51 protein-coding genes, 1 tRNA gene and 1 pseudogene are annotated in these 57,084 nt (G+C 61.6%); 19 read left to right on the top strand and 34 right to left on the bottom strand.

The annotated features are described in order from the left end of the window. Positions 1–200: 200 nt before the first annotated feature. The gene (locus MPC4_RS04475) at positions 201–497 is read left to right on the top strand and encodes a hypothetical protein (RefSeq protein ID WP_174511463.1); all 297 of its coding nucleotides are present in this window, start codon (positions 201–203) and stop codon (positions 495–497) included. 624 nt (positions 498–1,121) lie between these two features. On the opposite strand, the gene MPC4_RS04470 is transcribed toward MPC4_RS04475, so the two are convergent. Next, positions 1,122–2,738 (bottom strand): fumarate hydratase, encoded by a 1,617-nt coding sequence (locus MPC4_RS04470; protein WP_174511462.1) that lies wholly within the window; start codon positions 2,736–2,738, stop codon positions 1,122–1,124. Between the two features lie 244 nt (positions 2,739–2,982). Here MPC4_RS04470 and MPC4_RS04465 point away from each other — a divergent pair, with 244 nt between their 5' ends. Beyond that, positions 2,983–3,981, top strand: coding sequence for a glucokinase (locus tag MPC4_RS04465; protein ID WP_174511461.1), 999 nt, complete (start codon positions 2,983–2,985; stop codon positions 3,979–3,981). A gap of 14 nt (positions 3,982–3,995) precedes the next feature. On the opposite strand, the gene ptsN is transcribed toward MPC4_RS04465, so the two are convergent. From ptsN to MPC4_RS04435, 6 genes are all read right to left on the bottom strand, one after another. Then, the gene (ptsN, locus tag MPC4_RS04460; RefSeq protein ID WP_134486109.1) at positions 3,996–4,496 is read right to left on the bottom strand and encodes a PTS IIA-like nitrogen regulatory protein PtsN; all 501 of its coding nucleotides are present in this window, start codon (positions 4,494–4,496) and stop codon (positions 3,996–3,998) included. Positions 4,497–5,082: 586 nt separating this feature from the next. Further along, positions 5,083–6,642, bottom strand: coding sequence for an RNA polymerase factor sigma-54 (gene rpoN / locus MPC4_RS04455; protein ID WP_174511460.1), 1,560 nt, complete (start codon positions 6,640–6,642; stop codon positions 5,083–5,085). A gap of 218 nt (positions 6,643–6,860) precedes the next feature. Beyond that, entirely contained in the window at positions 6,861–7,811 is a 951-nt protein-coding gene (gene lptB, locus MPC4_RS04450; protein ID WP_244628839.1) for an LPS export ABC transporter ATP-binding protein, read from the bottom strand. A 167-nt stretch (positions 7,812–7,978) separates the two neighbouring features. Further along, complete coding sequence (locus tag MPC4_RS04445; protein WP_342343609.1) at positions 7,979–8,647, bottom strand: LptA/OstA family protein; 669 nt, start codon at positions 8,645–8,647, stop codon at positions 7,979–7,981. Between the two features lie 4 nt (positions 8,648–8,651). Next, on the bottom strand, positions 8,652–9,416 hold the full coding sequence (locus tag MPC4_RS04440) for a lipopolysaccharide-assembly, LptC-related protein (protein WP_174511459.1): 765 nt from the start codon (positions 9,414–9,416) through the stop codon (positions 8,652–8,654). 183 nt (positions 9,417–9,599) lie between these two features. Beyond that, the gene (locus MPC4_RS04435; protein ID WP_174511458.1) at positions 9,600–10,214 is read right to left on the bottom strand and encodes a ribonuclease D; all 615 of its coding nucleotides are present in this window, start codon (positions 10,212–10,214) and stop codon (positions 9,600–9,602) included. A gap of 191 nt (positions 10,215–10,405) precedes the next feature. On the opposite strand from MPC4_RS04435, the gene MPC4_RS04430 reads away from it, so the two are divergent. Beyond that, positions 10,406–10,846 (top strand): DUF1236 domain-containing protein, encoded by a 441-nt coding sequence (locus MPC4_RS04430; RefSeq protein ID WP_174511457.1) that lies wholly within the window; start codon positions 10,406–10,408, stop codon positions 10,844–10,846. Positions 10,847–11,139: 293 nt separating this feature from the next. Here MPC4_RS04430 and MPC4_RS04425 read toward each other — a convergent pair. Continuing rightward, a tRNA-Leu gene (locus MPC4_RS04425) sits at positions 11,140–11,224 on the bottom strand. Between the two features lie 451 nt (positions 11,225–11,675). On the opposite strand from MPC4_RS04425, the gene MPC4_RS04420 reads away from it, so the two are divergent. Continuing rightward, positions 11,676–12,683, top strand: coding sequence for a complex I NDUFA9 subunit family protein (locus MPC4_RS04420; RefSeq protein ID WP_174511456.1), 1,008 nt, complete (start codon positions 11,676–11,678; stop codon positions 12,681–12,683). Between the two features lie 113 nt (positions 12,684–12,796). On the opposite strand, the gene MPC4_RS04415 is transcribed toward MPC4_RS04420, so the two are convergent. Then, positions 12,797–13,471, bottom strand: a complete 675-nt coding sequence (locus tag MPC4_RS04415; RefSeq protein ID WP_174511455.1) for a sulfate transporter family protein — start codon at positions 13,469–13,471, stop codon at positions 12,797–12,799. A 38-nt stretch (positions 13,472–13,509) separates the two neighbouring features. Further along, on the bottom strand, positions 13,510–13,704 hold the full coding sequence (locus MPC4_RS04410; protein ID WP_134486098.1) for a YqaE/Pmp3 family membrane protein: 195 nt from the start codon (positions 13,702–13,704) through the stop codon (positions 13,510–13,512). 231 nt (positions 13,705–13,935) lie between these two features. On the opposite strand from MPC4_RS04410, the gene bioB reads away from it, so the two are divergent. Continuing rightward, positions 13,936–14,922 (top strand): biotin synthase BioB, encoded by a 987-nt coding sequence (bioB, locus tag MPC4_RS04405; RefSeq protein WP_174511454.1) that lies wholly within the window; start codon positions 13,936–13,938, stop codon positions 14,920–14,922. A 79-nt stretch (positions 14,923–15,001) separates the two neighbouring features. After that, positions 15,002–16,168 (top strand): PQQ-dependent sugar dehydrogenase, encoded by a 1,167-nt coding sequence (locus MPC4_RS04400; protein ID WP_425312418.1) that lies wholly within the window; start codon positions 15,002–15,004, stop codon positions 16,166–16,168. A 135-nt stretch (positions 16,169–16,303) separates the two neighbouring features. On the opposite strand, the gene trpB is transcribed toward MPC4_RS04400, so the two are convergent. The 7 genes from trpB to MPC4_RS04365 all read right to left on the bottom strand — a co-directional run bounded on the left by trpB (position 16,304) and on the right by MPC4_RS04365 (position 23,187). Further along, positions 16,304–17,557 carry a tryptophan synthase subunit beta gene (trpB, locus tag MPC4_RS04395; protein ID WP_174511452.1) on the bottom strand — a complete coding sequence of 418 codons (1,254 nt, stop codon included), beginning with the start codon at positions 17,555–17,557 and terminating at the stop codon, positions 16,304–16,306. Between the two features lie 101 nt (positions 17,558–17,658). Further along, complete coding sequence (locus tag MPC4_RS04390; protein ID WP_174511451.1) at positions 17,659–18,348, bottom strand: phosphoribosylanthranilate isomerase; 690 nt, start codon at positions 18,346–18,348, stop codon at positions 17,659–17,661. Positions 18,349–18,440: 92 nt separating this feature from the next. After that, entirely contained in the window at positions 18,441–18,767 is a 327-nt protein-coding gene (locus tag MPC4_RS04385; protein WP_174511450.1) for a lipopolysaccharide assembly protein LapA domain-containing protein, read from the bottom strand. Positions 18,768–18,925: 158 nt separating this feature from the next. Next, positions 18,926–19,216 carry an integration host factor subunit beta gene (locus MPC4_RS04380; RefSeq protein ID WP_134486086.1) on the bottom strand — a complete coding sequence of 97 codons (291 nt, stop codon included), beginning with the start codon at positions 19,214–19,216 and terminating at the stop codon, positions 18,926–18,928. A gap of 156 nt (positions 19,217–19,372) precedes the next feature. Next, on the bottom strand, positions 19,373–20,347 hold the full coding sequence (gene sppA / locus MPC4_RS04375; protein WP_174511449.1) for a signal peptide peptidase SppA: 975 nt from the start codon (positions 20,345–20,347) through the stop codon (positions 19,373–19,375). Between the two features lie 186 nt (positions 20,348–20,533). After that, a complete protein-coding gene (locus MPC4_RS04370; RefSeq protein ID WP_342343608.1) occupies positions 20,534–21,250 on the bottom strand; it encodes a phosphatidylserine decarboxylase in 717 nt (238 codons plus the stop codon). Between the two features lie 41 nt (positions 21,251–21,291). Beyond that, entirely contained in the window at positions 21,292–23,187 is a 1,896-nt protein-coding gene (locus MPC4_RS04365) for an ABCB family ABC transporter ATP-binding protein/permease (protein ID WP_174511447.1), read from the bottom strand. Positions 23,188–24,080: 893 nt separating this feature from the next. Here MPC4_RS04365 and MPC4_RS04360 point away from each other — a divergent pair. The 4 genes from MPC4_RS04360 to MPC4_RS04345 all read left to right on the top strand — a co-directional run bounded on the left by MPC4_RS04360 (position 24,081) and on the right by MPC4_RS04345 (position 28,807). After that, on the top strand, positions 24,081–25,739 hold the full coding sequence (locus MPC4_RS04360; RefSeq protein ID WP_174511446.1) for a hypothetical protein: 1,659 nt from the start codon (positions 24,081–24,083) through the stop codon (positions 25,737–25,739). Between the two features lie 394 nt (positions 25,740–26,133). Next, on the top strand, positions 26,134–26,769 hold the full coding sequence (locus tag MPC4_RS04355) for an LOG family protein (RefSeq protein WP_244605643.1): 636 nt from the start codon (positions 26,134–26,136) through the stop codon (positions 26,767–26,769). Between the two features lie 6 nt (positions 26,770–26,775). Next, the gene (locus MPC4_RS04350; RefSeq protein ID WP_174511445.1) at positions 26,776–27,834 is read left to right on the top strand and encodes a cell envelope integrity TolA family protein; all 1,059 of its coding nucleotides are present in this window, start codon (positions 26,776–26,778) and stop codon (positions 27,832–27,834) included. Positions 27,835–28,063: 229 nt separating this feature from the next. Beyond that, positions 28,064–28,807: a manganese catalase family protein gene (locus MPC4_RS04345; RefSeq protein WP_174511444.1), complete on the top strand. Its 744-nt coding sequence runs from the start codon at positions 28,064–28,066 to the stop codon at positions 28,805–28,807. 225 nt (positions 28,808–29,032) lie between these two features. On the opposite strand, the gene cimA is transcribed toward MPC4_RS04345, so the two are convergent. Genes cimA through cysS form a run of 3 tightly spaced genes read right to left on the bottom strand, consistent with a single transcriptional unit; the run spans position 29,033 to position 32,549 of the window. Continuing rightward, positions 29,033–30,625, bottom strand: a complete 1,593-nt coding sequence (gene cimA, locus MPC4_RS04340) for a citramalate synthase (RefSeq protein WP_174511443.1) — start codon at positions 30,623–30,625, stop codon at positions 29,033–29,035. Continuing rightward, positions 30,622–31,116 (bottom strand): GNAT family N-acetyltransferase, encoded by a 495-nt coding sequence (locus MPC4_RS04335; protein WP_174511442.1) that lies wholly within the window; start codon positions 31,114–31,116, stop codon positions 30,622–30,624. Before MPC4_RS04335 ends, cimA begins: the two co-directional genes overlap by 4 nt. Beyond that, positions 31,113–32,549 carry a cysteine--tRNA ligase gene (gene cysS, locus MPC4_RS04330; RefSeq protein ID WP_174511441.1) on the bottom strand — a complete coding sequence of 479 codons (1,437 nt, stop codon included), beginning with the start codon at positions 32,547–32,549 and terminating at the stop codon, positions 31,113–31,115. The genes MPC4_RS04335 and cysS overlap by 4 nt, the downstream gene beginning before the upstream one ends. 297 nt (positions 32,550–32,846) lie before the next feature. Here cysS and MPC4_RS04325 point away from each other — a divergent pair, with 297 nt between their 5' ends. After that, a complete protein-coding gene (locus MPC4_RS04325) occupies positions 32,847–33,200 on the top strand; it encodes a hypothetical protein (protein WP_134486066.1) in 354 nt (117 codons plus the stop codon). Positions 33,201–33,357: 157 nt separating this feature from the next. Here MPC4_RS04325 and MPC4_RS04320 read toward each other — a convergent pair whose 3' ends face one another. Beyond that, positions 33,358–33,927 carry a CreA family protein gene (locus tag MPC4_RS04320; protein WP_425312417.1) on the bottom strand — a complete coding sequence of 190 codons (570 nt, stop codon included), beginning with the start codon at positions 33,925–33,927 and terminating at the stop codon, positions 33,358–33,360. A 319-nt stretch (positions 33,928–34,246) separates the two neighbouring features. Between MPC4_RS04320 and MPC4_RS04315 the strand changes: the two genes are divergently transcribed. Further along, positions 34,247–35,356: a DUF2865 domain-containing protein gene (locus MPC4_RS04315; protein ID WP_174511440.1), complete on the top strand. Its 1,110-nt coding sequence runs from the start codon at positions 34,247–34,249 to the stop codon at positions 35,354–35,356. Here MPC4_RS04315 and MPC4_RS04310 read toward each other — a convergent pair. Beyond that, the gene (locus MPC4_RS04310) at positions 35,319–36,680 is read right to left on the bottom strand and encodes a glutamate--tRNA ligase (protein ID WP_174511439.1); all 1,362 of its coding nucleotides are present in this window, start codon (positions 36,678–36,680) and stop codon (positions 35,319–35,321) included. The genes MPC4_RS04315 and MPC4_RS04310 overlap by 38 nt on opposite strands. 107 nt (positions 36,681–36,787) lie before the next feature. On the opposite strand from MPC4_RS04310, the gene MPC4_RS04305 reads away from it, so the two are divergent. Then, positions 36,788–37,927: a ceramide glucosyltransferase gene (locus tag MPC4_RS04305; protein WP_174511438.1), complete on the top strand. Its 1,140-nt coding sequence runs from the start codon at positions 36,788–36,790 to the stop codon at positions 37,925–37,927. Between the two features lie 134 nt (positions 37,928–38,061). Further along, positions 38,062–38,625 carry a peroxiredoxin gene (locus MPC4_RS04300; protein ID WP_244628836.1) on the top strand — a complete coding sequence of 188 codons (564 nt, stop codon included), beginning with the start codon at positions 38,062–38,064 and terminating at the stop codon, positions 38,623–38,625. A 41-nt stretch (positions 38,626–38,666) separates the two neighbouring features. Here MPC4_RS04300 and MPC4_RS04295 read toward each other — a convergent pair whose 3' ends face one another. The 7 genes from MPC4_RS04295 to MPC4_RS04265 form a co-directional block, all read right to left on the bottom strand. After that, the gene (locus MPC4_RS04295) at positions 38,667–40,397 is read right to left on the bottom strand and encodes an NAD+ synthase (RefSeq protein WP_174511437.1); all 1,731 of its coding nucleotides are present in this window, start codon (positions 40,395–40,397) and stop codon (positions 38,667–38,669) included. Between the two features lie 161 nt (positions 40,398–40,558). Beyond that, positions 40,559–41,947 carry a class II 3-deoxy-7-phosphoheptulonate synthase gene (locus MPC4_RS04290; RefSeq protein ID WP_174511436.1) on the bottom strand — a complete coding sequence of 463 codons (1,389 nt, stop codon included), beginning with the start codon at positions 41,945–41,947 and terminating at the stop codon, positions 40,559–40,561. A 215-nt stretch (positions 41,948–42,162) separates the two neighbouring features. Further along, entirely contained in the window at positions 42,163–42,759 is a 597-nt protein-coding gene (locus tag MPC4_RS04285; RefSeq protein ID WP_210253594.1) for a GNAT family N-acetyltransferase, read from the bottom strand. 156 nt (positions 42,760–42,915) lie between these two features. Next, a complete protein-coding gene (gene gor, locus MPC4_RS04280) occupies positions 42,916–44,337 on the bottom strand; it encodes a glutathione-disulfide reductase (protein WP_174511435.1) in 1,422 nt (473 codons plus the stop codon). A 130-nt stretch (positions 44,338–44,467) separates the two neighbouring features. Beyond that, positions 44,468–45,022: a DUF2059 domain-containing protein gene (locus MPC4_RS04275; RefSeq protein ID WP_174511512.1), complete on the bottom strand. Its 555-nt coding sequence runs from the start codon at positions 45,020–45,022 to the stop codon at positions 44,468–44,470. Positions 45,023–45,129: 107 nt separating this feature from the next. Further along, entirely contained in the window at positions 45,130–45,849 is a 720-nt protein-coding gene (gene rpiA, locus MPC4_RS04270) for a ribose-5-phosphate isomerase RpiA (RefSeq protein ID WP_174511434.1), read from the bottom strand. A 116-nt stretch (positions 45,850–45,965) separates the two neighbouring features. Continuing rightward, positions 45,966–46,367: a hypothetical protein gene (locus MPC4_RS04265; RefSeq protein ID WP_174511433.1), complete on the bottom strand. Its 402-nt coding sequence runs from the start codon at positions 46,365–46,367 to the stop codon at positions 45,966–45,968. 181 nt (positions 46,368–46,548) lie between these two features. On the opposite strand from MPC4_RS04265, the gene MPC4_RS04260 reads away from it, so the two are divergent. Both MPC4_RS04260 and MPC4_RS04255 read left to right on the top strand, forming a co-directional pair. Beyond that, complete coding sequence (locus MPC4_RS04260; RefSeq protein WP_174511432.1) at positions 46,549–47,247, top strand: HAD-IA family hydrolase; 699 nt, start codon at positions 46,549–46,551, stop codon at positions 47,245–47,247. A gap of 160 nt (positions 47,248–47,407) precedes the next feature. Next, positions 47,408–47,566, top strand: a complete 159-nt coding sequence (locus MPC4_RS04255; protein ID WP_174511431.1) for a DUF3309 family protein — start codon at positions 47,408–47,410, stop codon at positions 47,564–47,566. 181 nt (positions 47,567–47,747) lie between these two features. Here MPC4_RS04255 and ettA read toward each other — a convergent pair whose 3' ends face one another. Beyond that, positions 47,748–49,400, bottom strand: coding sequence for an energy-dependent translational throttle protein EttA (gene ettA, locus MPC4_RS04250; protein WP_174511430.1), 1,653 nt, complete (start codon positions 49,398–49,400; stop codon positions 47,748–47,750). Between the two features lie 368 nt (positions 49,401–49,768). On the opposite strand from ettA, the gene MPC4_RS04245 reads away from it, so the two are divergent. Then, positions 49,769–51,901, top strand: a complete 2,133-nt coding sequence (locus MPC4_RS04245) for a P-loop NTPase family protein (protein ID WP_174511429.1) — start codon at positions 49,769–49,771, stop codon at positions 51,899–51,901. Beyond that, positions 51,898–52,380 (top strand): cyanase, encoded by a 483-nt coding sequence (gene cynS, locus MPC4_RS04240; RefSeq protein ID WP_134486050.1) that lies wholly within the window; start codon positions 51,898–51,900, stop codon positions 52,378–52,380. Before MPC4_RS04245 ends, cynS begins: the two co-directional genes overlap by 4 nt. A 64-nt stretch (positions 52,381–52,444) precedes the next feature. Here the strand turns inward: cynS and MPC4_RS04235 are convergent, their stop codons facing one another. The 3 genes from MPC4_RS04235 to MPC4_RS04225 all read right to left on the bottom strand — a co-directional run bounded on the left by MPC4_RS04235 (position 52,445) and on the right by MPC4_RS04225 (position 55,823). After that, positions 52,445–54,097 carry an OFA family MFS transporter gene (locus MPC4_RS04235; protein ID WP_244628835.1) on the bottom strand — a complete coding sequence of 551 codons (1,653 nt, stop codon included), beginning with the start codon at positions 54,095–54,097 and terminating at the stop codon, positions 52,445–52,447. A gap of 136 nt (positions 54,098–54,233) precedes the next feature. Continuing rightward, the gene (locus MPC4_RS04230) at positions 54,234–55,442 is read right to left on the bottom strand and encodes a cupin domain-containing protein (protein ID WP_174511427.1); all 1,209 of its coding nucleotides are present in this window, start codon (positions 55,440–55,442) and stop codon (positions 54,234–54,236) included. 150 nt (positions 55,443–55,592) lie between these two features. Next, positions 55,593–55,823, bottom strand: a complete 231-nt coding sequence (locus tag MPC4_RS04225) for a hypothetical protein (protein ID WP_174511426.1) — start codon at positions 55,821–55,823, stop codon at positions 55,593–55,595. Positions 55,824–56,034: 211 nt separating this feature from the next. Between MPC4_RS04225 and MPC4_RS04220 the strand changes: the two genes are divergently transcribed. Continuing rightward, positions 56,035–56,883 carry a LysR family transcriptional regulator gene (locus MPC4_RS04220; RefSeq protein ID WP_134486047.1) on the top strand — a complete coding sequence of 283 codons (849 nt, stop codon included), beginning with the start codon at positions 56,035–56,037 and terminating at the stop codon, positions 56,881–56,883. Positions 56,884–56,957: 74 nt separating this feature from the next. Here MPC4_RS04220 and MPC4_RS04215 read toward each other — a convergent pair. Next, a pseudogene (locus MPC4_RS04215) lies at positions 56,958–57,084 on the bottom strand (IS5/IS1182 family transposase); the annotation flags it as partial.

Below are 57,084 nucleotides of genomic sequence, written 5' to 3'. Positions count from 1 at the left end.
GCCCGAGCTTTGCAGCGAGCGGCGCGCCAGCGCTTGAGCATCACTTTGACGTGAAGGCGATGATCTTCAATAACATAAACCTTTGTAAACAAATGGATATGGCCGATATAACAACATCGCGCCCCTGCTTTGAGCGACATTGGGACGGCAGCTCGATCTGAGCTAGGTTTTCTCTGACGCCGCCAATTCAGGAATCGCATATGCTCAACAAAATGCGCGCTCTATTTTTATTATATATGCTGAGCACGACCCCAGGCTTCGCTCAAACCTCAACGTCGAATGCGATCCCATCGCCCGATCCAGCGCCGCCGACAGACTCTCCGGCGGCGTCCAGCGACGCGCTCTCGGATGGTCCCCGCAAAGGCGATCGCTGGACGTTTGAGTTGAAAGACGACGTTACCGGGGACATTACAAGCATCAATACCTATACGGTCGTTGACGTGACCGACAAGGAAATCGTCACAATGGCCAGGCAATCCCGACTCCAATTGAAGTAGGGAAGGAATGGCGGAAAGAGTTCACAGGGAGCAATTTGCAAAAAGGGACGATCGTGCGCGGCGCTACAAGCGGAAAAGTTATCGCTAAGGAAACCGTGACCACGAAAGCGGGAACGTTCGATACCTACAAAATTGTTTTCACAGAGCGCGAAACAATACACGCGACGCAAGTAAAATATCAAACATAACAACCGAAGTATATTATGCGCCGTCGATAAACTATTGGGTAAAGCGGCATATTATGCTTCGTGTCGATCAGCGTCTGAGGAGCGAAGATACATTGGAGCTCGTTGATTTCTCGCGAAAGCCTTAGCGCCGGATGACGGAGAGTTCACCCCGCCGGGGATCGCGGTCCCCCCCGCCACCCCAGTCGGAAATGCTCTCGAAGGACCAATGTCGACGACATCCGGCGATTCGTCTATAAAATTAGACGATTTTTCTTCCGCCGGCGCCCGTTAGGCGCCGGCTTCCAAAGTTTGTTTGGAAATGCGCCCTCATCCAGAGGACAGAGAGAACCCAAGGACCGTCTCGAAGGACGCAAGAGGCCCGGATGGTCTCGAGGCGCTCCCAGGCATGAGACCTGAAGTTCAAGTGGTTTCCAACGTGCCTCTATGTCCCGCTCGCTCACCCCAAATTCAGTTCCCTGAAAAAGTCGTTGCCCTTATCGTCGATGACGATGAAGGCGGGGAAATCCTCGACTTCGATGCGCCACACCGCCTCCATGCCGAGTTCGGGGTATTCCAGAACGTCGACCTTCTTGATGCAGTCCTGCGCGAGGCGCGCCGCGGCGCCGCCGACCGAACCGAGATAAAAGCCATGATGCCTGGCGCAGGCCTCGCGCACCTGTGGCGAGCGATTGCCTTTGGCGAGCATCACCATCGAGCCGCCGGCCGCCTGGAACTGCTCGACATAGGAATCCATGCGGCCCGCCGTCGTCGGACCGAAGGAGCCGGAGGCGAAGCCTTGCGGCGTTTTCGCAGGGCCCGCGTAATAGACCGGATGGTTCTTGAAATAGTCGGGCAGCGGCTGGCCGCTCTCCAGCCTTTCACGGATCTTGGCATGGGCGAGATCGCGCGCGACGATCATCGGCCCCGTGAGCGACAGCCGGGTCTTGATTGGATGCTTCGTCAGCTCGGCGAGAATCTCGGGCATCGGCCGGGTCAGGTCGATCCTGACGACAGAACCGCCGAGCGCCGCCTCGTCAATGGCGGGGAGAAAACGCGCCGGATCATGTTCAAGTTCTTCGAGAAAAACGCCATGCCGGTTGATCTCGCCGAGCGCCTGCCTGTCGGCTGAACAGGAGACCCCGAGCCCGATCGGCAGCGAGGCGCCGTGGCGTGGCAGCCGGATGACGCGCACGTCATGGCAGAAATACTTGCCGCCGAACTGCGCGCCAACGCCGGAAGCCTGCGTCAGACGCAGAATTTCCGCCTCCATTTCGAGATCGCGGAAGGCGTGGCCGTCTTCGCCGCCCTGGGTCGGCAGTTGATCAAGGTAATGCGTCGAGGCGAGCTTGACGGTTTTGAGGTTCAATTCCGCCGACGTGCCGCCGATGACGATGGCGAGATGGTAGGGCGGGCAGGCCGCAGTGCCAAGCGTCAGGATTTTCTCGCGCAAAAATTCGACGAGGCGGTCATGCGTGAGGAGGGACGGCGTGCCCTGGAAAAGATAGGTCTTATTGGCCGAACCGCCGCCCTTGGCGATAAACAGGAACTTATAGGCGTCCTCGCCCTCGGCATAGATTTCGATCTGCGCCGGCAGATTGGTTTTGGTGTTGACTTCCTCGAACATGCTGAGGGGCGCGAGTTGCGAATAGCGCAGGTTTTTCTTCGCATAAGCATCGCGAATGCCTTCGGCTATGGCGCTCGGGTCGTCACCCTCCGTAAAGACCAGCCTGCCCTTCTTGCCCATGACGATAGCGGTGCCGGTGTCCTGGCACATCGGCAAGACGCCGCCGGCTGCGATATTGGCGTTCTTCAACAGATCATAGGCGACAAATTTGTCGTTTGAGCTCGCCTCCGGATCGTCGAGGATTTTGGCGAGCTGGGCCAGATGGGACGGACGCAGGAGGTGGTTGATGTCCGACATCGCCGCTTCCGCCAGCAAGCGGATCGCCTCGCGGTCGACGACGAGAAATTCGCGCGATCCGAAGGTCTCGAGCCGCACGCCCTCACAGTCGAGCTTGCGAAACGGCGTCTCGTCCTTGCGGAGGGGAAATGGCGAATGATATTGGAAAGTCATCTCAAGGCCTTCGTTCCTGAGCATCATTTCCGGAGACGGACGCCGGTTCTCGGATAAAGATGATGCGCAATCAAAAATCCTAAGCTCGCTTAGGGCGTCAGCCATTTTAGGCTCCAAAACCGGCCCGGCCAAGGCCCCGCGCAAAACAACTGCGCCGCTTAAGGAAACCTTTTCCGGCTGCCGCGTTTTCAGCTCGTTATGGCGTCCAGACAGGCGCGCCGCAAACCGATGAAAGTCAGATCGCTTGCTGTTTCCTTTTCCGGTTCTGCTCTGCGACATAGGCGGCACCAACGCGCGTTTTGCGCTGAAGAGCAGTCCTGACGCGCCTCTCCTGCCGGGCCTGCCGGTCAAGACGGCGGCCTATGAAAGCTTTGAAGTCGCGACGGCCGCCGCGATCGCCGGCTTCGACGTCAGGCCGCGCTCGATGATCGCCTGCGCCGCCGGCCCCATTTTCGGCCGCAGCGTCCAGCTTACCAATGCGGCCTGGTCGATCGACGGAGCGCTTGTCGCGCAGGAGCTTGGACTGGATCAAGGTCTGCTTCTCAACGACTTTGAAGCGCAGGCGCTCTCTCTTCCCGCGCTTGAGCATGACTGGACGACGCCGATCGGAGCGCCGGTCCCGCCGCAACCTGGGGTTCAGCTCGTCATCGGCGTCGGCACAGGCCTCGGCGCCGCCGCGCTCATCGAGGTCGAGGGGCGATTTCTTGCACTGGCGAGCGAGGCCGGCCATGTGGATTTCGGGCCCGTCGGCGCCATCGAGGCCGAGATTTGGCCTCATATCGACATTTCCGCTCACGGAAGAGTCAGCGTTGAGACTATTTTGTCGGGTCCGGGGCTGGCCCGCCTGCACCACGCGCGCTGCGAGGCGGCTGGAATTGTCTCGCCCGCGCTGGATGAAATCGCGCTGGTCGAGCAGGCGCACGCCCGGCCGGACGGCGAGGAAGCGCGAACGCTCGGTCTCGTCTGGGCCCTTACCGCCCGCTGTGCGGGCGATCTCACCCTCAATCTGCTGGCCAAGGGCGGCGTCACCTTTTCCGGCGGGATATTGCCGCGCCTCACGACCTTTCTCGAACCCTCGAAATTCCGCGCTCGTTTCGAGGACAAGGCGCCCTTCGTGGAAATGATGAAGGGAATCGGAACACGGCTTGTCGTCGCCAGCGACGTCGTCCTGCCAGGCATGGCGGCGATCGCCGCCTCCCCGCAAAAATATATGATCGATTATCAGGCGCGAGCATGGCGGTGAACGCGGGCGGACAATTACGCCGCGTGCGAAGCCGCCTCCTCGCTGAGCACCGCGTAAAGAGCGTTGACGTCGCGCGCGGCGCGCAGCTTCGCTGTCGTCGCCGGATCGCGCAGCATGCGGGCGAGGCGGGCGAGCGCCTTCAGATGATCGGCCCCCGCCGACTCCGGCGCCACCAGGAGAAAGATCAGATCGACGGGCGCGCCGTCGATCGATTCGAAATCGATCGGGCGCGGCGTGCGCGCAAAAATACCGAACATTGAATGCGCCTTGGCGAGCTTGGCGTGCGGGATCGCAATGCCGTCGCCAGCGCCCGTCGAGCCGAGACGCTCCCGCTGAATCAATGCGTCGAGGATTTCCCGCGCGGGCAGACCGGAAAGATCAGCGGCGCGTTCGCTCAATTCCTGAAGCGCCTGCTTCTTCGAATTTGCCTTCAGCGAGGGGATGATCGCCTCGGGAGTGATCAGGTTTGTCAATAAAGTCAGTCCAAGCAATCTGCTCTGCGCCCGCGCAGACATTCAGCCGATAAGGATCAAGGCGAATCGATAATAGGAAGCGAGCGGCAAACAATCCTTCTATCGCAAGCCGCGCTCATATCGCAAGGTCCGGCGCCGCCGGGTCGATTCAGCACGCCCGTTGAAACGTGCGATGGACGACATTCGTTCGGCCATCGAAGCGTGACATAGAAAGGAAAGAGGGCGTTCCTGCGGCGTCAAATCGAAGCTCCTGCGCAGGCCCCGCCACGAATGCGGCAGGCCTCCAGCTGGAGCGACCAAGCCCGAGTTGGCGTTACGCTGAACCTGCGGCGTCAGATCCGCTTCGCGCGCAATCGCGGCCTTCCTTTTGAATCGCGCAAGCCCACCGTCTTCCTTCCTCCACCGACGCCGACCTTCACAGCCGCCTTTTGGGGCAGCGTTAGGCGTGGCGGACCTCGAAGTCAAGATTTGCCTGTGGACGGCTGAGTAGGCCTCGTAGCCGCTCAAAATAAATTTAGCCAGGCCGAGACAACAAGACATGGGCCATGCGGGTGAGTTGATCCCGCGTGGCGCCTGTTTGTTACGCAAAGTCAGGCGGCTCCATGCCATTTTGCCAGCCGCGCAAAGCTCAATAGGCTTGCGCCTTTTCTCTGCGGCGCTCGACCGATGAACGAATTTTGAGGCTTTCCCGATATTTCGCCACTGTCCGCCGCGCAATGTCGATATTGGCCTCCTTCAGCTTGGCGACAATCGCGTCATCGGACAAAATGTCGCCCGGTGTTTCCTGATCGATCATATTGCGAATGCGGAAGCGCACCGATTCCGCCGAATGGGCGTCCCCGCCATTGTGAGAGGCGATCGAGGCGGTGAAAAAATATTTTAGTTCAAACAGCCCACGCGGCGTCGCCATATATTTGTTCGAGGTGACGCGCGAAACCGTCGACTCGTGCATGCCGATCGCCTCGGCGATGGTCTTGAGATTGAGCGGTCGCAAATGTTCGACGCCGAGACGGAAGAACGCATCCTGCTGACGCACGATTTCGCTTGAAACCTTCAAGATTGTGCGCGCCCTCTGTTCAAGGCTTTTCGTCAACCAGTTGGCGGTCTGCATGCAGGTCGACATGAATGTCCTGTCGACGTCGCTGGCGTTTGATTTCGTCACCCGCGTCGCATAGCTGTTGTTGACGAGAATGCGCGGCAATACTTCCGTGTTGAGTTCGACGTGCCACGCGCCACCCGCCAAGGCGCGGACGATGACATCCGGCACGAGCGGCTGAATCGAGCCGCCGCCGAAGGCCCGCCCAGGCTTTGGGTCGAGCTGACGGATCTCGGCCAGCATGTCGAGGATGTCTTCCTCATCGACGTTGCAGATCTTTCGCAAGGCGGAGAAATCGCGCTTCGCCAGCAGGCCGAGATTGGCGACGAGAGCCTGCATCGCCGGATCGAAACGGTCGCGTTCACGCAGCTGGATGGCGAGGCATTCGGCGAGGTCGCGGGCGCCCACGCCAGAAGGGTCAAAACCCTGAATGATCTTGAGGACGCGCTCGACTCGCTCAAGCGGCGCCTGGAGACGGGCGGCCGTCTCGGCGAGGGAATCGGCGTAATAACCGGCGTCGTCGATGGAATCGATCAGCACCTGGCCGATAAGGCGCTCGATCCGATCGGTCGTGGCAAGGGTCAATTGCGCTTCAAGGTGATCCTTGAGATTGGTCGGCGCCGCCGCATAGGCCTCGAGATTGGCCGTTTCTCCATCCCCCGCCCCGCCTCCGGACGATCCGGACCAGGAGGTCGCCGAAAGGCCGGCGCCTTCGAGATGTTCGACATATTCCAGCGGCGCCGCCGTCCGCTCGTCATCGAAGGTGTTGGAAAGTTCAGTTCCAAGGCTCTGCTCGAGAGCGCCGCGATCGGTCGCAAACGACTCCGAATTCCAGTCCGCCTCGCTCGGTTCATTGAAATCGGGACTGGTCGGCGCGTCGCCCGCGTCCGCGCCGACTTCGACGCCGCGCGGCTCCAGCGGATCGGGCGCATCCTCGGCGCGCTCAAGGAGAGGGTTGCGTTCCAGCTCCTCCTGGACGAAAGCGGTCAATTCCATATTGGAAAATTGCAGAAGCTTGATCGCCTGTAAAAGCTGCGGCGTCATGACCAGGGACTGTCCCTGGCGCATCATGAGCTTAGTGCTAAGCGCCATGTTTAGATCGACCTCAAATGCGTTCGCAGAAAACGATAACGGCCCGTTTTTTGCTTACAACATAATTGCTGAGGTTGCACGCACAGGATGAAACTTTCTTCGAAATTTTTGTCGGAGCCAATGGAAAACTGCGTCCGCATGGCGCGATTTCAGCGACGCGACTTTCCGTCAAGCATCCAAGAGGGCAGGCGGGAGCGCCGGGACGCGAATTAGGGGCATCAGAGCTGGAAATCGTCGCCGAGATAGAAGCGGCGCACGTCGGCGTTGCCGACGATTTCCTCGGGCGCGCCTTCCGTCAGCACGCGCCCCGCGTGAATGATATAGGCGCGGTCGATCAGCCCCAATGTTTCGCGCACGTTATGATCGGTGATGAGAACGCCGATCCCGCGCCGTTTCAGGTGATGGACGAGAAGCTGGATGTCCGCGACCGCGATCGGGTCAACGCCGGCGAAGGGCTCGTCGAGCAGGATGAACGCGGGCCGGCTGGCCAGCGCCCGCGCGATCTCGCAGCGGCGCCGTTCGCCTCCAGAGAGAGCAACGGACGGTGATTTCCGCAGGGCCTTGATGTCAAATTCGTCAAGCAGCGCTTCGAGTTCGAGTTCGCGCTTGCGCCTGTCCCGCTGCGTGATCTCGAGCACGGCCCTGATATTGTCCTCAACCGAGAGGCCGCGGAAAATGGACGGCTCCTGCGGCAGATAGCCGATGCCAAGGCGGGCGCGCCTATACATAGGCAGCCGCGTCACATCATGGCCGTCGAGCTCGATCCGTCCCGCATCTGGCCGAACGAGTCCGGAAATCATGTAAAAGAGCGTGGTCTTGCCGGCTCCGTTGGGGCCAAGGAGGCCGACAGCCTCGCCACGGCGCACGTACATGCTCACATCTTCGATGATGCGGCGCATTTTATAGGCTTTGCGCAGTTGGCGGACGCAAAGGACGCCTTCCGAAGCAGCATAGAACGACGACACGCGTCCGTCCCCGGCCGCGACGAACGCATCGTCTTGCCCGGCCGGCTCAGCGCCGCGCCAATCCCTGACGTCCGGCGACGTTTCCGGAACCTCCTTTTCGATCACCCAGGCGCCCGAGTTCTCCGCCGGCCGGCGTTGCCGGCGCCAGAACAGGCTGCCGGCCCCAACCACGGCGGCCAAATCGGGAAAGAAGCGAACGGCCAATCGCAGAAGTCCTTTGTTGTCAGTCCGGCTGCTCTCCGCCCATCGCCCTTTCGGGACGCATCGCCGGAAAGCGCTCCGGGCGCAGCGTAACGGCGATGGACTTTTGCCATACAAGCCACACCAGGTCTAAAACATTTTCGTGCGCCCATAGGCAAGCCCAAGCCCATTCACGGCGTCTTGCCGGAAGACTTCTTGCCGCTTGCGCCGGCTGCGCCCTCTCCGGCGCCCTCATGCGCTCCCCCGCTCGGGATGAACATGCTTTTGACGCGGCCCGTAACCACCGCCTGACTGGTCGTCAGATCGTAGATCAGCTTGTCGCCTTTGGTGACGTTCGGGCCTTGAGTCAACGTCACATTGCCTATCAAATAGACCTTGTTTTCCGCCTTCTCATAGATGCCGCTGTCGCCAGTGCCGACCTGATCCTTTGAAATCACGGTGACGGGGCCCGTGGCTTCCATGCGCCTCAGCTCGCTCGACGACGACGGCACGCCGGATTGCGCTTTTGCGTCCTTTTGCGTCAGGTAGAGCACCAGAACGCTCGCCTTGAGCTTGCTCGGCCCCTGAGTTGCAACCACATTCCCAGTATAGACGAGCTTTTGCTCCTTGTCGAAATAGTCGAGCTTGGCGGCGTCGATGTTGATTGGCTCCTTCGAGTTGCCGCCGGGAAGGACAGCGGCAGGCTGCGCTTTTTGCTGCGCCTCCGCCGCGGCTGCGCCAGCCATTATCAGCATGGAGCCGAGGATGGCGGCGGCAATCGTAAGCGCGCCGCGCCTGGCGGCGAGACGGCGGGCGGCGTGGCGGCTCGCGATGCTCGGGGAATCAGACGGCCAAGACACAGATCTACTCCGCGACCACCGGATTGGTCGCTGTTCCCTTCTCGTTCGCGCCAGACTCGATGACCGATTTGATATCGCCTTCGAACGAGACTTTGCCGCCGTTCTCGATGTCCATCTGATCGGCGGCGACGACGCCCCCTTGCAGGACGACCTTGACGCGCTCCTTCGAGATCAGCGAGCCCGTCTTGAAATCCATTTGCGCGGTTTTCATGAAGATGGAATAGCGGACGTCATTCTTGATCTGGGCTGAACCGTCCATCGCCAACCGATCATGCAGGCTGTCATAGACGCCGTGGTCCGCGATCACCTGCAGCGTTGAAGCGTCGTTCAGCCCGATCCTCGCGTCAATGCCCTGCAGCTCCACAATGTTCGGCGTCGTCGTGTCCTGGATGCCGGCGCGCGCCGTCACCTCATAGGGGTTCCCATCCTTTTGGAAGCCGGTGATTTTCGGCGATTCGACGGTTATGCGCGTCCCGTCGACATGAACCTGACCGATGGTGAGGTTGCGCGGCAGGCGACGGAAGGGATCGAACAAGCCGACGACGAGGACGACGCCGACCGCGACGACGCAGAGGCCAACGATCGCCCGCCGCAGAAAACGCACGCGCGCCGAATGCCGGCCCGCCGCCTTGAACGCGCCGCGCCAAGGCGATTCCGTCAGATCGAGAACCTGGCCAAGCTGACCCTGGCCGCGCGCGCCCGGGGAGTCGCGCGGATCATCGATGCGCTCGCTCGCCGCCCAATCGGTATCGCCTGAGACTGCCGTCATTCGATGCGCTTCGTTTTCAGACAAGAGAGAGGGGCCGCCGTCGCCAAGCGTCACTCAAGAAAATCCCGTCGACGAGCCCGGCTCGCAAAGAGCCGGCTCACGACGCGGGTAGCGTCAGACAGCAAGCAAGCAAGGCGAAGTCAAGGCGAGGTTAACGCTGCCTTATTGGACACAAAAAATGTCTTATTGATGGGAAAAGATATCGGCCTCCGCCCAACCCATCAGGTCGAGGCGGGCCCGCGCTGGAAGAAAGCCGAAACATTCCTGCGCGATTTCGAAGCGGCCTTCACGCTTCAGCATGGCGTCGAGACGCGTGCGCAGCGCGTGCAGATATAAAACATCCGAGGCCGCGTAGGCGAGCTGCGCCTCGGACAAACTGTCGCTCCCCCAATCCGAAGATTGCTGCTGTTTTGAAATTTCGTGTCCGAGCAGTTCGCGCACAAGATCCTTGAGGCCATGACGATCGGTATAGGTGCGGGCCAGCTTCGAGGCGATCTTGGTGCAATAGATGGGGCCGGCCATCACGCCGAAGGCCCTGAACAGGACAGCGATGTCGAAGCGGGCGAAATGGAACAGTTTGAGGACGCTCGGGTCGGCGAGCAGGCGCTCGATATTGGGGGCGCGGCTTTGTCCTGCTGCGATCTGCACGACGTCGGCTGTTCCGTCGCCCCGCGAGAGCTGGACGACGCAGAGCCGGTCGCGGTGCGGCACGAGCCCGAGCGTTTCGGTGTCGATTGCAACGCAATCCCCCAAATTCGCGTCATCGGGCAGATCGCCCCTGTGCAGGCGGATGGTCATTGCGCGCAGCCGGCTGAGAAGTTTGCGCGCGGGCGCTGGAAAAACGAAAGCGTTTGCATAGGGCGCGCCTAGCATCCATCGTCCCACGAAGCAAGCCCGGCCGCCGGACAGGAACCGGGACCGGTTCCGGAACCCGCGCCAATTCGCGGGAGTTAGGCAAGCGCTTGTCGAAACAAAACGGAGACCGGAAGATGGAAAGAAAGTTTGGAATCGCGGTGATCGCCGCCCTGCTCGCCATCCCTCTCGGCGCCCAGGCCCAGGGTCTCGTCGGCGGCGCACAAACCGGCGCCGAGAGTGGCGCAGCCGCGGGAAATAACGCGGCGGGCCCCATCGGCGGCGTGGTGGGGGGCGCCGTCGGCGGCGCGGTCGGCGGCGTCACCGGCGGCGTCAGCGGACTGCTCGGCCTCGATCAGGCGCCTCGTTTTCGCGACTATGCGCTGCGCGAGCATCGATCGAGCTTCAGCTACAGCGAGCGCATCCAGCCGGGCGCGCGACTGCCGCTCAGCGGCGTCACTTATTATCCGGTGCCGGCGGAATATGGGGTCAACCCGCGCTACCGCTATACGATCGTGAATAGTCACGCCGTTCTGGTCGATCCGACGACGCGGCGAATCGTTCAGGTGATCGATTAGCGCGCAAGCATAGGGGGCGCGGCTGACCGGGCGCCGGCTCGCGGAGCGCACGCCCCTCGTTTTTCAGGCGTTCCTCGAAGTCGCTTGCGCTGGAGCATGACGCCGGAAAGCGGAAACCGGCTTTCCGGCGTCATGCTTTGACTTATTGATGAGAGAGGGTTTCAGAATTTGGATGGCATCGCGCTGCGATGCATCCGAGCTGATCCGGCGGGACGAAATGCGTTCAACCGCTGGCAGCGGACGTTCTAAATCAGCACCATAAGAAATATCTAAATCAGCACCATAAGAAATAATGGTGCCCTGGAGAGGACTCGAACCTCCACGGCTTTCACCACAGGTACCTGAAACCTGCGCGTCTACCAATTCCGCCACCAGGGCATTGCGCTCTGATACGTGCCGAGCTTCCCTCTTGTCAATCGCCAAGCAGGCGGCGAGGGCCGCGACGCGGCGAAAAAGCTCTGATTGAGATTGATCCTCGCCACGCTCTTCCCGCATCGCTCACGCGCCGCATCGCCACGCGCGCGTGGCGAACGAGGGCGCCCCGGAGCTTTTCCGTTCATGGTCAGCCCGAGCGAGGCGAATGGCCGCCTCCAGTGACAAAGCTGTCCTATGGGCTTGGCCTGGCGTATCATTAAACCGCGTCCCCGGCCGGAGAATCGGCTCTATACAGGCGCGGCCTTGGCGACTAAAACGGCGCAGCGGCTTTGAGCGTTTGAAAACATCTGCTTGATCGGCAAGCGTCCGAGCGCGTGCACTAAAGGCGCTGCGAGGAAAAAGGCGCGGATCGAAATGTTTTCAACCGGCGTCTTGAGAGTGAAGGCGAGCGACAATGGCGGATGAATTGGTCAGGACAAACCGGCTAGTGACAGTTTTCGGCGGTTCGGGGTTCATCGGCCGCCATGTCGTGCGGGCCCTGGCGCGAGACGGCTGGCGCGTCCGCGTCGCAACGCGCAGGCCGGATCTTGCCTTCCATCTGCAGCCTCTCGGCAAAGTCGGCCAGATCACTCCCGTTCAGGCCAATCTGCGCTATCCCGATTCGATTGTTCATGCTCTGCGGGACGCGCAGGCGGTGGTCAATCTTGTCGGCATCCTCAGCGAAACCGGCGAGCAGAAATTCGACGCCGTGCATGCTGATGGCGTCAAGGCCCTCGCCAAAGCGGCGAAAGCCGGGGGCGCCAGCGCTTTCGTGCAGATTTCGGCGATCGGCGCCGACCCAGATAGCGCTTCGGCCTATGCGCGGAGCAAAGCCAGGGGAGAAGCAGCGGCGCGGGAGGCGTTCCCAGAAGCCGTCATCCTGCGTCCATCGGTCGTCTTTGGCCCGGAGGATCATTTCTTCAACCGCTTCGCCGCCATGGCGCGCTACATGCCCGCGCTGCCGCTCATCGGCGAAGGCAAGACGAAGCTTCAGCCGGTGTTCGTCGGCGATGTCGCGAAGGCCGTGGCGCTCGCCGTTGAGGGCAAGACGACGCAGGGGGCGATCTATGAATTGGGCGGCCCAGAAGTCGCAACGCTGAAGCGCATTCTCGAATTCGTGCTGAAAATCACCGAGCGCAAGCGGTTCCTCGCGCCGATCAGTTTTGCGCAGGCGAAAACCATCGGCGGACTGACGGAAACGCTGACCAAACTGTCGCTCGGACTTTTTCCAGAGATGTTCGCCATTACGTCGGATCAGGTCGAGCTTTTGAAGACCGACAATGTCGTGTCGGCGGCCGCCATCGCAGACAAGCGCACCCTTCAGGGACTCGGCATTACGCCGGAATCTTTTGAGGCTTTCGTCCCCACCTATCTCGGCCGTTACCGCGCGACGGGCCAGTTCGCCGACCGCCGCGCCGCCTGAGAAGGCGGCGAGGCTCCGCGGGCGAGGCGACCTCATTCGCCGCCTGCATTGCCACTTCGAGCCTTTGTTTTGGCATCGGTCCGAAAAGTTCTGCACCTTTTCGGCATCATGCTTCAGGCGAGCCGGTATCCGTTTCGCTGTAAGATGCTTCTTGCAATGCGCACCATAAAGGCCGTCCCAAACAGCGGCGTCAGCAAATTGATCAACGGAATCGCGAGCATTCCGGCCATGATCAGCCCGGCGACGAAGAGCCGAAGCTCATTCGTCTTGCGCAAGCGCCTGACTTCCGCCGGCGGCGCGTACCGCAAGGCCGCGAGCTCGAAATAGCCGCGTCCGAACAAATAGGCGTTGGCTCCGAAAAACGCGATGGCGTTGACGCCCGGCACAAGCAGCAGCAGGAGCGCGATCAGATTCACAATGAGGGCGACGGCGGAAAACTCGACAGCCACCCGCGTCGCATCCTTGAACGGCAGAGCGCGTCCGACGCCGTTCGGGTCAATCTCGCTTTCGACATGTTCAGCAAGTTCGTCGAAAAAGAAACCAGCGACGAGAAACGACACAGGCGTGACTAGGAAGGCGAGGCCGATAAAAAGCCCTGCTCCGCTGACCAGCGACAATATCGTCGTCAGCCAAGGATAGGGCAAAGAGAGCGAGGCGACGATCAGCTTTTCGAGACCGATCCAGACCAGCGCCAGCAGGGCCAGCGTCAAGCCAAGGGTCTTCCAGAGAACATTGCGAAATGGCGGCGTGAAAATCTGGCCGGCGGCGGCGGCAGCGGCGTCGAGCACGTTGCGGTGATCCTTTCGGGCGAGGTGAAAACGCGGCCTCAGCGCATTTGGCGAAACGCCCGGTTGATTTTCTCGTCGGTCTTATACTGGCTCAAAGCGTAAACAGCCCAGAGCGCGGCCGGAATCCAGCCAATCAGCGTCACCTGCAGGATGAGGCAAATAATTCCGGCGATCGGCCGGCCGATTGTGAAAAACAGGAGAAAAGGCAAAAATACCGCAATCAACAGGCGCATGGAGATCCCTTGGGGTTCGACATTCGGCTTGCAGTCCAAGACATGCGCATCAATCTGCGTTTCGGCAAGGTTTGCGCCTCGCTATCATTAGCGCGCCGCTTCTTTGAAGGCACGACCTTGAAGATTGCCAAACGGGCGCGCACGGTCCATTTTGCGCGGCAAAGACGCCGCCGGTCCGTATGAAGCGAATGCGGCAACGCGAAACAAAGAGATGATTTTGAAAGCGAATGCATGACACATCAAGCCGTCGACTCTTTCATCCGGCATGATTGGACGCCGGAAGAGATTATTGCGATCTACGACCTGCCGCTGCTCGATCTGATCGCGCGCGCAAACGCGGTTCATCGCGAATTCCATGACGTCAACGATGTCCAGAAGGCGAGCCTGCTCAGCATCAAAACAGGCGGGTGCCCGGAAAATTGCAGCTATTGCCCGCAATCGGCGCACCATAAGGAAGTCCATCTCGATCGCGTCGACATGATGAAGACGGAGGAGGTTCTATCGGTCGCCGCGCGGGCCAAAGCGGCGGGCGCCGACCGTTTCTGCATGGGCGCCGCCTGGCGCAATGCGCGCGACGGCGCCGAGTTCGACTCGGTCCTCGACATGGTGCGCGGCGTTCGCGCGCTCGGCATGGAGGCCTGCGTCACGCTTGGCATGCTGAACGGCGCGCAGGCCAGCCGGCTGAAGCAGGCGGGCCTCACAGCCTATAATCATAATCTCGATACGGGCCCCGACTACTATAAAAGCATCGTGACGACGCGGAACTATGAAGACCGGCTCGACACTTTGAAGGCGGTGCGCGGCGCGGGGATCGAAATGTGCTGCGGCGGCATTGTCGGCATGGGCGAGAGCGTTGCGGACCGGGCCGGCCTGCTGCAGGTGCTGGCGAGCTTCACCCCCCATCCCGAAAGCGTGCCGATCAATGCGCTGGTGCCGGTCGCGGGCACGCCGCTCGGCGAACGCGAACGCATCGACCCGCTTGATTTCGTGCGGATGATCGCGACGACGCGCATCGTACTGCCGGCCTCGCGCGTCCGCCTCTCGGCGGGCCGCTCCACACTGAACCGCGAGGCGCAGATCCTGTGCATGGTCGCCGGCGCCAATTCGATCTTTTATGGCGAAGCCCTGCTGACGACGCCGAACGTTACCGAAAACGAGGACGACGCGCTATTTTCCGCTCTGAGCCCACAATCCCACGCTGAAGAAGCGATGGGCTGACTTGAGCGGGAAAGGCTTCGCCCCGCGGCGCCGGGCGCTGCTCCTCGCAGCCGCCCTGTCGAGCGGCGTTTTTGCAACTTTGGCCCTTGCCGACGCAGGGGGCCCGGCCCCCGTCCCAGCGGCAAAGCCTATCGTCGACGAGGCCGCCAGACTGCGGGGCGAACTGGCGAAGATCAAGCTGCCGCCGGGATTCGAGATCACGCTCTACGCGCTCGTTCCTGGAGCCCGCACGATCGCGGTGGGGCCGCAGGGCAAAATGATCTTTGTCGGAACGCCAGGGACGCAGGTCTATGCGCTTCCCGTTCGTCCCGGCGCCGCGCTCGTCGGAGAGGTTTCCGAGTTCGCGCCCGCGACGATGAAGAAAATGCCGCATGGCGTCTGCTTCGCGAACGACGGCACTTTGTTCGTCGCCGAGCAGAATCGCATTCTCTCCTTCGCGAACGCCGAAGCCGACTATGATAAACTCGCGCCCAAAGCTCAGACCGTCGTGGCGCAGGGCCAGCTCATTCCAGCGGAAGACGAAAGCGACAATCACAGCACGCGCGTCTGCCGCATCGGCCCCGACAACAAGCTCTATGTCTCGCTCGGGCAGCCTTATAATGTGCCGCCGAAGGACAAACAGGCGCAATTCGCCAGGCTCGGCATCGGCGCCATCATTCGAATGGACCGCGACGGCAAGCGCCGCAAGATTTATGCGAGCGGCATCCGCAATTCGGTCGGCCTCGATTTCAACCCGGCCGACAAGACGCTCTGGTTCACCGACAATCAGGTGGACCGTATGGGCGACGACATTCCCCCCGGCGAATTGAATCGGGCGACGAAGCCTGGGCAAAATTTCGGCTTCCCCTGGTACGGCGGCGGCCATGTTCGAACCAACGAATATAAGGACGAGACGCCGCCGAAAGACGTCGTGTTTCCTGAGGTCGAAATGGTCGCCCATGCGGCCGATCTCGGCATGACTTTCTATACGGGATCGCAATTTCCGAAAGACTACAGAGGCGGCATTTTTTCCGTGCAGCACGGCTCGTGGAATCGCACGGTTCCGGTCGGCGCGCGGGTGATGTTCACCTCGCTCAAGCCGGATGGAACGGCGGCGAAGAGCGAACCATTCGCCGAGGGCTGGCTCGAGCCGGATGGCTCCTATTGGGGCCGGCCGGTCGACGCCGCGCAGCTTCCCGACGGCTCGCTGCTGGTCACGGACGATTATAACGGCGCGCTCTATCGCATCGCTTACACGGCGCGATAGAGCATAACGCCAAAAAGCGAAAACATCGCTTCGTCCTCGGCCCTTCTTGTTTCCCTTCGGGCGACGACCAAGGCCGCATCTCCGCTCGCCGGTTTTTCGGGCGCCATCATGCTCTCACTTTTTGATGAGAGCCCGTTACATCCCGCCGAGATGATCCGCGACGGTAAAAATGTCCTTGTCGCCGCGGCCTGAGATATTCACCACCATCAGATGGTCGCGCGGCTTTTGCGGCGCTATGTCCGCCACTTTGGCGAGCGCATGCGCAGGCTCCAGCGCCGGAATGATGCCCTCCTGAAGCGCGCAGAGTTGGAACGCCTCGAGCGCCTCGTCGTCGGTCGCGGAGAGATAGGTCACGCGGCCGGTTTCCTTCAGCCAGGAATGTTCGGGACCAATGCCCGGATAGTCGAGCCCCGCCGAGATCGAATGGCCTTCCTCGATCTGGCCGTCGGCGTCCATCAACAGATAGGTGCGGTTGCCATGCAGCACGCCGGGGCGCCCGCCCGCGAGCGAGGCCGCATGTTTGTTGTCGAGCCCGAAGCCCGCCGCCTCGACGCCATAGATCTCGACCGAGCGATCGTCGAGGAAGGGATGGAAAAGCCCGATCGCGTTGGAGCCGCCGCCGATGCAGGCGAAGAGCGAATCGGGCAGCCTGCCTTCGGCCTCATGGAGTTGCCGCCTCACCTCTTCGCCGATGATGCACTGGAAATCGCGGACCATCGCCGGATAGGGATGCGGGCCGGCCGCCGTGCCGATGCAGTAGAAGGTGTCTGCGACATTGGTGACCCAATCCCGCAAGGCCTCGTTCATCGCATCCTTCAGCGTCCTGGCGCCGGATTCGACGGGAACGACTTTGGCGCCGAGCAGCTTCATGCGGAAGACATTCGGCTTTTGCCGTTCGACGTCGACCGCGCCCATATAGACGATACATTCGAGCCCGAAGCGCGCGCAGGCGGTGGCCGTCGCAACGCCATGCTGCCCGGCGCCCGTCTCGGCGATGATGCGCGTCTTGCCCATGCGGCGCGCGAGCAGGATCTGCCCCAGCACATTGTTGATCTTATGCGCGCCCGTGTGGTTCAGTTCCTCGCGCTTGAAGTAGATTTTTGCGCCGCCATCGCCGCCCGCCGCGGCCGCTTTTTCGCGCAGATGCCCGGTCAGGCGCTCGGCGTAGTAAAGCGGGCTCGGCCGTCCGACATAATGGGTGAGCAGATTGTCGAGTTCCGCCTTGAACGACGGATCGACCTTGGCCGCCTCATAATGACGCTCAAGGTCAAGGATCAGCGGCATCAGCGTTTCAGCGACGAAGCGGCCTCCAAATACGCCGAAATGCCCGCGCTCGTCAGGACCGGCGCGATAGGAATTGAGACTTTGGCCGAATGGCTCTTTGGTCATGATCGCCCCTTGTCGTATCGAGGAAGGCCGCTCCCGCCTCCGCGCCTCATTTTGGCGCCGACAACACTGGTGTTTAAACGCATACGCGCGGCAAACCAAGCCTATCTCGCGGCCGCCGTCCCGCGCCGTTTTTCCCACAGCGCGGCAATCTCCGCCGCGCGCGCCCTTGCAACGAAATCGGCGACCTTGTCCTTGTCCTTGACGCCTGGCGCGCTCTCGACGCCCGATGACACGTCGACGCCCGGCGCGCCGGTCTCGATCAGAGCCTGCGCGACATTCCCGGCATTGAGGCCGCCGGCGAGCAGCCAGGGTTTTTTCGTCTTGAGGCCGCGAAGCAGCGACCAGTCGAAAGCGCCGCCATTGCCGCCGGGGCGGTCCGTCGGCGCCTTTGGCCGCGAATCGAACAGCAGCATGTCGGCAACATCGTCATAGCGGCCGATCTCTGCAAGGTCGGCGCTGTCGCCAATGCCGATCGCCTTGATGACCTTGACGCCGAAACAGGCGCGAATCGCCGCGACGCGCTCCGGCGTTTCTCCGCCGTGCAATTGCAGGAATTGCGGATCAAGCGCCGCGATCGCCGCGGCGAGCAGCGCGTCGTCTGCATCGACGGTCAGCAAAACCCTGGCGGCGCCGGAGCCGGCGCGCGCCCCAAGGCGCCCCGCTTGTTCAAGCGACACATGCCTCGGGCTTTTGTCGAAAAAAACGAAGCCGAGCAGATCGGCGCCGGCTTTCATCGCCGCGTCGACGGCCTCGGGCGCGGCAAGGCCGCAGATCTTGATCAATGTGCTCATGAACAAACTCGCCATCCCTCGCGAGGCGGAACGTGAGGGTTGGCGCTCCCTTAAAGAGGCAATCGATCCGCCGAGCGCAACCGGCGGGGCGATCAGGCGCCGCGGCGATTTTCGATCGCCGGATGCAGATTGTGGCGGGCCCGTTCGGCCGAGAGGCGCCTCAGTTCAGCGCGCGTGCGCCGTGCGGCGCGCCGATGCGGCGCCTGTCCGATCCAGGTCGCGACGCCGCCGATGACGACGCCGGCCATCAGCGCAACAAAGAGAATGAGGAAGAAGGGCGCGCTGATTTGCGGGCCATTAACGCCGCCATTCGGAAAAGGATCAAAGTAGATGGTTGCGATCTGCCGGTTGGCCAGGGCGAGAGCGAGGCCAATGACGATGATCGGGAGCAGAAACAGCCATTTCAAGAATTTCGCCATCGCGCCCGCCGGAATGGTTCGCGCGCGAAGGGCGCGCTTCGGAAACAGTCTAGAGTTGGATCAAAAGCCCAGGCCCGCTTGCATGGGCGCTGATGCTTCGAGCCGTTTCATGGGAGGCTGACGCCGGCTCGCATAAGTTGAACATTTTTTGGCTGCGCTCAACCGTCATAGCCATCATTCAATCGCTCACGCATTTCCTTGCCGGTCTTGAAAAAAGGAACGACCTTTTCATCAACCGAGACATGAGCGCCTGTACGCGGATTGCGGCCGACGCGCGCGTCCCGATGCTTGACCGAAAACGCCCCGAAACCGCGCAGTTCTACGCGATCCCCGCGGGCGAGAGCGCCGGTGATTTCATCGAGAATCGCATTCACGATCTTTTCCACATCACGCAAATAAAGATGCGGATTGCGGTCGGCAATACGCTGCACGAGCTCGGATTTGATCATTCGCCCCGCCCAAAAAAAGCACTTAGAAGTGTAGCAAATCAGAAAACAGGATCAGCAAAAATCTACGCCATTTTCGCAACGATCTTGCATCTTAGGAGCGGAAGCGCGATCTTGACGCCGAAGGAAGCGATCATGCTCCCATGTCTGGCGCAAGCGTCAGTTCGCGCTGTCAACCTGCCAAATCGAAACGAGACCGTCAAGCATGCGCGAGCGCGTGAACTCATCGCCTTGAGCGAAGAGCTGGCTCAGCCAGTCAAGATGGACGAGCGCGGCGCCGCGCGCGGCGAAGCTGAATATCCCGAGACGCTCCAGCGATTGGGTCGGCTTCCAGTCGCGCACCTTGAGGCCCTTCGGCACGGATTTTTCCTGTTCCAGCCAAGCGATTGCTTCGCGTTCTCCGCCGATGCGATCAACGAGATGGAGGTCGCGCCCCTGACGGCCGGTAAACACGCGGCCGTCGTCGACGGCTGCGAGCTGAGCGTCGGTCATTCCGCGGCGATCCTTCACAAGCGCCTTGAACCACGCAAAACTGTCGTCAACGATTGACGCGAGCGCGGCCCGCGCTTCAGGCGTCGTCGGCTCGAAGCCGTTTGGCGAAGCTTTGAGAGGGGACGATTTGACGTCCTCCACCTTGACGCCAATCGTATCGAGCAGCTTGGTGAAATTCGGATATTCGACCAGAACGCCGATCGACCCGACGAGCGAATTGCCCTGCGCGACGATCTGATCAGCGCCAAGAGCCGCGATGTAGCCGCCCGAGGCGGCCATCGTGCCGACGACGGCGACGGTCGGCTTTTTAGCTGACAGACGACGGATTGCCTCAAAAAGCCGTTCGGCGCCCGTCGTCGTTCCGCCCGGGCTATTGATCGACACCAACACCGCGGCCGCGTCCGAATCCTCGATTCTCGAGATGAGCTTCAGCGTGTCGCGGTCGCCTGTGATGATCCCGGTGATGGAAAGCCGCGCGATCCGCGGCGAGAAATTGAACGCGCCGTCAGAACCGAAAAGCCGCAGCCCGAGGATAATGACGACGAGCGCGGCCACGGTGAAAGCGGAGACGCGCCAGAACGACAGACGGCGCCGCAGAAGCCGGCGCTCGACGAGATAGTCTGCAAACAGGGGCGCAGGCATAGGCCATCCGAAGGTTTACGTTGATATGGGTTGAAATCCGCCAACCCCCATAACCGTCTTTCCTGTCCGCTGGCGCGGGCGAGGCTCTAGAGCCATGAAAAAACAGGGTTTCTTTGTAACGGCAGAGGCCTCGCAACGCAACCGAAATAAAGGCGGAGCGCCCTCGCGTCTGCTCGCGCGCCGCCTCTAGCTTGCCTTGAATATCCGCTTGCCGGCGCTTGCACGCAGTTCCGCCAGCACGGTTTCTCCTGCAACCGCCTTCGAGCCGATCGTCACCAGGCTGCGCGCGACGCCGGGCAGATAAACGTCGACGCGGGAGCCAAACCGGATGAGGCCGAGCCGGTCCCCGGCGCCAATTGTTTCGCCCTGCCGCACAAAACAGACGATGCGGCGCGCGATCAGGCCGGCGATCTGCACCACGCCGAAGCGCCCGCCGGCGGTTTCGATGACGATGCCGTTGCGCTCATTGTCCTCGCTCGCCTTATCAAGGTCGGCATTCAGAAAAAGCCCTGGCTTATAGGCGATCTTCACGATCCGCCCGGCTACGGGCGCGCGATTGACGTGGCAATCGAACACCGACATGAAAACGGAAATGCGCTGCAAAGGCTCGACTCCAAGGCCGAGTTCGGGCGGCGGAATGAAATAGCCGATCGATGAAATCACGCCGTCGGCCGGCGAGACCACTAGCGTGTCGTCGACCGGCGTGTGGCGCACGGGATCGCGAAAGAAATAGACGCACCAGACCGTCGCGATGGCGCCGATCCAGCCGAGGGGGCTGAAGAACGAGCCAAGGATCAAGGCGGCGACGCCGAAGGAGGCGATAAAAATATATCCTTCAGGGTGGATCGGCGTCACTTGCCTGCGAATGGAATCGATAATCGACATTGGTTTTTGTTCTCGCAATTGGCGTCACACGCAGGGATTGGCCGCATCGGTGAGCTTGGTCAAGCGGCGGCAGAATCCTTTTCCGCAGTCCTTAGTTCGTCGCTCCCTTCCCCATCGCCGGGCTCGATGCTGATGCTGACCTTGTCGCCCTCCGCCTGCGCCGCCCGACGAAGGATTTCTTCGGCCTGGCGGATTTCATACTGGCGGCTCCACATGGCGGCATAGACGCCGCCGCGCTCCAGCAATTCCGCATGCGAGCCGCGCTCGATGATGGCGCCCTTGTCGAGCACGATGATCTCGTCCGCGTTGACGACGGTCGCCAGCCGGTGCGCGATGACGAGCGTCGTGCGTCCGCGCGCAACACGGTCGAGCGCGTCCTGAATCTCGCGCTCGGTAAACGAATCCAGCGCCGAGGTCGCCTCGTCGAGAACCAGAATGGGCGGGCCTTTCAGGATCGTGCGGGCGATGGCGACGCGCTGCTTTTCGCCGCCCGAAAGTTTCAGCCCGCGCTCGCCGACCTGCGCGTCATAGGCGCCGGGCGCGCCCTCGATAAAGCGATCGATCTGCGCGAGCCGCGCCGCCTCCCGCACTTCGGAGTCGCTGGCGCCGTCGCGGCCATAGCGAATATTATAGGCGATGCTGTCGTTGAACAGCACCGTATCCTGCGGGACGATGCCGATGGCCCCGCGCAAGGAGGTCTGCGTGACGGCGCCGATGTCCTGCCCGTCGATGAGGATGCGCCCCCTGGCCGGCTCGTAGAAGCGAAAGAGCAAGCGCGCGATCGTCGATTTGCCGGCGCCCGAAGCGCCGACGATGGCGACAGTCTTGCCCGCGGGAATGTCGAAACTGAGGCCTTTGAGGATCGGCCGGCGCGGATCATAGTGAAAGAACACATTCTCAAAACGGATCTCGCCCTTGCCAACCGCGAGCTGTTTTGCGCCGGGACGATCCTTCACCTCGGGATTTTGCGACATGATGTCGAACATCATTTCAATGTCGATCGTCGACTGGCGCAATTCGCGGTACACCATGCCGAGATAGCTCAAGGGCTGAAACAGCTGAATCATCATCGCATTGACGAGGATGAAATCGCCTATCGTATGAGAGCCGCTGCGGACGCCCGCCAGGCTCATGATCATGACGGCGGTGAGCCCGAAGGTGAAAATCACCGCCTGTCCTGCGTTGAGGAAAGCGAGCGAGGTATAGGTCTTGACGCTCATGCGCTCATAGCGCGCAATGGACACGTCATAACGCTGTTTTTCGCGCTCCTCCGCATTGAAATATTTGACCGTCTCGAAGTTCAGCAGACTGTCGATCGCCTTGGTGTTGGCGTCCGTGTCGCTCTCGTTCATGGCCCGGCGGATGCCGATCCGCCAGTTGGTCGCCGTGAAAGTGAAGACGACATAGACGCCGATCATGAGAGTCACCACGCCGACGTAGCGCCAGTCGAACTGCACGAGCAGAACGGTGAGGATCAGGCAAAATTCGACGAGCGTCGGAATCGCCGTCAGCATCGAGGTGCGCACGATCGTCTCGATTGAATTTCGGCCGCGCTCGAGAATGCGCGTAAGGCCCCCGGTCTTGCGCTCGAGATGAAAACGCAGGGACAAAAGGTGAAGATGCTCGAACACGTCGCTCGCGAGGCGCCGGACGGCATGCATTGCGACATCGGCGAAAACCGCGTCGCGCACCTGCGTGAACAGCGCCATTGTGATGCGCAGGACGCCATAAAGGAGCGTGAGCGCCAAAGGCGCCGCGAGAAGGCCGGAAAACGGCAGCCGCGCGGGGTCGACAAGCGAATCCGTCGCCCATTTGAATGAATAGGGCGCTGCGATGGTGACGAGTTTCGCCGCCAGCAGGAGCACAATGGCGGCGTATATGCGCCATTTGAGATCAGGCCGGCTCGACGGCCAGATATAGGGCCAGAGGCGACGCATCATGGCGCCGGCGTTCATCCGCGCTGGCGCCGCCGGGGACGGTTTGATTCTGGCCTGCGTCCGCGCCGCGTCTTTCGCCGCGGATAATGGGAGCGATGATTCGCCAGATTGCTGCTGAAAGGTCAAGGCCGTCTATTCATCCTGACTGAGGCCGCCGGGCGATGGGGCGAAGCCGATGTCCATACAGCTTATATAGGCGAAGCAGCCGCCAAACGCACTCGTCGCCCCAAAGATCCTCCAAAACCGGCGGAGAGCCGCCAGCGGACTCGGTTCGCATAGACCTCATCAACTCCGCCGGGCGCCCATCGGCGTAGCTATTGGTTTTGGCGATAGCAGTAATTGGCGCCGCCCCTCTACCAGGAACTTTGAAAAGCCATAGTGACAATCAGATGATGCCTCGATCCGATCAACAGGACACGGCAGGGGAAGAATACAAAAAGGGGGGTGAAGCATGGCCGCTTTAATGGTCCTGCTCAATGTATCGGCGCCGCGCGAACGATATCCGCGAGGCGTGCTGAGTAGAAGCGCGCGGCGCGTCAGCATTAAGCGTCTCACCAGGCTCTCAACTCTGCCCGGCAGTCTCCTCGGAACGGGTCGAACCGTTCCGGCCGGAACAGTTGCGCCGCATGCCCGATCTAGTGACTTTCAATTTGCTACGCATACTGGCACTAGATATGCATTACGCATAGGCCGGAAGCATGGGCCGGAAAAAACTATACAAAAATATGCGTAAAACCGACGGAAAGTGTTTTTCTCGTCGGACGAGGCTCTATAACGATTAAAAATAATAAGAATAACAAACCGGCGATAAACGATCGCATCGAACTGCAGGGAGGGCACATATAATGCAGATACGGGTGAACAAGCGCGAAAAACGCCAGACTATTACAACAATAGCCTTAGGAATGCTTTTGGCGCTGCCAGCTTCCGCCCGGGCGGACGATACCGCCGACGAAATTCGCGCGCTCAAGGCCCAGCTGAAGAGGCTGGAGGCTAAGGTCAATGAACAGGCCCGCAGCCAGAAGGAAACTCAGGTTCAGATCCGCGCGGTATCATCGAAGACTGCGCCAGCCGCCGCGGCCGCGGCCGCCTCGCCCGGAATGCCGTCCTATAGCGGCATTGGCGTTGGATCTTTAGGGGGCGTCGCGCCCACGGGCTTCGCGGCGCGGGAGGCGGCGATACGAGGCCTGCCGGTGCCCGGCGCGCCGAGCCTCTACATCAATGGCGTCAGCATCACGCCCGGCGGCTTCCTTGCACTCGAAGGTCTTTTCCGGGACCGTTTCATCGGCGCCGACATCGCCACTCCGTTTAACAACATTCCTTACAGCAACGTCCGCACGGGCAACGCAAACGAATTCCGCTTCACGTCGCGCCAGAGCCGGCTCAACCTTCTGACCAAAGCCGACATCAATCCGACGACGCATATCGCGGGCTTCCTCGAGATCGACTTTCTTTCAGCGGCGCAAACCGCCAACTCCAACGAAAGTAATTCATTCAATCCGCGCATGCGTCAACTGTATATGACGCTGGATCAGGATGATTTCGGAGCGCATTTCTTCGCCGGTCAGGCTTGGTCTTTTGCGACCCCCTACTCCAATGGTCTTCTTGCACGCTCCGAGGCGCTGCCTCTGACCATCGAGCATCAGCTGGTGCCCGGCTTCGTCTGGACGCGCCAGCCAGGACTCCGCGTCATCAAGGACTGGGACAAGACCCTCTGGGCCGGCCTTGCGGTCGAAAGCCCGCAGACGACATTCTCCGGCGGCCCCTTCCCGGGAGCCGGTCCCTATGTCGGCGGCTTGCCGACGGCCACGGCGGCGGCGGCGTTGCCGTCCACGCTGGTGTTTAACCAGTTGCCGCCCGGCGGATCGCTGTTCAATTCGCTCAACGCGGTCTCTCTCAACCACTTCCCGGACGTCATCGGCAAAGTCGCCTGGGATCCGACGATCGCCGACCGGCATATCCATTTCGAGGCGATCGGCATATTCCGCGACTTCTACAGCCAGGTTAACAACCATAATCAGGACGTCGCGTCGGGCGCATTTGGCGGCTCCCTCCTCGTGCCGATTATTCCAAAACAACTCGAGTTCCAGTTTTCCGGTTTGACCGGCCGCGGCATCGGACGCTATGGCACGTCGCAACTGCCCGACGTGACCTTCAATTCCAGCGGATACATCACGCCCCTCCAGGAAACCATGCTCTTTGGCGGTCTGATCTGGCACGCGATGCCAGAGCTGGACCTCTATACATACGCCGGCGAGGAAATCACGAACGCCAGCTACAATACGGTCACGACGGCGGGCGGCGGGAAGCTCGCCTACGGCTATGGCAATCCCCTCTACACGAATGCCGGATGCACGATCGCCGGCTCCACGGTGTGCGTCGGCAACGTCGCTCTCGTCAGGCAGATTACCGGCGGCTTCTGGGACAAGATCTATCAAGGCGACTTCGGCCAATTGCGCGTCGGCATGCAATATTCGTTCACTCAGAAATATTCTTTCCCAGGCATCGGAGGAACAGCGAAAGCCCAGGAAAACATAGTGATGGGCAGCATCCGCTATTATCCTTTCTAGACCAAGACACTGAAAAGCCACGGACTTTTCAGCGTCACGCCACGCGTCAAAACAAAGACTTAATGAGCAGGATGCGATTCCGCCCGAACGCATTCTGCTGTCACGCGGGCGAACGGAAAGACACAGCGCGAATTTCCGTTCGATCCCGTCCGGAGAAATTGTTGCGCTTTAGCTTGTCACGAATGCGTGAACCGGCCAGGCGAACGCCTCATTCCCGGAATGCGGGACCTCCCGATCGGGCTGCTTCCGGCGCAATGATCGCCGACATGGAGTGCGTCGCGGCGTTGAATTTGCTGAAACATTCCGCCGGTCACGGCGGCTTCGTCCAGCGGGCCTTGACCCATTTCGGGCGGCAGGCCACAACGAGACCATGATCGACGCCGTGAATAAAGTCATGTCAGCCAAACCACTTCGCATCCAGCCGGAGGCTCCGCGCATCCGCGCCATTTGCGTTTATTGCGGCTCGGCCCAGGACGTCGAGCCCGCCTATGCGGCCGCCGCGACAAGCCTTGGCGGCGCCTTGGCGGCGGCCGGCATCGAGCTTATCTACGGCGGCGGCGGCAATGGCCTCATGGGAGCGATCGCGCGGGCGGCCCTGGCCGGCGGCGGCAAAGTCACCGGCATCATCCCTGAATTTCTCCATCGCAGGGACAGGCTGCTGCCGGAAATTCAGGAAACCATCATTGTCTCCGACATGCATACGCGCAAGCGCCTGATGTTCGAGCGCGCCGACGCATTCGTCGCGCTGCCGGGCGGCATCGGCACGCTCGAGGAGCTTGTCGAGCAACTGACCTGGGTCCAGCTTGAGCGTCACACAAAGCCGGTGGTGATCGCCGACGTCGGCGGATTCTGGCAGCCGCTGCTCGATCTCTTCGAACACATGCGTGAACGCCGTTTTATTCAATCTTCGTTCGAAATCCGCTATCTTGTAGCCGAGAAGATTGACGACGTTCTGCCGATGATCGAATCCGCCGCGGCCAGGGTCGATCTCCTCGGCGTCCGTAAGGAGACCATCGATCCACGATTGTAAACCACGATGCTTCATAAGCTTGCCGGCGGCGACCATGGTTCTGGATCGCAACGCGATGTGACCGAAGATCCTTTGATCGCCGATCCGCCCCTCCGGGCGGATCTTGACGATCATCTGGTCGCGCCGCCTGACGCCTCGTTGGATGAGACGCGGCGGCGACGGTTCATCTGGATTCTGGCCGCCTGCGTCATCGCGCACGCCCTCGTGCTGGCGATTCTCTTTTACGAGAGCAATTCGCCCCAGAAGATGGCGCAGGTCGAGGAAATCCCGGTCGAGCTCGTGCCCCAGATGCCGGAGGAGAAAGTAGAACCGCCGCCCCCTCCTCCGCCGCCGCCGCCGAAGCAAAAGGAGCAGCCAAAGCCCAAGCAGAAGATGGTCGACGATGAGCAGCCGGCCTACGACGCTCCGCGAGAAGCCAATAAGGAAACCATAGAAAGAGAAGCCCCCGAAAAGGAAACACAGGCGCAGCGCGTCGCGCCGCCATCGACGCAGACTGCCGAGACGCCGGCGCCGCCAAAGCCGGCGGAAGCGCCGCCGAACGCCATTGTTCAGGCGCCGGAGGAAGAGGCGCCGGCGAAGCTTGCCGACGACAATCCAAACGCCGAACCGCTCGACAAGGCCGAGCCCGCGCCGCAGAAGAAGCCAACCGAGAAAAAAGCGCCCGTCATCAGCAAGGCGCCCTCGACGAGATCCAAGAACCTCTCCGTGTCGGATCAGCTGGCGGCGCTGTCCTCGGTTCCCGAATACCATCTCGGATCGGCGGCGAAACCTTCCCCGATCGGCGGCGGGACCGCGAAGACCACCTATTTGTCGATTCTGTTCGGCCTCATCATGCGCCAGATGCATGTTCCCTCGGATCTGCGGAACGGCCATCAGCAGGTTGAAGGAATTGTCGCCTTTTACGTCGACGAGAACGGCAATCTGACGCATCAGGCTGTCTATCGCGCGAGCGGGCGCCCTGATCTTGACGCGGCGGCGCTCAACGCTGTCCGTCGGGCGGCGCCCTTCCCTGCCCCGCCACGGGGCGATCCGCACGCCATCTGGTTCCATTACGACACGAGATAGCCTGCTTGCCGAAGCGCTAAGACCGCGTCACATGGGCTGAAACTCCCCTTGCGCTGGCGATCATTCTACCGGCGCTTCAGCCGGCGACCGGCGGCGCCACGTCGCGCTCGGCTCCCCTTCAATGCGCGAAATAGCCAAATAACGGATAGTTGATGGCGCCCGACGCCGGCGGCTTACGTTCGCCCGCCGCAACCCCATAGGAGAGTCGCACCCCAAAGGAGAAGCGAGCATGTTTTTGCACAAGACCCTGCCCATTCACGAAGTCCGCGTCGAAAATCCAGACCCCGTCTTTGCGGAAAAGCTTCTCGAGCAGTACGGCGGCGCGACCGGGGAATTGTCCGCGGCTCTGACCTATCTGACGCAGTCTTATCATACGGATGATCCCGCCATCCGGGACATGCTTCAGGACATCGGGACCGAAGAACTCGGTCACCTCGAAATGATCGCGCTCCTCATCGAGCAACATACAAAGCGCGCCTCGGGGGATTTGCAGGACAAGGCCTATCAAAGCACGCTCTTCGCCATTCGCGGCCCTGGCCCGCATCTTGTCGATTCGAAGGGCACAACCTGGGATTCGCGCTATGTCAGCGAAGGCGGTCACGTGGTGCGTGACCTGCGGGCCAATATTTCCGCGGAGGCGGGCGCGCTCAATACCTATGAGCAGCTCATCGCCATGGCGACCGACGACGGCACGCGCGCGGCGTTGAGGCATCTCGCAACGCGCGAGGTCTCCCATACGCATATGTTCATGGAGGCGCTGAATTCCCTGAACGCGCTCGACAAACCGCTATTTGGCGATCTCAAGCCGGACGAGACCGTTAATCTCTACTTCAATCTCTCCTCCGGCCCGGGCGGCGACGAGCGCGGTCCGTGGAATCGCGAGCCGACGTTCCAATATGTCGCCGAGCCGTTGCACGAGGCGGAGCAACAGCAGCGCGGCGCGTCTTCGTCGCGCAGCACCAGATCGAAATGAGCATTCGCGCCTTGAAGGCCACGACGGCGTCCGCACGCTAACATTTGAGGGCGCCAGCGGGGCGTCCCGCCCGAAGATTGCGCTTGCACGACTGGGCGAATTGAACATCGCGCAAGCGGCCGCTCCATTCCGTTCGCGATACGGACTGATTTCGCCTGAAAGACCCCCATCAAAAAGGACAGGAGCGACGATCGCCCCTGTCCTCCTTGAGGAAAGCAATTGATCTTAAGCCCCCGACTTCAAAAGCCTGAAGGTGATGGCGTCGGTCAGCGCCTGAAATGACGCGTCGATGATATTGGCCGACACGCCGACCGTCGACCAGTTCTCGCCGGACGAGTCGGTAAATTCGACCAGCACGCGCGTCACGGCGTCTGTGCCGCCCTGGAAAACGCGCACGCGATAATCGACGAGATTGAGGTCTTCGATGAAGGGCTGATATTTGCCAAGATCCTTGCGCAGGGCAAGGTCGAGCGCGTTCACCGGCCCTTCGCCTTCGGCGGCCGAGATCGAGGTTTCGCCGTCGATGCGCACCTTGACCACTGCTTCCGAGACGGTGACGAGATCGCCTTGCGCGTTGTGGCGGCGCTCGACATCGACGCGAAAACGCTCGACATCGAAGAAATCCGGAACCTCGCCGAGGACACGGCGCGCCAGCAGCTCGAAAGAGGCGTCGGCCCCCTCATAGGCATAGCCAAGCGCCTCTTTCTGTTTGACCTCGTCGAGCAGACGGCCGACGCGCGCATCGTTCTTCTCGAGCTTGACGCCGATGCGCTCCAGTTCCGCGAGAATGTTGGATTTGCCGGCCTGATCCGACACGAGCAGACGGCGCTTGTTGCCGACCGCCTCGGGCGACACATGCTCGTAGGTTTTTGGATCCTTCACCACCGCCGAGGCATGGATGCCCGCCTTGGTCGCAAAGGCCGAGGCGCCCACATAGGGCGCATGGCGGTTCGGCGCACGGTTCAGCAATTCGTCCAGCGTATGACTGACCTTGGTGAGGCTCTTCAGTTTTTCCAGCGAGACGCCGATCTCGAAGGCGTCGGCGAAATCCGGCTTCAGGAGAAGCGTCGGAATGATCGAGGTGAGATTGGCGTTTCCGCAGCGCTCGCCGAGGCCGTTCAGCGCGCCGTGAATCTGCCTGACGCCGGCCCGCACCGCCGCCAGTGAATTGGCCACCGCATTGTCCGTGTCATTATGGGCGTGGATGCCAAGATATGCGCCCGGCACGCGATCCCTGACCACCGCGACAATGGCCTCGACCTCATGCGGCAGCGCGCCGCCATTGGTGTCGCAAAGAACGATCCAGCGGGCGCCGGCCTCAAACGCCGTCCTGGCGACATTCAGCGCATAGAAAGGATCGGCCTTGAAGCCGTCGAAGAAATGCTCGCAGTCAAGGATGACTTCGCGCTTATGAGCGAGCGCCGCCTCGATCGACAGCCGGATCGCTTCGAGATTTTCTTCCAGCGAAACGCCGAGCGCGACGCGGACATGATAGTCCCACGCCTTCGCGACGAAAGTGATCGTATCGGCGTCGGCCCCAAAAAGCGTTGCGAGGCCCGGATCATTTTCGACGGAGCGCCCGGCGCGCTTCACCATGCCGAAAGCGGCGAAGCGCGCATGGTTGAGTTTCGGCCGCGCGGAGAAAAACGCGGTATCGGTCTGGTTCGCGCCGGGATAACCGCCCTCGATATAATCGAGGCCGAGGTCATCCAGCATCGCCGCTATATGGCGCTTGTCGGCCAGCGAAAAATCAACGCCCGTCGTCTGCGCGCCGTCGCGCAAAGTGGTGTCAAAGAGGGTCAGACGTTCTTTCGTCATGGGGACAGTTTTTTCTTCATGCGCGTATTGCCGAGCCACACATCTCCGAGCGCGATCGTGTTGCGCCGCTCAGCGACATAGCCGCGTTTGTCGAACAAGGGTTTGGCGGTATCGCTGGCGTCGACGACGAGGCTTTCGATTTTTCGCGCGGCGGCGAGTTTTTCGATCGCATCAACGAGCGCGGTGGCGACTCCCGTGCGCGCGACCGCCGGATGGACATAAAGTTGACTGATGAGGCCGCCCTCAGTGAGCACAATGAAGCCGACCGGCGCGCCGCCAACGAGACCCACAAGGCTCAAGCCTTTCTTTAAAGCTTCCCCGAGCGCTTCTTCATCATCGGCAAGCTCCGCCCAGGCGCGGCGCTGCGCCTCGTCATAATCCTCTTCGGTCAGTTCCTCGATGGCGGACAGCCTGATCTCGGAAAGTAAAGGCAGATCGGCGGCGAGATAAGGCCGCAGCGTCGGTTTTGGAAAAGCGGCGCTGGCGTTCATCGTTTTGCCTCCCAGCTCGTCGCGCCGTCCTTGTTGTCCTTGAGCGCCACGCCCATAGCGTCCAACTCATCGCGGATGCGGTCCGATTCGGCCCAATTCTTGGCTCTGCGCGCTTCCTCGCGCTCGGCGATCAAGGCTTCGATCTCAATTCTCCGAGAAGCATCGATTTTGCTGGAAGGTCGATTCCAATTCGGGTCCCATATCCGGTCCAGCCCGAGCAAGTGTAAGCAACTACGCAATTGAGCCGACGAGCGTTTGATTTCCGCATTAAATGCTCGTACGCGTGGCTCCTCGTTATTTTCGGGCGGAACACCGGGGATAACGCCAACTCGATAGAGCGAATGAATCTCACTTAGCGCCTTTGGCGTATTGAGGTCATCTTCCAATGCTTCAAGAAATGCCGGAGGAGCGCCGCCGGATTGTTCCGAAAGAATTGCGTAATTCCGCCATCGCTCCAAAGTCTGCTCCGCTTCCTCCAACGCCTTCACCGTAAAGTCGATCGGCTGGCGGTAATGCGTGCGCAGCATCGCAAGCCGCAGCACTTCGCCCGGCCACGGCCTTCCACCGAACTTGTCGCTATGCAGCAGTTCGTGGATGGTGATGAAATTGCCGAGGCTCTTCGACATTTTCTCGCCTTCGACCTGAAGGTGCCCGTTGTGCATCCAGATATTGGCCATGATCCGATGGCCAAAGGCGCAGCGCGTCTGCGCGATTTCATTCTCGTGATGCGGAAACACGAGGTCTATGCCGCCGCCGTGAATATCGAATGTCTCGCCAAGATGCTTCCAGCTCATCGCCGAGCATTCGATATGCCAGCCGGGGCGCCCGCGTCCCCATGGGCTCGGCCAGCCGGGCTCGTCCGCCGCAGCTGGCTTCCATAAGACGAAATCCATCGGCCCGAGCTTATAGGGCGCGACCTCGACGCGCGCGCCGGCGATCATTTCGTCGAGCGGGCGCTTCGAGAGCTGGCCATAGTCCGGCATGGAGGGCACGTCGAACAGCACATGGCCGTCGGCGACATAAGCGTTGCCCTTCGCGATCAGCCTTTCGATGATCGCGATCATTTCGGCCATATGCCCGGTGGCGCGCGGCTCGACGGTCGGGGGCAGGCATCCGAGCGCCTCAACGTCCTGATGAAAGATCGCCGTCATCTCGCCTGTGAGCACGCTGATGTCGACGCCGCGCTCGGCGGCGCGGGCGTTGATCTTGTCATCGACGTCCGTGATGTTGCGGACATATTTGACGTGATCCTGCCCGAACTCATGACGCAGCACGCGGAACAGCAGATCGAAAACAATCAGCATGCGGCCGTTGCCGATATGCAGGTGATCATAGACTGTCGGGCCGCAGGCGTAGAGGCGCACATTGGCCGGATCAATCGGCCGGAAATCCTCTTTCTGGCGGGTCAGCGTGTTATAGAGCCGCAACGACATGAATTTCCCTCGAGTCTGCGCTGACTTCAAAAGCCGGTGCTGACGTGGGATGTCGAGATTGAAGTCTTAAATCAGGACAAGACGGCTCCAGCCAGCGGCAAGGCTAGCGGATACAAATGGAGGCGATAATCGTCCGGTCAAGCCCGATCATATGGATCATCGCAGCCGTATAGGCGCGCTGACGCGGCCGCGTCAAGTTTTTCGCGTCATTCAGGGCTCAAAGGCGCGCGGGTTAACGCATTTTTCAAGCGCATTTGAGAGGATTGATTCAAGGTCATTAGCCGCCGCGAGCGCTCCATGTCATCCATTACACTCCCTTCCATTGCCCCCGGCCGCCGCCGGAAACTGTTTCGCGGCGTGCTTTTCCTCATCAGCGGCGCTCTGGCGCTTTTCGCGCTCGGCATTTCGGCAAGGGCCGCGCCAAGCCATGTTCTGATCATTCCTCCGGACGACGGCTATGGGTTCGAGGAATGTCTCATGACGAAATCGGCCTGCGGGACAATCGTTGCGGACGCCTGGTGCGAAGCGAACGGACTCAAGGCGTCCAAGGCCTTCGGCCGCACCGAAGATTTCGCGGCGATCGCCGGCGAAGAGAAGCCGGAGAACATCGGCCCCGGCGCGTTCTTTGTCGCCTGCGGCGACAAGATCTGATTCGCCGAACTGAGATTCACCCGATCATTCGAGACAGCGCTTTTGGCCTGCCTGACTTGGCCTCCAAAGAATTGGCCTCCAAAGAATTGGCGGCAAAAGGCGGATCCCGAAACAGCCCGGGATTCAGCGGCCTCCTGAGAACAAGAGGCAATCGCGCTCAACCTTTGAGAAAATCGCCGCATTTCGGCGCGTCGGCGGCGGCGCCCCAGGGCATGACAGGCACGGTCGACGTCGAGTTCTTCGGCGAGCCCTCAACGAGCTTGTCGCTATAAACCATATAGACGAGCACATTGCGCTTGGCGTCGCAGCCGCGCACGATCTGCATGCGCTTGAAGATCAGCGAGCGCCGCTCGCGAAAAACCACGTCGCCCTGCTCGAATTTATCCTTGAATTTGATCGGGCCGTATTGGCGGCAGGCGAGCGAAACGTCCGAGACCTCTTCGGCGACGCCGAAAGCCCCCGCGATGCCGCCCTTTTCTGGAGTGGTATAATAACAGGCGACGCCCTCAACCAACGGATCGTCGATAGCGTAAGTCGCCAGCTTATCATTGGGCGTCAAAAGCTTGAAGGTGGTCGATTTACGGAAAATCAGATCCGGATCGTCGGAACCTGCGAGCACGGGACCGGCGAAAAGGCTTTGCGCCGCGAGCGCGCAGAGCCCGAGAGCGAGAAGTCGGAGCATTGTTGAAAACATGAGCGTGGGCTTCTCCGCGGAGATAAAATCCATAGCGGCCAAATCGACATCGGTCTTGGCCGGATCGAAAGCAGACCGGCCCAATATGGCCCGTCACGCCCGTCACAGGAAGGGGCGGTGCGGCGGCGCGCATGCTGGAGCGTCGCCAAATCGCCTTTAAGGCTGTAAACAGCGCATCAGAAGCTCCTGCATGGTCATGGTAACACCACGATGACGTGACAAAGCGGCGAATCTGGCGCAATTGCCGCCTGGAAGCAGCGAGCCGAATGGGTTTGGGCGCCCGGCGGCGGAAGGGCGTGGCGTCGCCGGTCGCGGCCTCGCTTGGCGCGAGAAAAGGTGCGATAGGGTTTTGATGATCGATGTGTCCGGCTTTCACGGTTTTCCCGCGCGATGGTTGAACAAATCCAGCCGGTTTTCGCGCGCCGCGGTGGCGATTATGGGCCTCGTCTGCCTTGGCCAAGGGGCGCTGGCGCAAAATTATGATTGCGCCGGATTGCAGGCGAAGATCGCCGAACTCGATCGCGGCGGCGGCGGCTCCCGCGGTTCCGGCCCCTCCCGCCAGCAGATGGCCGAACTTGGCCGCCTGACGACCTATGCGCGCTCGCTCGGCTGCGATCGGCCGGAGATCGCCTTTTCGGGCGGCGGCGGCGGACGTTGTCCCAGCCTTAACGCGCAGATTCTCCAGTTGCAGGCGACCATTGGCGTGGCGCAGGCGGGCGGCGGAGCCGCCGACCGCGCCGCCGCCAGAGCTGATCTCGTAGCGAAGTTCAACGCCTATTGCCGCAACCAGGCGCCGCCGCCGCGCCAGCGCGGCTTTTTCGAGCAGCTTTTCGGCATTCCGAGCGCTCCCGAGACGCAGCCGCAGCCGGGGACTGGCCCCTATGACGACAATGGCCGGGAGAGCGATGAGGAGCAAAAGGCGCATGGCGGATCGCAGGCCGTCTGCGTGCGCACCTGCGACGGCGGCTTTTTCCCATTGAGCATTTCCGCTCGCAACGCAGATCACGAGCAACTGACCAATCTGTGCCAGGCGCTGTGTCCCAATGCGACGGTCGCCGTTTACACACGCGTGCCGAGCAATCAGATCGACACCGCCGTCTCGCTCGATGGCGAGCCTTATTCGGAAATGCCGAACGCCTTGAAATTCCAGAAGACCTTCGATCCAAGCTGCACATGCAAGCCGCCGGGACAATCCTGGGTCGACGCGCTCGCTGGCGCCGACCGCGTGCTTGGAGGAGAGCGCAAGGGGGATATCCTGGTGACGCCGGAAAAATCAGTCGAACTCTCGACCCCGAAAAGCGCTCCAAGGAGCCAGGTCAACCTCGATGGATCTCTGACGCCCGCGCCTTTGGCGAGCATCCCTCAAAGCCTGCCCAAAACACAGAGCGCGGATGTGACGCGAGAGGTGATCGGCCCCGATGGGGTCAAGCGACGCGTCCGGATAGTCGGGCCGACGCTTTGATTTTGCCGATGAGCGGCAAGAGCACGGCGAGTTCCGGGCCATTCTCCTGTCCTGTCAGGGCAAGACGCAACGGATGGAACAGCGCCCTGCCCTTGCGGCCGGTGCGCTCCTTCAGCACTTTGATCCACTGCGCCCAGCTCGTTTCGTCGAACGGCTCTTCAGGCAGGCTGGCGGCGGCTTCGCGCAAAAAATCAGGATCGAGATCAGGGGCGCTCATTGGTTCGATTTCGCCTTCGACGACGCGCCACCAGTCGATGACGTCGAGGAAGGTCGAGAGATTGCCGCGCACCGCGAGCCAGAATGGCTGCGCCTTATAGCCGGCGATGTCATGAGCGGCGAGCCGCTCGCGCACCGACTCAAAGCTCAAGCCATGCAGCGTGCGGGCGGACAGGGCGACGAGTTCAGCCGGATCGAAACGCGTCTGCGTGCGGGAAATCTGCTTCAGATCGAGCGCCGGGAGAAGCTCATTCAGCGATCCGATCGGATGCAGCGCTGTCGAGGATCCGATCAGCACAGCCGCGGCGGCGACAGCGAGCGATTCGACGCCGGCGTCGCGCAAGCCGCCGATCGAAAGGGCTCCGCTGCGCTTCGACAAGCCCTCGCCGCTGACCGACGACAAGAGATTGTGGTGGGCGAAATCAGGCGCCGAACCTTCGCCGGCCAGAGCCTCGAAGAGCTGAATCTGCACCGCGGTGTTAGTGACATGATCCTCGCCGCGAATGATCAGCGTGACCGTCTGATCGATGTCGTCGACCACGGAGGGCAGCGTATAGAGGTAGCTGCCGTCCTCGCGAATGAGCACGGGATCGGACAGCGAGGCCGAATCAATATGGCTCTCGCCGCGCACGAGATCGTCCCAGCGGATGATTTTATGATCGAGTTTGAAGCGCCAATGCGGCCGGCGCCCCTCAGCCTCGAGCCGTTTGCGCTCCTCCAGCGTTAGCGTGAGGGCGGCGCGATCATAGACCGGCGGCAGACCGCGCGCCTGCTGACGCTTGCGCTTGCGGTCGAGCTCCTCCGCGCTCTCGTAACAGGGATAGAGCCGTCCGGACGCGCGCAACCGTTCGGCGGCTTCGTCGTAAAGCGCAAATCTCTGCGACTGGCGCAGCACGACATCGGGAATGACGCCGAGCCACGCAAGATCGACCTCAATCGCCTGTGCGTATTCTTCTTTTGATCTTTCCACGTCAGTGTCATCGAAGCGAAGAATGAATTCGCCATGATGCTTTTTTGAAAAAAGGAAATTCAATAATGCGGTTCGCGCGTTACCGATGTGAATGGCCCCGGTCGGAGAAGGCGCGAAGCGGACGATGGGATGCGACATCACTTTCCTGACGTGGTGCGGGATGGAACGCGCTTCATACGCGCCCGCCTCAACTTTATAAGACTTATTTGTTGCCCCTCAAGGAAGGCTAGCTCGGGAGTGCGCACATGACGTCAATTTATGCGGCGGCCTTTTTCTGCCTTGTCCTGATCAGCCTCAATATCCTCAGTATCGGGATTGCGATGGCGCGGGCAAGACCGCCACGCCGCCCCCTGCCCGCCCCTGAGGCGGCTCCCGGCGTCAGCATCGTCCGTCCGGTGTGCGGCCTCGACAATTTTTGCGACGAAACGCTTGGATCGAGTTTTTCGCTCGATTATCCGGTCTATGAGCTGATTTTCTGCGTCGCGCGGGCGAATGATCCGGTCGTTCCGCTCGTCCGGCGCCTCATCGCCGCCAATCCCGCAATTCCGGCGAAGCTCATCATCGGCGACGAAAAAGTGAGCCAGAACCCCAAGCTCAATAATTGCGTCAGGGGCTGGGACGCCGCGGCGCATGAATGGATCATCCTCGCCGACGCCAATGTGTTGATGCCGAAAGATTATGTCCAGCGCATGCTGGCCAGTTTCGGGCCGACGACCGGCCTTGTCTGCTCGATGCCGCTTGGCTCGCGCCCGCAAAACCTCTGGGCCGAGCTTGAATGCGCCTTCCTCAACAGTTTCGAGGCGCGCTGGCAATATGCCGGCGAAACGCTCGGCGGCGGCTTCGCGCAGGGCAAGAACATGCTGTGGCGGCGCGATGTGATGGAGGCCGGCGGCGGCATCAGGGCGCTCGCCGCCGAGATCGCCGAGGACGCCGCCTCGACGAAACTGGTGCGCCGTCAGGGCCTTATCGTCAATCTGGTCGACAGCCCCTTCGAACAGCCGCTTGGCTTTCGCGGCCTGCGCGACGTCTGGATGCGGCAGGTGCGCTGGGCGCGCATGCGGCGCAAGACTTTTCCACTCTTTTATGCGCCGGAGATTTTCGCCGGCAGCGCGCTGCTTCTGCTGGTCGCCGCTTACGCCGCCTACGCCGTCGGCGGCAGCATCGCCGCCGCGCTGATCGCCGTCTCTCTCGCCTGGTATGTCCCCGAGGCTTTGCTGGCGCGCTCCGTCGGCTGGCATTTTTCCTGGCGCATGCCGTTCATGTTCATCCTGCGCGACCTGATGCTGCCGGTGATCTATGTCGACGCCTGGTTTGTTGATAATTTCGTCTGGCGCGGCAATGAGATGAGCGTGCGCGAGGAAGAGCCGAGCGTCGGCAAGGGGTGAACGAGCGTTTGGGGCGCCGTTTGGCCGTGCTCCGACAGCTTTGATTGGACCGAACGCGCATCTATGGGTCATATGGCGGGGCGTTCGGCTCTCTGTTGGCCGCCTCTGCGCGTTCGCGACAAAAGGATGCCGCCTTGAAGCCCTCGACCCTTTTCCTTTCCCTTTTCTTTGGCCTTTTCGCCACCGCCGCCATGGCGGCCCTGAAGCCGGGAGACGCCGCGCCAGACTTCACCGTAGCGGCGGCGCAAGGCGGCAAGGTGTTTGAGTTCTCCCTTGCCGAAGCCTTGAAGAAGGGCCCTGTAGTCCTCTACTTCTACCCAAAATCATTTACGAGCGTCTGCACGGTCGAGGCGCATGAATTCGCCGAAAGCATCGAAGATTTCGCGGCGGCGGGCGCGAGCGTCATCGGCGTTTCGAGCGATGGCATCGACGTTCAGCGCGAATTTTCGAGCAAGGAGTGCCGCGACAAATTCCCGGTCGGGGCGGACCCAAGCTTTTCGGTCATCAAAGCCTATGACGTCGCCTTCACGATTCCGGGCGCCGGGGCGGCCTTCGCCCATCGCGTTTCCTTTGTGATTTCGCCAGAGGGAAAGATCATTTCCACTTTAGCCGACAATGGCGCGGAAAAACACATTGAGAACGCGCTCGCCGCCGTGAGGAAATGGCGCGAGGAGCATGGCGAGGAGCATGGGAAGTAAAGGCCGGGGCATCTGTAAAAGTTCAGCTCCCTGGCTCCTCCCTAAATTGCGTCATCCGTCGGCGCGAAACCCCGTCCGCTCGGTCCCTCTTGCGGCGCGACAGCGGGGCCGCCGGCGTCGCGGAAGCGGTTGAGGATCGGATAGCGCCTGTCGCGGCCGAAATTCTTCCTCGTGACTTTCACGCCCGGCGCCGACTGGCGGCGCTTATATTCGGCAAGATAGAGCATCCGCTCGATGCGTTTCACCGTCTCGAGATTTTGGCCCGCGGCGACGAGGTCCGACACCCGCATTTCCTTCTCGACGAGACCTTCGAGGATCGCGTCGAGCTCTTCATAGGGCGGCAGCGAATCCTGATCTTTTTGGTTCTCCCGCAGCTCCGCCGACGGCGGCTTGATGAGAATATTTTTCGGGATCACCTCGCCGGCAGGCCCCAGCGCGCCCTTCGGGACAAAACGGTTGCGCAGGGCGGCGAGCCGGAACACCTCCATTTTATAGAGGTCCTTCAGCGGGTTGAAGCCACCATTCATGTCGCCATAAATGGTGGCGTAACCGACGGACAGTTCCGACTTATTGCCGGTCGTCACCAGCATCGCGCCGAATTTGTTGGAAACCGCCATCAAAATCGCGCCGCGCACACGGCTCTGGATGTTTTCCTCCGTAAGGCCCGGCGTCGTCCCTTGAAAGATCGGGCCGAGCGCCGTTTCAAAGCCGGCGACGACCGGCTCGATCGGCACAATATCGTAGCGCACGCCAAGCGCGCGGGCGCAAGCCTCGGCGTCCGCGAGAGAGTCCTTCGAGGTGTAGCGATAGGGCAGCATCAGGCAATGCACGCGCTCGGGACCAAGCGCATCCACCGCCATCGCCGCGCAGAGGGCCGAATCGACGCCGCCTGAAAGCCCGAGCACGACGCCGGGAAAACCATTTTTATCAACATATTCGCGAAGGCCGAGGACGCAGGCGGCGTAATCGGCCTCCTCGCCCTGCTCGACCTGGACTTTCGGGCCTTCGACGCAGACAAAACCTTTGGGGCCGCGCCGCCAGACCGTTTTGGCGACCGTCGATGTGAAAGCTGGAAGCTGAAAAGCGAGCGTGGCGTTAGCGTTCAGCCCGAAGGACGCGCCGTCGAAAACGAGTTCGTCCTGGCCGCCAACCTGATTGAGATAGATCAGCGGCAATCCGCTCTCGACGACGCGGGCGACGGCCGCGGCGAGCCGTTCGTCGCTCTTGCCGCGCCAATAGGGCGAGCCGTTCGGCGAAAGAAGGATCTCCCCGCCGGTCTCGGCGATGCATTCGACCGGGTCCGGCCCCCAGATGTCCTCGCAGATCGGCAGGCCGATGCGCACGCCCCTGAAGACGATCGGCCCCGGCATGGGGCCGGCCGCGAACACCCGCTTTTCGTCGAAGACGCCATAATTCGGCAGGTCCACCTTGAAGCGCACGGCCTCGATGCGGCCCTTGTCGAGCAAGGCGTAGGCGTTGTAGGTGCGCCCATCCTCGACAAAAGGCAGGCCGACGAGGATCGCCGGACCGCCATCGGCGGTGTCGCGGGCGACGTCCTCGCAGGCAGCGCGGCAGGCCTCAAGAAAGGCCGGCTTGAGGACGAGGTCTTCCGGCGGATAGCCCGCGATGAACAGTTCGGAAAACATCAAAAGATCGGCGCCGAAAGCGGCGGCCTCCGCACGCGCGGCGCGGATGCGGGCGACGTTGCCGGCGATGTCGCCGACCGTCGAATCGATCTGGGCGAGGCCGATGACGAGGCTGTCTGCGATCATCGAAGGACGCGGGCGCCCAAGATCATCGCGCAACCCGCGGAGCGCGCGGCGCGGCCTGTTTGGCCGGGCGCCCTTTGCTTATGCGAACCGGCCTCCTCTTCGCCCGGATAGACTCCAGGCGAAGAGGACCGACTGAAAGAAAATTCCATTTGGCGCCCTGACTACTCGGCGGCGGCCTGCGCCGCGAGGCCCCGGCCGATGCGCTCGGCCTTGAGGAGTTCGGCGATCAGGAAAGCGATCTCGATCGCCTGCTCCGCATTGAGCCGCGGATCGCAATAGGTGTGGTAGCGATCATGCAGATCGGCTTCAGAGATCGCCCGCGCGCCGCCGGTGCATTCGGTCACGTTCTTGCCAGTCATTTCGAGGTGCACGCCGCCGGCGTAGGTCCCCTCGGCCTGATGCACCGAAAAGAAGGTGCGGATTTCGCTGATGATCCTGTCGAACGGCCGCGTCTTGAAGCCGGACGCCGCCTTGACCGTATTGCCATGCATCGGATCGCAGGACCAGACGACGCTGCGCCCTTCCTTCTTCACCGACCGAATGAGCGTTGGCAGATGGTCCGCGGCCTTATCCGCGCCAAAGCGGCAGATCAGCGTCAGCCGCCCCGGCTCATTGGCGGGATTCAAAATGTCGAGCAGGCGGATCAGTTCATCGCCGCTGAGCGAGGGACCACATTTGAGGCCGATCGGATTTTTCACCCCGCGCGCATATTCGATATGCGCATGATCCAACTGGCGCGTGCGGTCGCCGATCCAGATCATATGGCCGGAGGTCGCGTAATGATCGCCGGTTGTCGAATCGACGCGCGTCAGCGCCTCCTCGAAGCCGAGCAGCAGGGCCTCATGCGAGGTGTAGAAATCGGTCTGCCGCAATTCCTGATGCGATTCGGGGTCGAGCCCTATCGCGCGCATAAAACCGAGCGTCTCGGTGATGCGGTCGGCAAGCTCCTGATAGCGCGCCGATTGCGGGCTGTCCTTGATGAAGCTCAGCATCCAGCCATGCGCGTTTTCGAGATTGGCGTAGCCGCCAGTCGCGAAGGCGCGCAGCAGGTTCAAGGTCGCCGCTGATTGGCGATAGGCGTCAAGCTGGCGCACGGGGTCCGGCACGCGCGCCGCCGCCTTGAATGCGATGTCGTTGACGATATCGCCGCGATAGCTCGGCAGGGAGACGCCGCCAACGGTCTCGTCAGGCGCCGAGCGGGGTTTTGCGAACTGGCCGGCGATGCGGCCGACCTTGATCACGGGCAGAGCGGCGGCGAAGGTCGCAACGACGGACATCTGCAGGAAGACGCGAAAGAAATCGCGGATATTGTCGGCCGAATGTTCAGCAAAGCTTTCGGCGCAGTCGCCGCCCTGCAGAAGGAAGGCTTCGCCATTGGCGACTTTACCGAGCATGCGCTTCAGCTTGCGCGCCTCGCCGGCGAAGACGAGCGGCGGAAAGCCGGCGAGCTGCCTCTCGACGTCGGCCAGCGCGGCGGCGTCGGGATAAGCGGGCGATTGCTCGATTGGCTTGCCTCTCCAGCTGGAGGGCGACCAATTATCGGCGGACATTTTTGTACTCCCGGACGGCCATTCGCCGCCGTGTGATTGTCGCATTGATAATCTTAGGCCTCAGACCGCGCCAAAGGCCGCGGATCCGAGCCGAACAGATCGGCATCTATAACGGCGCCTCCTAACATAGGAAACGCTTTTCTAAAATGCTCTAGCAGGCGAAAACCCATTGACGCAAGGCGCCCTGCGCTACCCGGCGCGCGCTTCCGCCGCGCCTATCTGGCTGGCTTGCGAAGCATCGACCAGCATAGGGGCCCGTTCCTGACCTTCCACTCGCCGATGACATTGAAGCCGAGCGAGGCGTAAAAGGGCAGATTGCTCTCGGTCGCCGTTTCCAGATAGGCGGGGACGCCATCGGAATCGGAGCGCAGAAGTCCCGTGCGAATGGCCGCGCTGCCAAAACCTTGTCGTTGCGCTGCGGGGTGACAGCCAGCGATGTGAAGATACCAATGCGCCTCGGAGGGGTGATGCCTGTCGCTGGCTCCGCTGTAGGCGAGCGCGCGGCCCAGCGCGGAACCGGACGCGGCCACCCACGGCCAGGCCTCCTGTATTTTCTCGCGCAGAGAGAGGCGCCCGTGACCCGGCGCCCGCCAGAGGGTCGCCGCCTCGCCGTTGACCGTCATCAAGCGAGCGCCGTTTGCGCCGTCGCCGTCATAAATGACGCCGAAAAAGCCCGGCAGCCGGGCGCGCCGCGCCTCGGGATCGGGGAAGATGAAGCACATGACGGGATCTTCCTGGAACGCGGCTCCAAGCATCGCCGACACGGCGCCTTTGTCCGCAACGGTGCATTGCCTGACAGATAAGTCACCCATCGCTGCGAACTCCATGTCGCCCATCGGCGCGGACCCGCAACGCACGAATCGCCAATCCGACTTTCGGAAGGAAACGGCGCGGGCCGCAAACTGAGACGCCGCTGACAATACCCTCTAAATGCGGACGTTTCACGATTTCCCCGCTTACGCGCTCAACTACGCTTCAACGGCGGCGATGGCGTCAGGCGCCTCGGGGCCCATGGTCGCCCGCTCATAACGGGCCGTGCGCGTGCGCATCGTGACAAGCTCCTCGGCGGAGGTCGGGTGCACCGCGATAGTCGCGTCGAAATCGGCTTTTTTCGCGCCGAGCCTGACCGCGATCGCCAGCAGCTGCGCCATTTCGCCCGCGTCGTCGCCAAGGATGTGCACCCCGAGCACCACATCGGTCGCGCCATCGACGACGATCTTCATGCAAACCTTCTCAGCCCGGCCGGAAAGCGTCGCCTTGAGGGGGCGAAAACTCGCGGAATAGATGTCGACGCAATCATAGATGGCGCGCGCTTCGCTTTCGCTGAGGCCGACTGTGCCGATCTCCGGCGTTGTGAAGACCGCGGTTGGAACATTGACATGAATGACCGCGGTCGGCTTGTCGCCGAAAACGGTGTCGGCGAAAGCGTGGCCTTCACGAATGGCGATCGGCGTCAGCGCGAGGCGGTTCGTCACGTCGCCGACCGCATAGATGGAATCAACGCTGGATTTCGAGAAGGCGTCGACCACGACGGCGCCGAGGCCATCGAGTTCGACACCCGCGGTTTCGAGGCCGAGCCCGGCCGTATGGGGGCGCCGGCCGGTCGCGAGCATCACGTGATCGACGTCGAGATAAATTCCCGAAGTCAGATGGGCGCGAAGGTCGCCGGAGTTCTTTTCGATCCGCGTCGGCAAATGGCTGAAATGAAAATCGACGCCCGCATGGATCAGCGCATCGCGAACGCCGTTACGCAAATCTTCGTCGAAGCCGCGCAAAACATTCTCGCCCCGCGTCGCGATCGCGACCTTGGTTCCAAGCCGTGCAAAAATCGAGGCGAACTCGACCGAAATATAGCCCGCGCCGACGATCAGCAGGCGCCCTGGCAAGGATGGAAGATCAAAGACGTCGTTCGAGGTGATCGCATACTCGCGTCCCGGAATATCAGGGTCGAGCACCGGCGTTCCGCCTGTGGCAATGAGGATTTTTTTGGCGCGCAGCTGGCGGCCGTCCGCCAGAAGGCGCACGGTGTTGGCGTCCTCCACCACGGCCCGGCTGTCGATGGTCAGGACGCCGGCCTTGTCGAGATTGGCGCGATAGATCGCCGACAGCCGCGAGATTTCCTGTTCCTTGCCCGAAACCAGTTTCCGCCAGCTGAAAGACGGGGCGGAAACGGTCCAGCCAAATCCCGCCGCGTCGTCGAAATCGTCCTTGAAGCGGCTGGCGTAGACCATCAATTTTTTGGGAACGCAGCCGCGGATGACGCAGGTGCCGCCGATCCGGAACTCTTCCGCGATGGCGACCCTTGCACCGTAGCCGGCCGCGATCCGCGCGGCCCGGACGCCCCCGGAGCCTGCTCCGATGACAAAGAGATCAACATCGAAATCAGCCATTCTCAACGCCTCCGTAGGCAAAATCGGCGACAAAAGGTTTTGAAGGACTGTCAAGCTGGCGTCCAGCCCGGGTTTCCGGGCGAGGCTCTGAGCCTGTCGCGCGCGAGAGGCGCTTCTTTCGGCGCGATCCCTAGATGTCGTGACCCTTTTTCTTCATCTCTTCGCGCACGCGGGTCATCATGTCGGTCGAGATCTTGCCCTGCCAGCCCTGCATGGCGGTTACGATATCGGTCAAAATGGCTGGCTGCGCCGCCACATAGTTCTTGCCGGCGGTGCTGTTGAAGAAAGCGACGGCGGCGTTGAGATCCGCCTCGCTCAGACGCTTGGCGAAAATTTGCGCGGCGATATCTGTCATTTCGTCGGCCTGCTTTTCAAATTCCGGCCGAAGATTGGTCAAAACTTCCTTGAGATCCTGCACGATTTCCGGCCGCGTCTGCGAGAGCGAGCTGCCGATCTGGTCCACGAACTGCGGTATGACGACGCCGAACGAGCGCGACATGCCAGAGCCGATGACCAGCGCGCGCGCGGCGGCGAGATGAGCCGGAGTGATCGGCGCCGCCGCCGGGGCGGGACTCGCCGGCTGGGCGGGGGCGGGCGCCTTTTGCTGGGCCGCCGCGGGGCAGAGCGTCGCCGCGGCCATCAGAGCGAGCCCAAAGCCAAGCATCAACTCATGTCTCGCGATCATCTTGAGCAACCGGCAATCTCCCAAAGCAAGCCTCAATCTCGAGCGGAATTTGCTCTTCCGATGCGTGTTCGGGAGCCGATGGCCCCGCCCCTCGCCAGAATTATTCGCTATGGCGCTTCGTCAAGCCGGCCGAAAATCTCGACGCCTTCCGGACCCGCGCTGATGACAGCTTTGGCGACGCCGATAAACAGCCCATGCTCCACGACGCCCGGAATGGCGGAAAGACGCCGGGCCAGCTCATCGGGATCTGGCAGCGCGCCGAAATGGCAGTCGACGATGTAATTTCCATTGTCGCTGATAAAAGCTTTTCCTCCGGCGGTCTGACGCGGCCGGATGCTTCCTGTTGCTCCCGTCGCTTCAGCTGTCGCGCGGATCATGCGGCAGGTAACTTCAAGACCGAAAGGAGTGACCTCGACCGGCAGCGGGAATGCGCCAAGGGTTTTAACCTGCTTCGAGGAATCCGCGATGACGATCATCCGTCGTGAGGCCGTGGCGACGATTTTCTCACGCAGCAGGGCTCCGCCGCCGCCTTTGATGAGCCTTAGGCGAGCATCGAATTCATCGGCGCCATCGACGGTCAGATCGAGTTCCGGCACGGAGTCGATCGTCGCGAGAGGGATAAAGAGTTGTTCCGCCTGAGCTCTCGTCTGTTCCGACGTCGGCACGCAGATCACATCGAGCCCCCCCGCTACCCGCGCGCCGAGCAAATCGACGAAATGCCTCGCCGTCGATCCTGTGCCAAGTCCAAGCCTCATGCCCGGCGCGACCAGTTTCAGGGCCTCGGCGGCGGCAAGGCGCTTTGCGGCGTCGGAACTGAAGGCGGTCATCGGCAAATCTCTGGCCTCGGCCGCGCAAGGCTTTTCGCGAGAGACTGCGGCGTCCCAAGCGGCGTAGTCCTTTGCGCATGTTTCCGTCAAGCTTTGCCTTCAGGCTCGTTCGCGCGTCACCGCGCCTGCGGCGTGCAGACGACGGACTCGTTCAAAACATAGCAAATAGACATCATGCCCGTGCGCAGGTCGACGCGGAACACGCCGCCTTCGCGCTCATGCCGCGAGGCGATCAGAGAATATTCGCTCGAAGCCTGCGGGCCGGCGCCCTCCCCTGACGGATAGCAAAGCGTGACGCCGACGGTTCCTTCCTTCAGCCCATATTGGCATGCGCCGATCTCACCCGTCGCGCGGTCAAGGCGGTAGACTCGGTTCAAATCCGTCTCGGGCGCCGCCAGAAACTCGTAATTGGCGGCGAGGGCGGGCGCGGCGGCGCCCATCGCCGCGGCCAGAGCGGCGGCCCGGCAGCCGCGTTTTGACGCGCGCGGTGGTGAAAAAAGAAAATCCAAGACCCGCATATGTGAGCTCCCCGAGCGCCTCTTCACCATTGATTTTGACGCTGTTCTACACCAAATCGCTGGGACATCTAACGTTTCGCCGCTCACGGCGGCGGCGATATGACCAAAACTGTCGCTTGCCTAAAACCCCGCCTTCCCTAAAGGTTCACGACCATATTTCTTCCGGCTTGAGCAGGAGCCCATGACCCAGTCTCTTTCGCCGCGTCCGCTGCTCGTCTTTGATCTCGACGGCACGCTCGCAGACACCGCCGTCGATCTCGTCTCGACGCTCAACGCCCTTCTTACGCGCGAGGGGCTAGCCGCGATTCCCTTCCAGGACGCGCGCTCCATGGTCGGCGCCGGCGCCAAAGCGCTGCTCCAGCGTGGGCTAAAGGCCAATGGCGTCGAAGTGGACGAGATCAAGCTCGATCAGCTCTTTAGCGATTATCTCCTCCATTATGAGGAGCACATCGCCGACGACAGCGTGCTTTATCCGGGCGTCACCGCGGCGCTTGACCGGTTCGAGGAGGCGGGCTGGAGCTTTGCCGTCTGCACCAACAAGATCGAAGGCCCTTCCGTCCTGCTGCTGACCGCGCTCGGCGTCGCCGAACGGTTCAAGGCGATTTGCGGCAAGGACACATTCGCCGTCAGCAAGCCCGACGGCGGAGCTTTGCTGCACACCATCGCCAAGGCGGGCGGCGACCCGCGCCGGGCCATTATGGTCGGCGACTCCAAAACCGACATTGAAACGGCGCGCAACGCCGAAGTGCCGGTCGTCGCCGTCAATTTTGGTTATACGGACCTGCCCGTCGAGACGTTCAAGCCCGACCGCGTCATCGCTCATTTCGATGAATTATGGGAAGCCGTCGAAGAGCTCAGCGCCGCCTTTCACGTCGCTTGAACGTGGCCGCCCAAGACAGGGAGCTTCAAAAAAAAGCCTATTTGCGTCCATGCCTTGCACAAACATTTGAACCAACCTCTGCAGTTTGCGTTAAGCTAGCGCCCTCGGTGATCTGCCACCGGGTGAAGCGCCAGAAAGCAGCCTGGCCGGAGACAAGAGAATGAGCACCCTCCTTATCATCATTATTGTATTGTTAATCTTTGGCGGCGGAGGCGGTTACTACGCGCATAGCCTCTACGGCGGCGCGGGCCTTGGCGGCGTGCTTGGCACGGTTCTTATTATTTTGCTGATCCTCTGGCTTGTCGGCGCATTGCGCTGAATTCACGGCACAAAACGCATGATCCCGGTAAGCGCGTTGCTGGGATCATCAGCCTCCATTTTATTTTGAAGACACTCGAAAACGATGCCGAAAGATTGCAGACTTTTCGGACCCATCATTCGTTAAAATAAAGACTTAAGGAGCGGAATGCAATTTCGCTCCAAAGTCCGGCCGCCGCGAGCTACCGCGAGAACTTCTTATACTTCATCCGGTGCGGGATGAGGCTCTCTTGGCCGAGGCGGCGCTTCTTGTCCTCTTCATAGTCCTGGAAATTGCCCTCGAACCATTCGACATGGCTGTCGCCCTCATAGGCGAGAATATGTGTCGCGATCCGGTCGAGGAAGAAGCGGTCATGCGAGATGATGACGGCGCAGCCGGCAAAATCCGTCAGCGCCTCCTCAAGCGCGCGCAAAGTCTCGATGTCGAGATCATTGGTCGGCTCGTCGAGCAGCAGGAGATTGGCGCCCGATTTCAGCATTTTGGCGAGATGCACGCGATTGCGCTCCCCGCCCGAGAGCTGCCCGACCTTCTTCTGCTGGTCCGGTCCCTTGAAGTTGAACGCCCCTGTATAGGCGCGCGAATTGATCTCGCGCTTGCCGAGATAGATCACTTCGGCGCCCTCGGAGATTTCCTCCCAGACGTTTTTCTTCGGGTCGAGCGAATCGCGCGACTGATCGACATAGCCAAGATGCACCGATTCGCCGACCGTCACCGTGCCCTTGTCCGGCTTTTCCTGACCGGTGATCATGCGAAACAGCGTCGTCTTGCCGGCGCCGTTCGGGCCGATGACGCCAACGATGCCGCCAGGCGGCAGTTTGAAGGTGAGATCGTCGATCAACAGCTTGTCGCCAAAACCCTTCGACAGATGCTCGAAATTGACCACCGTATTGCCAAGCCGCTCGGCCACGGGAATGACGATCTGGCCGGTCACCGCCTGCTTGTCGTTCTGCTTATTGACAAGATCCTCATAGCGCTGAATGCGGGCTTTCGATTTCGCCTGACGGGCCTTCGGGCTCGACGAAATCCAGCCGGCTTCCGCCTCAATAGCGCGCATGCGCGAGGCGTCCTCGCTCTTTTCCTGCTGCAGGCGCTTCTGCTTCGCTTTCAGCCACGCCGAATAATTGCCCTCGTAAGGGATGCCGCGGCCGCGGTCGAGCTCGAGAATCCAGCCCGTCACATTGTCGAGGAAGTAGCGGTCATGCGTGACGATGAGGATCGCGCCCGGATAGGTCCGCAGATGGCCTTCGAGCCAGTTCACCGTCTCGGCGTCGAGATGGTTGGTCGGCTCGTCGAGCAGCAAGAGCTCCGGCTGTTCGAGCAGGAGGCGGCACAGCGCGACGCGGCGGCGCTCGCCGCCAGACAGCTTGTCGACCGGCCAATCGTCCGGAGGACAGCCGAGCGCGTCCATAGCGAGCTCGACCTGCGCGTCGAGATCCCAGAGGCCCTTGGCCTCGATCTCGTCCTGCAGTTTCGTCATTTCATCGGCCGTCTCGTCGGAGTAATTCATCGCGAGATCATTGTAGCGCTCGAGAACGGCCGTTTTCGCCGCGACGCCCTGCATGACGTTGCCGCGCACGTCGAGCGCCGGATCGAGCTGCGGCTCCTGCGGCAGATAGCCGACGCGAGCGCCCTCGGCGACAAAGCCTTCGCCAGTATATTCCTTGTCGATCCCGGCCATGATTTTCAAAAGCGTCGATTTGCCGGCGCCATTGACGCCGAGAACGCCGATCTTGGCGTCCGGATAAAATGACAGATTGACGTTCTCGAGAATCTTCTTGCCGGTGGAGAAGGTCTTGGTCAGACCTTGCATATGATAAATGAATTGCCGCGCCATCAGGGCTCGCATCCGTTGCCAGAGATTAAAGGGTTGGACGCTATGTAAACGCGCAGGGCGCAGGGGTCCAGATAAATGGGGCGCCGCGCGCTTTGGCGACGTCGAAAAAGGAGCGCAAGGGCAAGCTTTGCAAAAAGCATCACGCAAACTTGAGGCGCGCTGCGTCACATTGCCCGCGGATTTCGCCGGATCGCTTGCGCGCGGGCCCGAGCCGGGTCAAGACTTCTTGCAAGGAAGACCCCTGATATTGGAAGTTGCAGGCCTTCGCGATGAAATCGAGCGTTGAAACAACGAGATAGCAAGACTGACCAATTCCGCTCCAAGCGAGGATGGTCTACAATAACTATGCCTCAATAAGGATAAACGCCTTGCCTGACATCGGATTGCGGAACCTCGGAACGATCATTCCCGGCGCGCGTGGCGCGGAGCCCGCGCCAGCCCAGGGAGCCGCCCGCTCGGTCGCGAAGACGGCCGCCGCGCCGGCCGTTGCGGCGGAAGCTGCGCCGCCTGCGGCCGAGGCGCCGATTTTCGCAGCGGATGTCGCGGACGATCCCGCCGCCCTCGCCTCCGACGCGCTGGGGCTCGACGCGCCGCTCAACCTCCTCGCCGAACTCGCGTCGCATCGTCGAACGCAGACGCCCCTCGCGATCGGTCTGCTCGGCCCCTCGGGCTGCGGCAAGAGCGTCGCGCTGAACAAGCTCATTCATGCGATCGAACGCTTGAGCGCGGGCGCGGGGCGCGTCGGCTCAACGCCGTTCCTCGCGAAAATTTTGACGCTTCGCGTCAACGCCGCCGACCTCGATGGGCATCCGGTTCCGGCGCTCGCAAGCGCCCTTTACGCGCGCCTTGCGATCGAAGCGCCAAACCTTGCCATCGAAGCGAGCCAGACCGCGCGCGATCCCGCGCTCGCCGCGCGCGAGGCCTTTGAGCGGCTCGACGCCGCAAGACGAAAGCTCGAGGCAGAGCGCCGCTCGCTCGAGGAGGCGGAGACTCGCCGAGCGAAGCTGGCCGAGACCGTTCTCTATGAGACGCCGGGATCGCAGGTTGACGCTTACGCGAGCCGCCGGCGCAACCGAATCGCCGCGACGATGGCGCGCTTCGGCGTCGCCGGCGATCCTCTGCTCGGCTATAAGGATATGGTGCGCGCCCTCGCCGACAGCCAGGGCGTGTCGCGGACGGGCTTCGCGCTGCAGGCCTTCTGGGGCCTCAAGGGGCAGTCGAAACTGATCGTCACGGCGATCGTCTTCGCGCTGATCGGCTTCGGCCTCGGCCTTGCCTTCGATAATCAATCGACCTGGATCGGATGGCTGCGCACGCAGCCGCAGATGGCGGGCGCGACAGACTGGATCGAGGCTCACGTCGGCTGGCTTCTAACCCTGCGGGGGGCGGCCTTTGTCGCCGCGGCTTTGGCGCTTTTGACCAACATCTGGCGGGGCCTGCGTCTGATCCAGCTGGTGTTTCGCGGCGAAAGCCTGCTTAAGGGCGATCTTTTCGAACGGCGGCGCGAAAGCGACGCATTCTTCGGGCATCAGACGCGCCGCGTGCAGGATTTTGCCGCCGAAGTCGATCGTCTCAGCCGCCACGCCGCCGAGGCGGAGCGGCGGGCCGGCGGTCTTCACTCGGCCAATCCGGCTCTGGCTGAACCATCCCCTTTCCAGACGGACGTTTTAAAGCAGCAGGCCCAGCGCTTCATCGCTGCGGTCGGCGCGCTGGTGCAAAAGCGCGGCGCCGCGCAAGGACGATCGGCCGAGACGCCGCAACGCATCGTCGTCGCGCTCGACAATCTCGACCTTCTTCCGACATCGCGCGCGCGGGACATTCTCGTCCATGTCCGCAACCTTCTCGGGCCAGGTTACGTCAGCCTCATTTCCACCGATCCGCTCCGCTTCGGCGCTGGTTCGCCGGACGACGCGCTGGATCTCGATAAATGGATCCAGGCGCCGTTCCAGGTCGGCGAAATATCCGCGCGGCAGGATTACTCCGCGCAAATCCGCGCCATCATTGGAGGCGCCGCCCCGGACGCCAGGGAGTCGAAGCAGCCAGCCACCCTTCCAGACGCGGCGCGCTCCGTGCTCGATGAGCCGTTGACCGACGACGAGGCGCAGCTCCTCACCGCCCTCGCGCCGCTCGCGGGCCCTTCGGCCCGTGCGGTGAAGCGCTTCGTCAATCTGTACCGGCTTCTGCGCGGCGAATGGCGGGATCGGCCCGAGGAGCGCGGCGCGCTGGCCTTTATGCTGGCCCTCGACGCGGGCGGAAGCCCATCCGACGTCGAGGCCGTCAAAACAGCGCTGCTGGCGCCAGGCGGCGACGCCGCGTTCGATCATTACAAGGTCGGACCCCGGCTTGCTTCGGCGCTCCTCGCTCTTGGCTCCGCGCAGGGACGCCCGAGCATCGACGCCCTGCGCCGAGCCGCCGCCGCGGTTCGAGCGTTCTCATTTCATCCTGCCGACAGGACAGAAGCTTCGAGAAGCCTGCAGGCGTCATGGAGCGATCAATCGTGAAGCGCGAAGAACTGACCGAAAAAATCCTCGACATCAAACGCGAGCACAATTGGAGCTGGAAATATATCACCAGCGAGATCGGCGGCGTATCGGAGATCATCATCGTCGGCGCGCTGCTCGGCCAGATGAAGCTCGTAAAGCCTCTGGCGAGAAAGGCCGCGGCGCTTTTCGGTCTTTCCGAGCTTGAGGAGCGGATGCTGAATGAAGTGCCTCACAGAGGCTCTCCGATGCCTCCGACCGATCCGCTTCTGTATCGCTTCTTTGAAATGGTGATGGTCAACGGTCCGGCATGGAAGGCGTTGATCGAGGAGGAATTCGGCGACGGCATCATGTCGGCGATCGATTTCGATCTGCAGATTGAGCGGGAGCCGAACCCCAAGGGCGATCGTGTGAAGCTCACCATGTCGGGCAAATTCCTGCCCTACAAATATTATGGCGCCGAACAGGGCGTCCCTGAGCTCGGCTATAAGGAAGACTGAGCGCCGCTGAATTTCAAGGAAGACGGACTGGCGTTTTGCCGCCAGCCCTCATTCCCGGACAGGCTTACTGAAACATTTTGGCGGCGCTTTCGAGCGCTTTCCAGACGCCCCAGAGGATCGGAAGTCCGACCAGCGCCCACGGGATCGCCGTCGCCACGCCGAAGCCGCCAACGCCGATGCCGGAAGCGCCCGGCCCTGCCTTCGCAACGGCGCCGCCGGCCGTTGCCCCATGCGCCAGCGGCTCGTCCTTCATGAGCCACTTTTCTTTCACCGGACGAACCAGCGCGTTGCAGACGAGGCCGACCGCCAGGAAACCGGCCAGAATGTACATGGTGCGGTCATAGACCAGCGCCCGGTTGATTCCGGCGGCGATCTGCGCGTCGCGTATATAGCCGATCACCACCGGACCGACGATGCCGGCGGTCGACCAGGCGGTCAGCAAACGCCCGTGGATGGCGCCAACGAACCGCGTGCCGAAAACATCCGCGAGATAGGCTGGCACTGTCGCAAAGCCGCCGCCATACATCGACAGGATGATGCACATGGATGCAACGAAAAGCGCCTTCGATCCCATATGCGCAAAAGTGGGAGCCAAGGCGTAAAGCACGATGCCGAGACCAAAAAAGGTGAAATAAGTCGTCTTGCGCCCGAGCTTGTCGGAGAGCGAGGCCCAGACGAAACGGCCGCCGATGTTGAATAGAGACAACAGCCCGACGAAGCCGGCGGCGATCGTCGCGACGGCTGCTTTCTGCGCCGTATCCAGAGCCGCGAATCCGACGTCGGGATGACCGATGAGCGAGCCTGCGAAGATTTCCTGCAGCATCGGCGACGCCATCGAAATAACGCCGATGCCGGCCGAGACGTTGAGGCAGAGCACCGCCCAGATGAGCCAGAACTGCGGCGTCTTATGCGCGTCCTTCAGATCGACATTGCCGCTCGTGACAAGCGCGCTCTTATGCTGCGACGGAATCCAGCCCGCGGGCAGCCAGTCTTTCGGCGGAACGCGATAGCCGAAGGCTCCGCACAGCATTGCGACGAGATAGATGCCCCCCATCACCGCCATGGTTTGCCAGACGCCGGCGTCGATCGGCGACTTGAAGTGGTTGATCAGAATGTTGGCGAGCGGGGAACCGATCAGCGCACCGCCGCCAAAGCCCATGATGGCCATGCCGGTCGCCATGCCGCGCCGGTCCGGGAACCATTTGATCAAAGTGGAAACCGGCGAAATATAGCCGAGTCCAAGACCAATTCCGCCGATCACGCCGAGGCCCAGCCAAAGAAGCCAGAGCTGGTGGATATAGACGGCATAAGCGCCGATCAGGAAGCCGCCGCCCCAGCAGATCGCGGCGGCGAGACCCGCCTTGCGGGGGCCCGCGCGTTCAAGCCAGCCGCCGAACAAAGCAGCGGACACGCCGAGAACGACAATCCCAACTTCAAAGGTGACGAGAAGATCGCTGACGCGCCAGTCGCAACTCGTCGTGAACAACGCGCTGAAGACGGACATGTCGGGACAGGCGAGCGACTTGTCGTGCCCGAGCGCCCGGGACAGCGGCAGCCAGAACACGCTGAGCCCATAGGCCATGCCGATGCAAAGATGAATGGCGAGAGCGGCGGGCGGCACGAGCCACCGGTTGAAGCCGGGTTTGGCGACAGTGTTTTCGCGCGAAAGAAACCCGGCCTTTTCGACGCCGTGTTCCAGATTCAAGGTCGTGCTCACGTCGGTCCTCCCTGACCATTTGCGCCTTTTTTTTGCGCTGTCGATGCGCATCGTAAGAGAAGGGCGGGCTCGCGACCTGCGAGTCCGCCTCAATCTCAGCCTGGCGTCCTAATTTTAATGCATGCTAGCGAATGGTCTAGACCGGCACAACCGGCGTCTTGCGCTGCGCCAGTTTCTGCAGCGTCGCCACGTCGATGTTGAGATGGGCGGCGACAAGCTCATGCGGCACATTGTTCATCCACGACGCCAGGGAGACGTCGGCGTATTGCGGCGTCGTGAACACTTCGAGGAAGCGCACCGTGTCCTTGCCGATGTTCTGGACATAATGGCCGATCGACTGCGGCACATAGCCGACGTCGCTCGGATGGAACTCCACCGTATTATTGCGGCCTTCGCCATGGAAGACGCCCATGCGCGCCGTGCCGCTGATGTAATATTGCCATTCGTCGGAGAGCGGATGCCAGTGCAGTTCGCGCAGCCCGCCGGGCTCGAGTTCGACCAGCGCGGCCGACATTGTGGTGGCGGGGAAGTTGTTTACGTCGGCGATGCGGACAGAGCCGCCGGCCGACTGGAACACCGGCTTCTGGTCGCCCAGCGGAAACGCATAGGGGTTCGTCACGAAGGGTTGCTGGCTCTCCGCGAGATCATCGGCGAGGCTGCCGGGCACCGGGGCGCCGAAGATCCAGAGATCCTTCTTGGTCGTGTTGTCGAAGGTCGAGGCTGGAACGCCGAAGTTCTTGGCGAGAACCTCTTTTGGCGTGTGATTGAACCAGTCGGTAATCAGAAAGGTGCTGTCTTCCGAGAAATTGCCGTCGTTGAACACGAGAATGAACTCGCATCCGTCAGGCCCCAAACCTTGAATGGAATGCGGCACGCCGCCGGGGAAGAACCAGAGATCGCCTTCCTTGACGTCGGCGACGAAACGTTGCGCGCCGGAATCCACCGCGGTGATCCGGCCGACGCCATAGGTCACGAAGGCCCATTCGGCCGGCACGTGCCAATGCAATTCGCGGACGGCGCCCTTGGGCAGGCGCATGTTGACGCCGGCCATGTTTTTCGAGATCGGGAAATTGCGGACCGTCACCTCGCGCGCCCAGCCAGCGTCGGTATGTCGATTGTGCACCTGCGAGAAGGAATGCCGAAGCGTGCCGAGATTGCCGTGATCGGTCGGCAGTCCCTGCCAGTCATAAGGGTTGGTCGCCGCCTGGGCGGGGTCATGCGGACCCGGATCGCTCATGGCCGCGGCTGAATAGTCTTCGGCCGACGCTCCTGTGGCGGCCGCCGCGGCTACAAGGCCGCCGGCCGCGCCGGTCGCAAGAAGCTTGCGTCGCGAATATAAAGTCATCTTTTGTTCCCTCGTCTTTTCTTGTTGAAGCTTTCAGACTGCAACTGGCTCATTATGGGAGATTGCTTTTGCGAGCTGAACGGGGGCGATCGCGATAAGTGCAATAGGGTTTGCTGATAGCCTGGGCGCGAGACCTGCGACTGCGAGCTGTCAACCCTTCGCCTCGCCGAGCGGCGACGGCGGGCGCTGCGCCCGCTTGACCCCATACAGCCGCCGACCGATGAAGAGCCAAAGCCCGGTCGCCAATAGCAGAGGAAAAGTCAAGCATTGCACGACAGGCAATCCATATCGCCATTCATGCACGGGCGTATAAATGTAAACGAACTGGCAGGCGGCGATGAAAATATGCGTCGTTGACGTCAGCTTGCGGGAAATCATCATGGCGCGCGGCTTCATTCACTGCCAAGCGCGCGAACGCCGCCGACGCGCCCCGGCTGAAGGACGATCGCCTTGCCGTTGTAACATCATCCTGTCCTCCCCTATCTTTTCTTGTTTCGCCTTTCACAGTGTACGGCGATCTATTATTCAGTTTGTGTTGCGCAGCTGAACGCGGATAATCGCGATAAGTGCGATGGGTTTTGCCGATAGCCTTATGCTTGATCCAGTATGTTTGCGGACTTTTCTCGTCATTGCGGAGGGCGCGAGCTTCTCCGAAGCGAGCCGTCGCCTTGGCCTTGGCCAACCAACCGTCAGCGAGCATGTTCGCAAGCTCGAAAAAATGGTCGGCCACCGGCTTTTCATCCGCGATACGCACTCCGTGACCATGACGGTCGAAGGCGAGGCGATGGTGGCTTTCGCCCGCAGCATTATTGAAACGAATGAGAGAGCGACGCGCTATTTTGGCGGAGCCAAACTGCGCGGCCGCCTGCGCTTCGGCGCGTCGGAGGATCTCGTTCAGTCCTGGCTGCCCGATATTCTGGCGGGATTCGTGCAGAACCATCCGCTCGTCGATCTCGAATTCACGATCGCGCTGAGCAACACGCTGATCAACCGGTTCGACGCCGGCGAACTCGACCTCGTGCTCTGCAAGCGCTGGCCGGGCGAGGAGCGCGGCGACCTCATCTGGCGCGACAAACTCGTCTGGGTCGGCGCCGAAAAGTCGCCTTCGACGCCAAACGATCAGGTGCAACTGATCCTTTATCCGCCACCGAGCATCACGCGCTTCATGGCGCTGGCCGCGCTGGAGCGGGTCGGCGCGCCCTGGCGCATCGCCTGCACGAGCGGCAGCCTCAGCGGCCTCGTCGCCGCGACGGAGGCCGGACTAGGCTATATGGCGCATTCGCGAAAGCTGATTCCGAAAGGCCTCGTCGAACGGGCGCCGGTCAATGGCATGCCGATCCTTGGCGATCTTGAATTCGTGATGCTGCGCACGCGCCGCAGTTCACAGGCGCCCGTGGCGGAGCTGAGCGCGGCAATCTGGGCGAAGGGCGAGAAGTTTTGAGGTTGGGAAGCGGAATTCAAGCGTGATCGACGCCAATCGACCCAATCACGCTTTTCCCCGAGACGGTCCGCACTTTAGGTCATCGACTCATTATGGCGCAACCAGATGCGTATTGAGGCGAGCTTGACTCCGGCGAGGAAATTGTCGGCTCGTTTGTCGTAGCGCGTGGCGACGCCGCGGTAGTGCTTGATCTTGTTGAAG

Source organism: Methylocella tundrae (assembly GCF_901905185.1).
GTDB lineage: Bacteria > Pseudomonadota > Alphaproteobacteria > Rhizobiales > Beijerinckiaceae > Methylocapsa > Methylocapsa tundrae.
Note: the sequence above shows the minus strand (reverse complement) of the source record. Positions and strands in the feature narration are given on the sequence as shown.

What these genes read in the sequence shown, in the direction of transcription:
- MPC4_RS04475 (WP_174511463.1), top strand. Translation starts at nt 201, where the DNA reads ATGCTCAACAAAATGCGCGCTCTATTTTTATTATATATGCTGAGCACG.
- MPC4_RS04470 (WP_174511462.1), bottom strand. Translation starts at nt 2,738, where the DNA reads ATGACTTTCCAATATCATTCGCCATTTCCCCTCCGCAAGGACGAGACG.
- ptsN (WP_134486109.1), bottom strand. Translation starts at nt 4,496, where the DNA reads ATGTCTGCGCGGGCGCAGAGCAGATTGCTTGGACTGACTTTATTGACA.
- rpoN (WP_174511460.1), bottom strand. Translation starts at nt 6,642, where the DNA reads ATGGCGCTTAGCACTAAGCTCATGATGCGCCAGGGACAGTCCCTGGTC.
- MPC4_RS04440 (WP_174511459.1), bottom strand. Translation starts at nt 9,416, where the DNA reads ATGACGGCAGTCTCAGGCGATACCGATTGGGCGGCGAGCGAGCGCATC.
- MPC4_RS04435 (WP_174511458.1), bottom strand. Translation starts at nt 10,214, where the DNA reads ATGACCATCCGCCTGCACAGGGGCGATCTGCCCGATGACGCGAATTTG.
- MPC4_RS04430 (WP_174511457.1), top strand. Translation starts at nt 10,406, where the DNA reads ATGGAAAGAAAGTTTGGAATCGCGGTGATCGCCGCCCTGCTCGCCATC.
- MPC4_RS04420 (WP_174511456.1), top strand. Translation starts at nt 11,676, where the DNA reads ATGGCGGATGAATTGGTCAGGACAAACCGGCTAGTGACAGTTTTCGGC.
- MPC4_RS04410 (WP_134486098.1), bottom strand. Translation starts at nt 13,704, where the DNA reads ATGCGCCTGTTGATTGCGGTATTTTTGCCTTTTCTCCTGTTTTTCACA.
- bioB (WP_174511454.1), top strand. Translation starts at nt 13,936, where the DNA reads ATGACACATCAAGCCGTCGACTCTTTCATCCGGCATGATTGGACGCCG.
- trpB (WP_174511452.1), bottom strand. Translation starts at nt 17,557, where the DNA reads ATGACCAAAGAGCCATTCGGCCAAAGTCTCAATTCCTATCGCGCCGGT.
- MPC4_RS04390 (WP_174511451.1), bottom strand. Translation starts at nt 18,348, where the DNA reads ATGAGCACATTGATCAAGATCTGCGGCCTTGCCGCGCCCGAGGCCGTC.
- MPC4_RS04385 (WP_174511450.1), bottom strand. Translation starts at nt 18,767, where the DNA reads ATGGCGAAATTCTTGAAATGGCTGTTTCTGCTCCCGATCATCGTCATT.
- MPC4_RS04380 (WP_134486086.1), bottom strand. Translation starts at nt 19,216, where the DNA reads ATGATCAAATCCGAGCTCGTGCAGCGTATTGCCGACCGCAATCCGCAT.
- sppA (WP_174511449.1), bottom strand. Translation starts at nt 20,347, where the DNA reads ATGCCTGCGCCCCTGTTTGCAGACTATCTCGTCGAGCGCCGGCTTCTG.
- MPC4_RS04365 (WP_174511447.1), bottom strand. Translation starts at nt 23,187, where the DNA reads ATGAACGCCGGCGCCATGATGCGTCGCCTCTGGCCCTATATCTGGCCG.
- MPC4_RS04355 (WP_244605643.1), top strand. Translation starts at nt 26,134, where the DNA reads ATGTCAGCCAAACCACTTCGCATCCAGCCGGAGGCTCCGCGCATCCGC.
- MPC4_RS04350 (WP_174511445.1), top strand. Translation starts at nt 26,776, where the DNA reads ATGCTTCATAAGCTTGCCGGCGGCGACCATGGTTCTGGATCGCAACGC.
- MPC4_RS04345 (WP_174511444.1), top strand. Translation starts at nt 28,064, where the DNA reads ATGTTTTTGCACAAGACCCTGCCCATTCACGAAGTCCGCGTCGAAAAT.
- cimA (WP_174511443.1), bottom strand. Translation starts at nt 30,625, where the DNA reads ATGACGAAAGAACGTCTGACCCTCTTTGACACCACTTTGCGCGACGGC.
- MPC4_RS04335 (WP_174511442.1), bottom strand. Translation starts at nt 31,116, where the DNA reads ATGAACGCCAGCGCCGCTTTTCCAAAACCGACGCTGCGGCCTTATCTC.
- cysS (WP_174511441.1), bottom strand. Translation starts at nt 32,549, where the DNA reads ATGTCGTTGCGGCTCTATAACACGCTGACCCGCCAGAAAGAGGATTTC.
- MPC4_RS04325 (WP_134486066.1), top strand. Translation starts at nt 32,847, where the DNA reads ATGTCATCCATTACACTCCCTTCCATTGCCCCCGGCCGCCGCCGGAAA.
- MPC4_RS04320 (WP_425312417.1), bottom strand. Translation starts at nt 33,927, where the DNA reads ATGGATTTTATCTCCGCGGAGAAGCCCACGCTCATGTTTTCAACAATG.
- MPC4_RS04315 (WP_174511440.1), top strand. Translation starts at nt 34,247, where the DNA reads ATGATCGATGTGTCCGGCTTTCACGGTTTTCCCGCGCGATGGTTGAAC.
- MPC4_RS04310 (WP_174511439.1), bottom strand. Translation starts at nt 36,680, where the DNA reads ATGTCGCATCCCATCGTCCGCTTCGCGCCTTCTCCGACCGGGGCCATT.
- MPC4_RS04305 (WP_174511438.1), top strand. Translation starts at nt 36,788, where the DNA reads ATGACGTCAATTTATGCGGCGGCCTTTTTCTGCCTTGTCCTGATCAGC.
- MPC4_RS04295 (WP_174511437.1), bottom strand. Translation starts at nt 40,397, where the DNA reads ATGATCGCAGACAGCCTCGTCATCGGCCTCGCCCAGATCGATTCGACG.
- MPC4_RS04290 (WP_174511436.1), bottom strand. Translation starts at nt 41,947, where the DNA reads ATGTCCGCCGATAATTGGTCGCCCTCCAGCTGGAGAGGCAAGCCAATC.
- MPC4_RS04285 (WP_210253594.1), bottom strand. Translation starts at nt 42,759, where the DNA reads ATGGGTGACTTATCTGTCAGGCAATGCACCGTTGCGGACAAAGGCGCC.
- gor (WP_174511435.1), bottom strand. Translation starts at nt 44,337, where the DNA reads ATGGCTGATTTCGATGTTGATCTCTTTGTCATCGGAGCAGGCTCCGGG.
- MPC4_RS04275 (WP_174511512.1), bottom strand. Translation starts at nt 45,022, where the DNA reads ATGATCGCGAGACATGAGTTGATGCTTGGCTTTGGGCTCGCTCTGATG.
- rpiA (WP_174511434.1), bottom strand. Translation starts at nt 45,849, where the DNA reads ATGACCGCCTTCAGTTCCGACGCCGCAAAGCGCCTTGCCGCCGCCGAG.
- MPC4_RS04265 (WP_174511433.1), bottom strand. Translation starts at nt 46,367, where the DNA reads ATGCGGGTCTTGGATTTTCTTTTTTCACCACCGCGCGCGTCAAAACGC.
- MPC4_RS04260 (WP_174511432.1), top strand. Translation starts at nt 46,549, where the DNA reads ATGACCCAGTCTCTTTCGCCGCGTCCGCTGCTCGTCTTTGATCTCGAC.
- MPC4_RS04255 (WP_174511431.1), top strand. Translation starts at nt 47,408, where the DNA reads ATGAGCACCCTCCTTATCATCATTATTGTATTGTTAATCTTTGGCGGC.
- ettA (WP_174511430.1), bottom strand. Translation starts at nt 49,400, where the DNA reads ATGGCGCGGCAATTCATTTATCATATGCAAGGTCTGACCAAGACCTTC.
- MPC4_RS04230 (WP_174511427.1), bottom strand. Translation starts at nt 55,442, where the DNA reads ATGACTTTATATTCGCGACGCAAGCTTCTTGCGACCGGCGCGGCCGGC.
- MPC4_RS04225 (WP_174511426.1), bottom strand. Translation starts at nt 55,823, where the DNA reads ATGATGATTTCCCGCAAGCTGACGTCAACGACGCATATTTTCATCGCC.
- MPC4_RS04220 (WP_134486047.1), top strand. Translation starts at nt 56,035, where the DNA reads ATGCTTGATCCAGTATGTTTGCGGACTTTTCTCGTCATTGCGGAGGGC.